At 63.5% G+C, this 57,671-nt stretch carries 44 protein-coding genes (1 of these 44 running past the window's edge); 26 read left to right on the forward strand and 18 right to left on the reverse strand.

Features of this window, described 5'->3' with window-relative positions; all coding sequences use genetic code 11:
- The first annotated feature begins 81 nt into the window (after positions 1-81).
- Positions 82-843 carry a TlyA family RNA methyltransferase gene (locus V3572_RS04860; protein WP_442877354.1) on the forward strand — a complete coding sequence of 254 codons (762 nt, stop codon included), beginning with the start codon at positions 82-84 and terminating at the stop codon, positions 841-843.
- Positions 844-1,045: 202 nt separating this feature from the next.
- Here the strand turns inward: V3572_RS04860 and V3572_RS04865 are convergent, their stop codons facing one another.
- From V3572_RS04865 to V3572_RS04875, 3 genes are all read right to left on the reverse strand, one after another.
- On the reverse strand, positions 1,046-2,371 hold the full coding sequence (locus tag V3572_RS04865) for a CoA activase (protein WP_332109856.1): 1,326 nt from the start codon (positions 2,369-2,371) through the stop codon (positions 1,046-1,048).
- The gene (locus V3572_RS04870) at positions 2,368-5,397 is read right to left on the reverse strand and encodes an acyl-CoA dehydratase activase (RefSeq protein ID WP_332109857.1); all 3,030 of its coding nucleotides are present in this window, start codon (positions 5,395-5,397) and stop codon (positions 2,368-2,370) included. The genes V3572_RS04865 and V3572_RS04870 overlap by 4 nt, the downstream gene beginning before the upstream one ends.
- A 189-nt stretch (positions 5,398-5,586) precedes the next feature.
- A complete protein-coding gene (locus V3572_RS04875) occupies positions 5,587-6,378 on the reverse strand; it encodes an alginate O-acetyltransferase AlgX-related protein (protein WP_332109858.1) in 792 nt (263 codons plus the stop codon).
- Between the two features lie 803 nt (positions 6,379-7,181).
- On the opposite strand from V3572_RS04875, the gene V3572_RS04880 reads away from it, so the two are divergent.
- From V3572_RS04880 to V3572_RS04905, 6 genes are all read left to right on the forward strand, one after another.
- Positions 7,182-8,078 carry a formate dehydrogenase accessory protein FdhE gene (locus tag V3572_RS04880; RefSeq protein WP_332109859.1) on the forward strand — a complete coding sequence of 299 codons (897 nt, stop codon included), beginning with the start codon at positions 7,182-7,184 and terminating at the stop codon, positions 8,076-8,078.
- A gap of 2 nt (positions 8,079-8,080) precedes the next feature.
- Complete coding sequence (locus V3572_RS04885; protein WP_332109860.1) at positions 8,081-8,824, forward strand: formate dehydrogenase accessory sulfurtransferase FdhD; 744 nt, start codon at positions 8,081-8,083, stop codon at positions 8,822-8,824.
- Complete coding sequence (gene mobA, locus V3572_RS04890; protein ID WP_332109861.1) at positions 8,821-9,456, forward strand: molybdenum cofactor guanylyltransferase; 636 nt, start codon at positions 8,821-8,823, stop codon at positions 9,454-9,456. Before V3572_RS04885 ends, mobA begins: the two co-directional genes overlap by 4 nt.
- The gene (moaA, locus tag V3572_RS04895) at positions 9,453-10,463 is read left to right on the forward strand and encodes a GTP 3',8-cyclase MoaA (protein WP_332109862.1); all 1,011 of its coding nucleotides are present in this window, start codon (positions 9,453-9,455) and stop codon (positions 10,461-10,463) included. Before mobA ends, moaA begins: the two co-directional genes overlap by 4 nt.
- A gap of 65 nt (positions 10,464-10,528) precedes the next feature.
- Positions 10,529-10,765 carry a hypothetical protein gene (locus tag V3572_RS04900; RefSeq protein WP_332109863.1) on the forward strand — a complete coding sequence of 79 codons (237 nt, stop codon included), beginning with the start codon at positions 10,529-10,531 and terminating at the stop codon, positions 10,763-10,765.
- Positions 10,762-11,202, forward strand: a complete 441-nt coding sequence (locus V3572_RS04905; RefSeq protein WP_332109864.1) for a hypothetical protein — start codon at positions 10,762-10,764, stop codon at positions 11,200-11,202. Before V3572_RS04900 ends, V3572_RS04905 begins: the two co-directional genes overlap by 4 nt.
- Here the strand turns inward: V3572_RS04905 and V3572_RS04910 are convergent.
- Positions 11,193-15,116 (reverse strand): class I adenylate cyclase, encoded by a 3,924-nt coding sequence (locus V3572_RS04910; RefSeq protein WP_332109865.1) that lies wholly within the window; start codon positions 15,114-15,116, stop codon positions 11,193-11,195. The genes V3572_RS04905 and V3572_RS04910 overlap by 10 nt on opposite strands.
- 45 nt (positions 15,117-15,161) lie before the next feature.
- Positions 15,162-16,451, reverse strand: coding sequence for an HD-GYP domain-containing protein (locus tag V3572_RS04915; RefSeq protein ID WP_332109866.1), 1,290 nt, complete (start codon positions 16,449-16,451; stop codon positions 15,162-15,164).
- Positions 16,452-16,823: 372 nt separating this feature from the next.
- On the opposite strand from V3572_RS04915, the gene V3572_RS04920 reads away from it, so the two are divergent.
- The gene (locus V3572_RS04920) at positions 16,824-17,525 is read left to right on the forward strand and encodes a tetratricopeptide repeat protein (protein ID WP_332109867.1); all 702 of its coding nucleotides are present in this window, start codon (positions 16,824-16,826) and stop codon (positions 17,523-17,525) included.
- A gap of 174 nt (positions 17,526-17,699) precedes the next feature.
- On the opposite strand, the gene V3572_RS04925 is transcribed toward V3572_RS04920, so the two are convergent.
- The 6 genes from V3572_RS04925 to glpA form a co-directional block, all read right to left on the reverse strand.
- Complete coding sequence (locus V3572_RS04925) at positions 17,700-18,980, reverse strand: hypothetical protein (protein WP_332109868.1); 1,281 nt, start codon at positions 18,978-18,980, stop codon at positions 17,700-17,702.
- 198 nt (positions 18,981-19,178) lie between these two features.
- A complete protein-coding gene (gene glpK, locus V3572_RS04930; protein ID WP_332109869.1) occupies positions 19,179-20,690 on the reverse strand; it encodes a glycerol kinase GlpK in 1,512 nt (503 codons plus the stop codon).
- 107 nt (positions 20,691-20,797) lie between these two features.
- Positions 20,798-21,664, reverse strand: a complete 867-nt coding sequence (locus V3572_RS04935) for a CoB--CoM heterodisulfide reductase iron-sulfur subunit B family protein (protein ID WP_332109870.1) — start codon at positions 21,662-21,664, stop codon at positions 20,798-20,800.
- Positions 21,661-23,388, reverse strand: coding sequence for a 4Fe-4S dicluster domain-containing protein (locus tag V3572_RS04940; protein ID WP_332109871.1), 1,728 nt, complete (start codon positions 23,386-23,388; stop codon positions 21,661-21,663). Before V3572_RS04940 ends, V3572_RS04935 begins: the two co-directional genes overlap by 4 nt.
- Before the next feature lie 74 nt (positions 23,389-23,462).
- A complete protein-coding gene (glpB, locus tag V3572_RS04945; RefSeq protein ID WP_332109872.1) occupies positions 23,463-24,743 on the reverse strand; it encodes a glycerol-3-phosphate dehydrogenase subunit GlpB in 1,281 nt (426 codons plus the stop codon).
- Complete coding sequence (glpA, locus tag V3572_RS04950) at positions 24,740-26,317, reverse strand: anaerobic glycerol-3-phosphate dehydrogenase subunit GlpA (RefSeq protein WP_332109873.1); 1,578 nt, start codon at positions 26,315-26,317, stop codon at positions 24,740-24,742. The genes glpB and glpA overlap by 4 nt, the downstream gene beginning before the upstream one ends.
- A 347-nt stretch (positions 26,318-26,664) precedes the next feature.
- Here glpA and V3572_RS04955 point away from each other — a divergent pair, with 347 nt between their 5' ends.
- The 7 genes from V3572_RS04955 (at position 26,665) to V3572_RS04985 (ending at position 34,007) form a co-directional block, all read left to right on the forward strand.
- Complete coding sequence (locus V3572_RS04955) at positions 26,665-27,525, forward strand: DeoR/GlpR family DNA-binding transcription regulator (RefSeq protein WP_332109874.1); 861 nt, start codon at positions 26,665-26,667, stop codon at positions 27,523-27,525.
- A 325-nt stretch (positions 27,526-27,850) separates the two neighbouring features.
- Positions 27,851-28,936, forward strand: a complete 1,086-nt coding sequence (locus V3572_RS04960; RefSeq protein WP_332109875.1) for an ABC transporter ATP-binding protein — start codon at positions 27,851-27,853, stop codon at positions 28,934-28,936.
- Between the two features lie 23 nt (positions 28,937-28,959).
- Positions 28,960-30,054 (forward strand): ABC transporter ATP-binding protein, encoded by a 1,095-nt coding sequence (locus V3572_RS04965; RefSeq protein WP_332109876.1) that lies wholly within the window; start codon positions 28,960-28,962, stop codon positions 30,052-30,054.
- Between the two features lie 57 nt (positions 30,055-30,111).
- Entirely contained in the window at positions 30,112-30,987 is an 876-nt protein-coding gene (locus V3572_RS04970) for a carbohydrate ABC transporter permease (protein WP_332109877.1), read from the forward strand.
- Positions 30,984-31,787, forward strand: coding sequence for a carbohydrate ABC transporter permease (locus tag V3572_RS04975; RefSeq protein WP_332109878.1), 804 nt, complete (start codon positions 30,984-30,986; stop codon positions 31,785-31,787). The genes V3572_RS04970 and V3572_RS04975 overlap by 4 nt, the downstream gene beginning before the upstream one ends.
- A gap of 101 nt (positions 31,788-31,888) precedes the next feature.
- Positions 31,889-32,167, forward strand: a complete 279-nt coding sequence (locus tag V3572_RS04980; RefSeq protein ID WP_332109879.1) for a DUF2160 domain-containing protein — start codon at positions 31,889-31,891, stop codon at positions 32,165-32,167.
- Positions 32,168-32,243: 76 nt separating this feature from the next.
- The gene (locus tag V3572_RS04985; RefSeq protein ID WP_332109880.1) at positions 32,244-34,007 is read left to right on the forward strand and encodes an ABC transporter substrate-binding protein; all 1,764 of its coding nucleotides are present in this window, start codon (positions 32,244-32,246) and stop codon (positions 34,005-34,007) included.
- Between the two features lie 128 nt (positions 34,008-34,135).
- Here the strand turns inward: V3572_RS04985 and V3572_RS04990 are convergent, their stop codons facing one another.
- Together V3572_RS04990 and V3572_RS04995 are read right to left on the reverse strand one after the other, a co-directional pair.
- Entirely contained in the window at positions 34,136-34,954 is an 819-nt protein-coding gene (locus V3572_RS04990) for a DUF169 domain-containing protein (protein WP_332109881.1), read from the reverse strand.
- A gap of 57 nt (positions 34,955-35,011) precedes the next feature.
- Positions 35,012-35,341, reverse strand: coding sequence for a DMT family transporter (locus V3572_RS04995; RefSeq protein ID WP_332109882.1), 330 nt, complete (start codon positions 35,339-35,341; stop codon positions 35,012-35,014).
- Positions 35,342-35,444: 103 nt separating this feature from the next.
- Between V3572_RS04995 and pdxR the strand changes: the two genes are divergently transcribed.
- The 7 genes from pdxR to V3572_RS05030 all read left to right on the forward strand — a co-directional run bounded on the left by pdxR (position 35,445) and on the right by V3572_RS05030 (position 43,510).
- Entirely contained in the window at positions 35,445-36,953 is a 1,509-nt protein-coding gene (pdxR, locus tag V3572_RS05000) for a MocR-like pyridoxine biosynthesis transcription factor PdxR (RefSeq protein ID WP_332109883.1), read from the forward strand.
- Between the two features lie 433 nt (positions 36,954-37,386).
- On the forward strand, positions 37,387-38,715 hold the full coding sequence (locus V3572_RS05005; RefSeq protein WP_332109884.1) for an L-cysteine desulfidase family protein: 1,329 nt from the start codon (positions 37,387-37,389) through the stop codon (positions 38,713-38,715).
- A gap of 85 nt (positions 38,716-38,800) precedes the next feature.
- Positions 38,801-40,030 (forward strand): aromatic amino acid transport family protein, encoded by a 1,230-nt coding sequence (locus V3572_RS05010; protein ID WP_332109885.1) that lies wholly within the window; start codon positions 38,801-38,803, stop codon positions 40,028-40,030.
- 244 nt (positions 40,031-40,274) lie between these two features.
- Positions 40,275-41,315, forward strand: a complete 1,041-nt coding sequence (locus tag V3572_RS05015; protein WP_332109886.1) for an ABC transporter substrate-binding protein — start codon at positions 40,275-40,277, stop codon at positions 41,313-41,315.
- Positions 41,306-42,016 (forward strand): GTP-binding protein, encoded by a 711-nt coding sequence (locus V3572_RS05020; RefSeq protein ID WP_332109887.1) that lies wholly within the window; start codon positions 41,306-41,308, stop codon positions 42,014-42,016. The genes V3572_RS05015 and V3572_RS05020 overlap by 10 nt, the downstream gene beginning before the upstream one ends.
- Positions 41,997-42,794 (forward strand): ATP-binding cassette domain-containing protein, encoded by a 798-nt coding sequence (locus V3572_RS05025; protein WP_332109888.1) that lies wholly within the window; start codon positions 41,997-41,999, stop codon positions 42,792-42,794. The genes V3572_RS05020 and V3572_RS05025 overlap by 20 nt, the downstream gene beginning before the upstream one ends.
- A 53-nt stretch (positions 42,795-42,847) precedes the next feature.
- A complete protein-coding gene (locus V3572_RS05030) occupies positions 42,848-43,510 on the forward strand; it encodes a hypothetical protein (RefSeq protein ID WP_332109889.1) in 663 nt (220 codons plus the stop codon).
- Here the strand turns inward: V3572_RS05030 and V3572_RS05035 are convergent.
- The 5 genes from V3572_RS05035 to V3572_RS05055 form a co-directional block, all read right to left on the reverse strand.
- Entirely contained in the window at positions 43,501-44,982 is a 1,482-nt protein-coding gene (locus V3572_RS05035; protein ID WP_332109890.1) for a hypothetical protein, read from the reverse strand. The genes V3572_RS05030 and V3572_RS05035 overlap by 10 nt on opposite strands.
- Positions 44,983-45,059: 77 nt before the next feature.
- Complete coding sequence (locus V3572_RS05040; protein WP_332109891.1) at positions 45,060-45,803, reverse strand: outer membrane lipoprotein-sorting protein; 744 nt, start codon at positions 45,801-45,803, stop codon at positions 45,060-45,062.
- Between the two features lie 16 nt (positions 45,804-45,819).
- Positions 45,820-47,070, reverse strand: coding sequence for an ABC transporter permease (locus V3572_RS05045; protein ID WP_332109892.1), 1,251 nt, complete (start codon positions 47,068-47,070; stop codon positions 45,820-45,822).
- Entirely contained in the window at positions 47,063-47,773 is a 711-nt protein-coding gene (locus V3572_RS05050) for an ABC transporter ATP-binding protein (RefSeq protein ID WP_332109893.1), read from the reverse strand. The genes V3572_RS05045 and V3572_RS05050 overlap by 8 nt, the downstream gene beginning before the upstream one ends.
- A 356-nt stretch (positions 47,774-48,129) precedes the next feature.
- Complete coding sequence (locus V3572_RS05055) at positions 48,130-49,116, reverse strand: chemotaxis protein (RefSeq protein WP_332109894.1); 987 nt, start codon at positions 49,114-49,116, stop codon at positions 48,130-48,132.
- 468 nt (positions 49,117-49,584) lie between these two features.
- On the opposite strand from V3572_RS05055, the gene V3572_RS05060 reads away from it, so the two are divergent.
- From V3572_RS05060 to V3572_RS05075, 4 genes are all read left to right on the forward strand, one after another.
- Complete coding sequence (locus V3572_RS05060; RefSeq protein WP_332109895.1) at positions 49,585-51,378, forward strand: autotransporter assembly complex protein TamA; 1,794 nt, start codon at positions 49,585-49,587, stop codon at positions 51,376-51,378.
- Positions 51,379-51,459: 81 nt separating this feature from the next.
- The gene (locus V3572_RS05065; RefSeq protein WP_332109896.1) at positions 51,460-56,001 is read left to right on the forward strand and encodes a translocation/assembly module TamB domain-containing protein; all 4,542 of its coding nucleotides are present in this window, start codon (positions 51,460-51,462) and stop codon (positions 55,999-56,001) included.
- Between the two features lie 64 nt (positions 56,002-56,065).
- On the forward strand, positions 56,066-57,205 hold the full coding sequence (locus V3572_RS05070; RefSeq protein ID WP_332109898.1) for a DNA cytosine methyltransferase: 1,140 nt from the start codon (positions 56,066-56,068) through the stop codon (positions 57,203-57,205).
- Positions 57,206-57,435: 230 nt separating this feature from the next.
- On the forward strand, positions 57,436-57,671 hold the 5' portion of the coding sequence (locus tag V3572_RS05075; protein WP_332109899.1) for a very short patch repair endonuclease. 202 nt of this gene lie beyond the right edge of the window; only the first 236 of its 438 coding nucleotides appear in the window; the start codon lies at positions 57,436-57,438; the stop codon falls past the right edge of the window.

The following is a 57,671-nucleotide window of genomic DNA, read 5'->3' on the forward strand; positions in this document are numbered from 1 at the left end:
AGGGAAGTATACAGGAAGTCGGCCGAGGCGTACACGGCCCTGCCGCGCGACGCGGCCTCTCCCCGGCAACAGGGGGCGAGCATGGCCAAGCGGAAAGAACGGGTGGATCAATGGCTGGTGGAGCAGGGGTTGTGCGACTCCCGGGAGCGCGCCAAGCGGCTGGTCATGGCCGGAAAGGTGTGGGTGGCGTCCGGGGAGAAGCGGGAGCGCGTGGACAAGCCGGGCCGCCAGTTCGGGGAGGGGGTTGTTTTTGAGGTCAGCGAGGCGGAGCGGTTCGTCAGCCGGGGCGGGTATAAGCTTTTGACGGCCATAGAGGCGTTTGGGATTGAGGTTGCGGGGAAAGTCGGGATGGATGCCGGGGCCTCGACGGGCGGCTTCACGGATTGCCTGTTGCAGCATGGCGCGGTGCGCGTCTATGCCGCGGATGTCGGCCATTCGCAGTTGCATGAGAAGCTGCGCGGCGATGCCCGGGTGGTAGTGCTGGAAGGGGTGAATCTACGGCATGCCGGGCCGGATCTTGTGCCCGAGGCTGTGGACATTTTGGTCTTGGACGTATCGTTTATCTCGCTGACGTTGGTGCTGCCGCCGTGTCTGGCGTTTGTGCGGCCGGGCGGCGAGGTGGTGGCGCTAATCAAGCCCCAGTTCGAGCTGGGGCCGGAGCGCACGGACAAGGGCGTGGTGCGCCGCGAGGAGGATCAGGCCGAGGCCGTGGCCAAGGTCACGGATTTTGCCCGGCAGGAATGCGGCCTGGAACTGGTGGGCGTGACGCCGTCGAAGATCAAGGGCCCCAAGGGCAACCAGGAATATCTGGCCTATTTCAAGAAGTCTCTCGAAACGGATTGATACGTCTCACGATATGCCACCAGACGCGTTTCAAGAATCATCCAACGCCGCATCCTGAAAGAACATTTCAGACGGCATCACCGCTTACCGCGCGCCGTTGCCCGTCATCCGCCTTGTGCCTCCGCCCCAACCGATTACGTGGGATTCCAAAGGGCGAAGCCCTTTGGCCCCCGGAGGGCTCCCCCCGCCAATCCCCCTGCGCCTACCCCTTACTCCCGCCCATCATCCGCAACTCGGCGCGGCGTCCCACCTGATGCATGAAGGTCCGCATGGTGATGTCGCGGTTGGGTTGGTTGGAGCCGTCGTGGGGCGAATCCAGGTAGGGGACGTTTTGTTTGAGCAGCATGGGCTTGAGGATGGCCGAGCAGATGGTGCTGGGCATGCAGGTGAAGGGGAAGACGTTGACCACGCCGTCGAAGGCGTCATGGGCATAGGCCAGGGCCCCGGCGATGCTGATTCCGGCCTCGGTGCCGATGGCGAAGCTGTAGAGGCGCCCGCTGTCGAGATAGGTTTCCAGGTGGGCCACGTCGTGGTCTGCGGCGATGTCCAGGTGGGGAAGCACCCTGGCATAGACGGCGTGTTGGCGTTTGAGTTGCCACTGCATGGTCAGGCGGGAGACGAGCCGGAATTTTGCGGCGGCGGCGAGCCCGGGGACGTCCAGGTCTTTGAGGCAGGCCTGGAAGGATTGGGCGGCATCGCGGCGATTTAAGTGGGTGACGAAGTTGAACCATTCCGTGAGGGAGGCGTTGACCACCTCCGCGCCCAGGGCCTCCAGGGTCCGGATGAGATCCTGGTTGGAGCCGGGGTGGGAGCGCACATAGATTTCGCCCACGATGCCCACCCGGGGCCGCCGGGGCAGGGAGTGGTCCATGAGCCGGGCGGCTTTTTGGGCCGTTTCGGCGGCCAGGCGGTCCAGGGGGGAGAAGTCCAGGGCCGCGCCCGAGGCCTCGATTTCCCGGCCCATGTCGTCCAGGGCGGCGGCGATGCAGGCGTCCACGGCGCCGGGAACCGTTTCGTAGGGCCGGGTCCGGCAGGCGATACGGTCCAGGACATCGGCCAGGATCATGGCCGTGAACGCCAGCTTGCGGAAGGGACCGGCTGCCTCGCGGGGGAAGATTGCTGATGAGTCGTAGCCGTCGTCGGTGCTGAGCGTGACGATGGACGTGTCGCGAAATTCCGGAAAGCGGTCCAGGACGATGCGATGCAGGGTGTTGTACATGCCGAAGCGGCAGGGGCCTCCGGCCTCGGGCATGAAATAGACGTAGTCTTTGGCCGCAAAGGCCTCTTTGAGCCGTTTTTTTTCCTGGGCAAGATAGTGCAGGACATCGCCCAGGGTCACCTGGCAGGGGAAGCACTCCTTGCCCGAGGTCAGTTCCTTGCCGAGAGAGAGGCCGTTCATGGTGGGCATGACCACGGCATTGACGCCAAAGGCCCGCAAGGCCGCCACCAAAAGCGGCGATCCGGTGGGGGACATGTTCGGCATGAGCAGGGTCTTGCCCGCAAGCGAGGGGGGTGGGAGAGCGGTCATGGGGCGGCCTCCCGGCGGGGCTTATCGGACATGGCGGACAGGCGCATGTTTTCACGCACCACGTTGGCGAAGGCCTCCATGCGGGTGATCATCCCGGCGGCGGCGCTGTGCTCGTCGAGTTCAAGCAAAAGGTAGGGCTTGTCGCCCATGATGTGGCTGTAAAAATGCTCCAGAAAGGAGTCCGGGCCGCAGGAGAAGTTCCCCAGGTGCACGCCGAAGCGGTTGCGGGTCTCGGCGGTGGCGGTGGCGGCGCGCAGGATGCGGCTGCCAAGCCCCCAGTACATGCGCGGAAAACGGTGCAACGGGGTGGCCGAGACGTCCAGGAGGTCGAGGGGGACGGTTTTTATTCCGAGCCGGGCGGCCAACCGGCCAAGGCCCAAGCTCAGGCGTTCGTCGTGCAGGTTGTAGGGACGGCCGCTGACGATCCACAGGGGTTCATCCTCCGGGAGCAGATCCAGGATGCTGCGGCCGACCTGGCGCAGATCGGCCTGGAAGGCGTTTTGGGCGGCGAAGGCGGCCCTCACCGCGCCTTGAATCGCGGCCGCAGCCGGGCGAAGTCCGGCGGGCAGGGCGCTCCCCACGGCATGGGCCAGGGTCTTGGGGCCGTGGGCCAGGAGCAGGGTGGGCCCGATGATGCGCTCTGGCGGGATGTCCAGGGCGGCGGCGACCAGATACCGGGAGCTTTGCAGCATGGGGCAGAAAAGCCCTTTTTCCTCGGCGACAGGTGAGGGGATGTTCACCACCGTGGGCAGAAAGAGGAAATCCACAGCGTCCAGGAGGCCTTTGACGTGGCCGTGGAAGACCTTGACCGGAAAGCAGGTCTCGGCGGTCATGGACTCCACTCCGGCGGTCACGGTGGTGCGGCTGGTCTTGGCGCTTGGCGCGACCCGGAAGCCCAGGCGGGTCAAAAGGGTGGTCCAAAAGACCGCCCATTCCAGGGAATGCAGGGCCATGGGCAGGCCGACGGCGGGCGCCATGGGGCGGCCATGCCCGTTGCCGGCCGCCTGGAGATGCCGCCGGAAGATGTCCTCGCGCAGCGCAAAAAAATCGGTTTCCGCCGGAATGTCGGACACTCGGGCCTCGTAGCGCCCGCAATCGCCGCCCCAGACGCTCTTGCGGCCCCCGAAGCGATAGACCTTGAGCTTGCATTCGTTGCCGCAGGCCGGGTCGGCGCGGCAGATGGTCTCCTTGAAGCTTACCTCCGTGGCGGCCAGTTCGCCGATATCTCGGGGCCGGTTTTTTTTCTCGCCGCGCAGGAAAGCGTCGCGCACCAGAAGCGACACCCCATAGGCCCCCATGACCTCCCGGTTTTTGGGCGCCAGGATGGGCCGGTCCAGGACGTTTTCAAAGGCGGCCACAATGCCCTTGTTGAGCGACGGCCCGCCCAGAAACATGATCCGTTTGCCCACATGGCGGTTTTCCACCACCCGGTGCAGGTAGTTGTGGACGATGGCGTAGCACAGGCCCGCGATGAGATCGTCCCGGGCGGCCCCCTTCTGGGCGTGGGCGGCCAGGTCGGACTCCATGAACACGGTGCAGCGTTCGGCCAGGGCCACGGGATTTTTCGCGCCGAGGGCCACGTCCTGGAACTCGCCCACGATGTTGATGCCCAGCTTGTTGGCCAGCTCGTGCAGGAAACTGCCGGTCCCGGCGGCGCAGATCTTGTTCATGACGAAATCCGTGGGACGGCCGTTTTCGATGGCGATGTATTTGGAGTCCTGCCCGCCGATCTCGAAGATGGTGTCGATGTCGGGATCGATGGCCACCGCGCCCCGGGCGTGGGCCGTGATCTCGTCCACGATCAGGTCGGCGTCGAGGAAATCCCCGGCCACGTTGCGTCCCGACCCCGTGGTGGCCACGCCCGCCAGGGCGAAGCGTCCCGCCAGGGCGGCGGTCAGTCCGGAAAGCAGCTCCCGCACGACCTCAATGGGTTTGCCCCTGGTGGGCACGTAGTTTTTGTGCAGGAGGCGGCCGTCTGCATCCACCAGGGCGTATTTGGTGGAGGTGGAGCCGATGTCCACCCCGAGCCAGGCCGGGATGGGGTCGCCCTGGGTGTCCGGGATTTCGGGAAGCGTATTGTCCGGATCGAAATGGGACCGGGAAAGCGCCAGCCGGGGGGCCCGGGCGAATTCCTCTTCGGGAGCGATCCGGCTGTCCGCCAAAACGGCAGGGTCCAGGGCATTTGCGCGTCCGGCCAGCCGGGTGCAGAGCGCCGCGCCCACGGCCCCCAGGCTGGCGTGGTGGGGCGGGGTCGCAAGACCCGGGAAATAGCGGCGAAACGCCTTGCGCATCAGGCTGTTTCCGGCCGGGCCGCCGATGAAGATGACCGGAGCGTGCAGGGTTCGCCCGGCCAGCATGGTGCTGATGAAATTGGCCGCCGTGCCGTGATGCAGCCCGGCGATGATGTTGGGCAGGGTTTCGCCCTTGTTTTGCAGATGGATCATGTCCGATTTGGTGAACACCGTGCAGCGGCAGGCCACATGGGCCGGATAGGCGCTTTGTTCGCCCAGGGCCACGAAATCGGCCAGAACCTGGTCGAGTTTGTCCTGATCCATGCGAAACGTGCCGCCATACATGGACAGGGCCAGGCGTTCGGCCTGCTGGTCGATGAACGACCCCGTGCCTGAGGCGCAGGGACCGTTCATGGCGAAGGACTCCAGCCGCCAGGATCCCGAGGCGTCGTAATCGATCTGGAACAAGGCGGCATCCTGGCCGCCCATGGCGATGATGGACCGCACCCCGGGGGCCATATGCACGGCGGCCGTGGCCTGGGCGATGGTCTCCACCTCGTGGGGCGCGCCCAGGCGTTTGGCCATGCGCTCCCCACGACTCCCGGTGAAGGAGACGCTGCGGACGTCCCCTTGGTCGAAGAGGGACATGGTCTGGCTGATGACGGATCGCGCCACCCGGGAGGCCTGTCCGAAATGGCGGACATAGGGGGCTTCATGGACCACATGGCCATCGGCATCAAGAACGGCGCAGTTGACGCTCACGGCGCCGACATCCACGCCGATGTCGTAAGGCACAGGCCACCTCCGGTGCTGTTGCGCGCTCACGGCCGGGACGGACGATAGTCGGCGTTTGTAACGGATCGGGACAAGCCGTAAGAGCGAGGGGAAGATGATATATCCGCGCCGGGGAGGTTTGTCCACCGCGCGTATCGCCTGAAAGGGGACGGGCGGGGATACGCCCGACGGCAGGATCAGGTCCGGGGGTTACGGGCGTCCGATCCGTTCGGCCAGGGCCTCGCCGACGATGCGGTTGCCGTCGACGTTCCAGTGGGCGTCCGAAGGATAGTAGGGATTGTTCCCACGGGCCATGGCCTCCCGCAGAAGTGGGGTGAGGTCGAAGACCTCCAGACTGGGGTCCACGGCCTGGATGGTTTCACGAACCATGGTGTTCGGCAGATCCAGGTCATAGTTCGCGGGATCGGCGTTTTGGCGCGCGACAGCCTCGTGAAAAAGTGTGGGATTGATCTGGACCTCCCCCGGTGAAATGGTGATCAGGACGCGCTTCCCCCGGGCTTTGAGGTCCGAAAGGACGCGGGCCAGTTGGGCCACGCGGTCCAAGGCCGGGCCATGGCTATCGCGGGACTCAAGGGCGCAGATGGCAAGGTCGTTGGCGACCACGCGGACAAAGACCTCGGGAGAGACGGGACCGTGGGCCAGGGTGTAGGGCGGAGGGACGGAACGGTGGACGAATGCGCCGTCACGGAAATAAGAATACAGGGTGTGCAGATAATCCAGAACACGCAAGGGGAACATGTGCGGCACATGGTCGAGACGCTTGCGTCCGGTCTGGACGTCCACAAAAAGGTCGCCCAGGATGCGATTCAGATATCCGTCGTCTTGCAGTTCGTCGCGGGACAGTTCTCCGAGATCGTTGACCGCGAAAATATTGATCAGAACCATGTCGTGGTCGATTTGGGGCATCCAGTTGTTCATGGTGGCGAGATATTGGGGAATGGAGGAGATGGGCTCGCCAAGATTGACGACCCTGGCCGCCACGCCCTTCTCTTGAAGCCGAGATTGCAAAATACCGTTGTAGGAGTAGGCTGGAGAGACCGTGGCGTGGCAGAAGGAATCGCCGAAACTGAGGATCCGGAACTCGGCGTCCGGCTTTGTTTTGGATATTTCTGAATCGTTGTAATTGAGGTTTTGTAGATTTATAACATCGCCTGATGGATTGTATTCGGCATAATGTATATATTTTTCATACAAGGAAAGAGCGGATTCCATAATGCAGACACATACAATCGCCGATACAGACAACAGGATAAAATTTTTCATGGTGCTGTTATAGCTCTGGATGAAATAAACTCGTTATGTAAATTTTTTACGAATATTAGAGGTCTATTTTATGGTGAAAAAGCAATCATATGAAAACACGCGCCAGCGCACAACGTTGAGATATTTTGAAATGGTTTGAAATAATTTGATAAGCGTGGGGTGTCTATTTACCAAACCGTTTAACTTGTCAAGTGTAATCTCCTCTTGTTCGAGGCCATGCATATGTGCAACAGCATGCACAGCCATCATTATGCGAATATGCAGCGAGCTTTTTCGCGGACAAATTCTGTTCTTTGAAAACGATTGCATGGAGCATCAACTCGTTGTTATTTTACGAAGCAGTCCCAAAGGCGTTTTCCATGTGCCGGACTGGGGCGTTCGTTTCCAGCCGATGCCGTCCGGATCGGCCGATTGTTCCGCCATGGACATCCCGGCTGGTTCGGAGGGGGAGAAAGGCCATCACTCGAATTGATTTTTTTGGTATTTGACTTATGTTCGACAAAACACACCAAGGAGCCCTCATGAATCCCGATTTGGAAAGGGAAAAAACGCTGATATCCAAAAAATCCGCCGCGCTGGCGAAAAAAACCTACTTTCCCGCGCCGTTGCTGGCCCTGGTGTCCGCTACATTGGAACTGCAGATGGAGACCAAGGGGCGCATCCTGGAGTCCGGCGGCGCACGCGAAGTGGCCGACATGCCCCTGGATGTGGAAAAAGCCCTGCGCGGAGCATGTCTTTTTCCCAGGGAGCGTTTCAATCCCGACCGCACCCTGGCCATGGAGCTTTTTACGTCGCTGGCGGACTGGATCAGGCGCACCGACACCCCGCTTGGCACGGCCATCCTTCGGATTGACGCCGCCCTGGCCGACGGCGGTTTCGATCCCCGGGCGGCCATGAACGCCCACATCGCCGGAGACGAAATATCCTTCCAGGCCCTTGAGATCCTGACCCCCGACGCTCCCCGGCTTCCGGCCTTCCTGGTCCAGGCCGCCCTGGCGCCTGGCCTCGAGGTCATCGGCAGCGCGATATACGGCCGCTTCCCCAAGGACCGGTCCTGGACCCACGGCCACTGTCCCGTATGCGGCAGCCCGCCGCTGCATGGCCGCTTCGTGGGCAAGGAAGGCGTGCGGCATCTGACCTGTTCCTTCTGTCATGTGGAATACCGGGCCAGGCGTCTGGTCTGCCCGTTTTGCGGCGAAGACGACGCCAAAAAGCTCGATTATTTCTCCACCGAGGACGAGCCGGGCTACCGCGTCGAGACCTGCGCCACCTGCAAGCGCTACATCAAGACCACGGATTTCCGGGAATTCGACCGGCCTTCCTATCCTCTGTTGGACGATCTGGAATCCCTGACGTTGGACATGGCCGTGCAAAAGATGGGCTTTACCCGGCCGGTGCTTTCCGCCTGGGGGTTTTGAACATGCCGACTCGCCCCGGGGCGTCCATCGAAAGCGTCGTCGCCAGCCTGCCGTGCCGCCGGTACCGGGACGGGGCGGTCGCGCATATCGACGACGACATCGCCATCGAGGTGGGCATCGAGGTCGGCTGCGGCCCGGGACCGGCCAGGCGTCTTTTCGCCGCGCCCCTTGATCTCGACATCCTGGCCCTGGGGCACGCCTGGCTGGAAATGTGCCCGGCGGGCCATGTTCCGGCGCCCATGGGCAAGGATGTCGCCCCTGATGCGCGGCGTTTCGTCTTCGAGGCCGTGCCTGCGCCGTCCCGGAACATGCCGGAGCCGGATGGCGGCCGCCTGAGCGCCGGGCAGGTGGTGTCGCTTATGCGCCGATTCATCGCCGCCCCTGGATTGTGGGACGGCACGGGGTGCTTTCATCGGGCCGCCGCTTACGACCCGGATACGGGAGAGTTCCCTTTCCAGGCCGAGGACATCGGCCGCCACAACTGCCTGGATCGTCTGTGCGGGCAGGCCCATCTGGCCGACAAGAGCCTGTCCGGGCTGGTGCTTTTTCTGTCCGCCCGGTTCACCGCCAGCATGTGCGACAAGGCCTTGCGGGCCGGGTTTCGCACGGTGGTCAGCCGCTCCGCCGTAACCACCGAGGCCGTGCGTCTGGCCCAGGAAGGGGGCCTGTCCCTGGCCGGGTTCGTCCGGGAGGCGGAGAACCGGTGTACGGTCTTTTGCGATGCGGCAGGGAGGTTCGTCCTATGACCGCCAACCCGTCCCCGGCAGCGCCTCCCACACTCGACACGGTTTTGGGCGTGGTGTTGGCCGGTGGCGGAAGCACCCGCCTTGGCCGGGACAAGGCGGCCGAGGTCATCGGCGGACGTTCGCTCTTGGCCGCCACGGTGGAGCTGCTGGTCCGGGTCGTGGGCGAGGCGGCGGTGTCCGGACGCGACCCCGCTCCTTTCGGCGTGGCCGTCCCCTGGTTGCCCGACGCCGTCACCGGCACGGGTCCGGCCGGGGGCATCCTCACGGCCCTGGAGGCCTATGGCCGCCCCATCCTGGCCGTCTCCTGCGATCTGCCGTTTCTGCGCCAGGACACCCTGACGAACCTTTTGGAGGCCAGGCGCAGACGCCCGGCGACGGCCCTTATGACCACCTACCGCCGCACGGACACGGGCTATGTGGAGTCCCTGGTGGCCGTGTACGAACCGGCTGGCGCGCCAATTTTGCGCCGGGCCGTCGAAAGCGGCCTGTACCGGCTTTCCGCCGTGTTCCCCGAGACGATCCGGCATCATCTGGATTATGATCCGGCCGATCCCCTGGCGGCAAAACCCTTTTTCAACATCAACTACCCCCGCGACCTGGAATTGGCCCGGGAAATGGAGCTGGTTTCGTGAACGCCTCCCCCCCCCTGACCGACGATCTTGGACGCACGGTCAGCTATCTGCGCCTGTCGATCACCGATCATTGCAATCTGCGCTGCCTGTACTGTCGGCCCAAAGAGCAGATGCCCTACATTCCCCACGACGACATCCTGCGCTACGAGGAACTCCTGACCATGGTGGACCTGGCCCGGGATCTCGGGATCAACAAGATCCGCCTCACCGGCGGCGAACCGTTTTTGCGGCGCAATTTTCTTTTTCTGGTCGAATCCATCCTCAAGCGGCATCCGGAGGTCGATCTGCGCCTGACCACCAACGGCACCTTCCTGCCCGGCAAGGCGAAGGAGCTTCGCGACCTGGGCGTCACGGCCATCAACGTCTCCCTGGACAGCCTCGATCCGGCCACCTTCACCCGGATCACCGGTTCGGATTTTTTCGCCGCCGTGCGCCGGGGCATGGACGAGGTCATGGCCGCAGGCATGCTGCTCAAGGTCAACGCCGTGGCCCTGCGCGGCATAAACGACCACGAGCTTTCCGGTTTCCTCGATTTCATCCGGCAAAACCCCGTGGATTTCCGGTTCATCGAGTTCATGCCCATGGGGGATCAAACCCTGTGGAGCCCGGAATACTACTGGTCCGCAAAGGACATTCTGGCCCAGGCCGGGGAACTGGCCGGGCTTGCCCCCGTGGAGCGCAGCCCCGGCGATTCCGGACCGGCCCGCATGTATCACGTGGACGGCAGCCTGGGGCGCTTCGGGGTCATCTCGGCCCTAAGCGACCATTTCTGCCATTCCTGCAACCGCCTGCGCATCACCCCGGACGGGCATCTTCGTACCTGTCTGTTTTCCGACAAGCAGTACCGCCTGCGTCCCATGCTGCGCCACCCCAAGCTCGGCCCCGAGGCCGTGGGCCGGGTCATGCGCCTGGCCCTGCGCAAAAAACCCCTGGGCTACCAGCTCCTTGCCAAGCAAAACGGTTCGGGCCAGACCATCCACGGCATGATGTCGGCCATCGGCGGATAGGCCCGGCCCGCCTGGACGAAGGAAAAGGCGACGGCCCTACGGACGTTCAGATGACGCGTGGAGACATGACCGAAGACGAACGGCAGGTGCTTGCGGCCCTGGCCGCACAGGAAGATCATGCCTTTCCCGACCGGCGCATGCCCGGCGAGGTGGCCGTGTCCCTTGGGCTTCCCCAACGCCGCGCCCTGGCCGTTTTTCGATCGCTGGCGGCGCGGGGCTTCTACGAATACGACATATCGCTCTACAGCGGCCGCCTGACCGCCACAGGCCGGGAGGCGGCCCGGGGCAGGGAAGAGCCATGAAGGCCTCACGACACGTTGCCGCCGCGATTCCCCTGGCGGCTCTTTTGTACGCCGCCGGACGGACGCCGCTCGAGATGGCCGTCGCCGCGTCGGCCAGCGTGCTGATCGATGTGGACCACCTGGCCGATTATGTGCTGTGCCGGGGCGGCTGGTACGGCCTGCGGGATTTCTTCCAAAGCTGCAACGAGGCCCGCTTAAACCGGCTGTACCTTGTGTTGCATGCCTGGGAATGGATCATTCTGGGCGGGATTGCGGCCCTGGCCGCAGGGTCGTCCCTGCTGGGCATGGCCGTATGCGGCATGGCCTGGCATCTGGGCCTCGACGCCATCGGCAACCGGGGCGTTGTGTTGCCGGGCTTCTACTGGTTCTTCAACCGGGCCAGGGCGGGATTCGACGCGGCCAGGCTGTACCGCGATCCCTCCAAAATCTATGCGTAAAACGACAGGTTGAGCCTGGGGCAGGCGGCCTTGGCCGGGACAAAGGTCTCGATGCGGGCCAGGGGGTCCACATCAAGCCCGGTATTGTAGCGCACGAAGTCGTGGGGGGCAGGCTCCAAAAGGCCCAGGGCCTGGGTTCCCTCCACGAAGAAAAGCTCCCCCCAGTTGGTGGAATAGTACAACCCCACCTCCGTGATGTCTTTTTCCTCGCGGGGCCTATGCAGATTGATCACGAGGAGCGCCCTGGTGATGCGTTCCGGGGCCAACCCTTCGGCCAGGGGCGGGGAAAAGGTGTCCTTGACGGGAAAGGCTGCGGCCAGGGCCGCAAAGAGCCCCTGAATGTCGGGTACGGACAAGGGGGCTTTGACGGTGGCGGCCTTGAGGTAGACCCCGGGGGAGTGGATGCCGTTGGCCGCCAGCCATGCCGCCAGCCGCTCCAGGGATCGCTCGGAACGGATGTATTCCGGCGCCTTTCGGCCATCGGGGCTGCGACATTCCCCCCGGGCCGAAAATCCGTGTTCCTGTTCGTCGTAAAGGATTTCCAAGGACTGGAGCAGTCCATTCGGCGGCCGCACGAAGGGGATGCGCCCGATCTTGTTTTTGCGCGCGCCGAAACGGCTGAGAATGCGCCGCCCGAAGACGGCCAGATCGCGCCTGTCCGGTTCTGCGGCGTGGTCGGTCTCGTCAATGGAAAGGCGCTCCCGAATCCGCTCGTAGGTTCCGAAAAGAAAATCCGCGATGTGTTTTCCGGCCGCCGTCAGTTCGGCGATGCCGCCAAATCCCGCTGGTTCGGATGCGGCCGTTTCCGAGGACTGCCGGACGGCCCGGCATTCGTCCAGATCAAAAAAGTATCCGGCCCGAAACAGACCTTCCCCGCCGCTTTGCCCGGGCTGGTCCTGGCGGGTCATGCTTCCCGGATCCTGCGGGTCGATGCCGGTTTTCTGGATGAAGGCCATGCGCAAAAGGGCCAGGGCCTCGCGGTGGTTCCGGGCCTCGTGAAAGGCCCGCACCTCGTCGAGAAGCAGGACGTAGGGGTCCGTGTCGAAAAGGGTGGTCCGCCCGGCAAACAGCCGACGTTTGATCCGTTCGCACAAAAGCGTCCCCTGGGCGTTTCCATCCAGATATTTTTCCAGCAGGGCAAACTTCATGATGGACTTGAAGGGGTTTTCCAGGGATTTGACAATGGTCCACAGGGAGGCCCCGAGGATGGCCTCGTCCTCCACACGCCGCACGTTGCCCGTATCCAGGATGTCCGTGGCGGCCGGAGCGCCATGGCGCGTCAGCCGGTCGAGGGTCCGGGCGTAGACCTCGTCGCCGATCCCGGGGGCGACGAACCACCAGGCCGGCTTGCACCCGGCCAGAAACAGGGCCGTTCGTAAAAACTCCTCCTTGAGCAGCATGGCCCGGGCCTGGCCGCATTGCTCCTCATCCCCAAGCCCCAGGCGATTCTCCCTGATGTCGGCGTCGGTCATGACGAAAAAATGGGCCTCGATGTTGCGCGAGGCGGCCAAGGCCCGGAGTCCGTCCATTTTCTTGCGAAAGCGGTCGATCTGACGCCGGGAGGCGTCCTCGTCGGCCAGGCAGACCCAGATGTCCAGATCCGAGGCCTGCCCCTGAGCCACGGTGCCCAGGCTGCCCATGGCGAAAAGCCCGAGGATGGTCACGGCGTTTTGGACGGGGGAAAACGGCGGGCAGGCCTCGCCCATGATGTGGCGCATGGCCGAAAACGCCGAAAAACTTGGATGGTGCCCTGTGATTCGGCCCGGAACCGCCGCGACCCAGCCCTTGGAGGTCCAGGTGCGGGGCGATTCCACAAGGCTTGGCAGGCAGCGCAGAAAATCCGCATCGGGCTCGCCGAGCTTTTCCAGGGCCCAGTCCAGGCGGCGGCGGTTGTGGGTCAGGACGGCGACCCGGCGATGCACCGTTTCCATGTCGAAGCACCAGGATTCCACCAGCCGGGTGGCCAACGACAGGTCGTCGCCGCCTGGCCGCACCGGCTCCACGGCGGGCTGCGGGGCGACGGCCAGGTTCATCAGGCGATTGCGGACGAACAGGCGGTGGGCCGAAAGCAGGGCGGGTTCGTCGGTGTGCAGGGAAGAAAACGTGCAGTCGGAAAGCGTCGTGCCGCGAACATGGCATCCCGAGGCCGCCAGGCCGTCGAAGACGGTTTTCGCGAAAACGCAGTCCTCCAGGTCCACCCCGAAAAACCTCGCCCGGGAAAACACGGCCTGGGTGAAGTCGCCCATGGCGAACAGGGTGCGCGAGGCCTCGAAGTCCGCCGTGCGCAAGCCGTAGAAGTCCCCTTCATGCACGGCGCAACCCGTCACGCGCAGTTCCCTGATCTCGGCGTCGTCGAGCCATGCCCGATACAGGTCGCTTCCGGAAAAGACGAGCCCCTTGGCGGAAATTCCGGAAAACCGACACAGGTCGAGACGGCAGGCCTCGAAACGCACCCCGGCCATCCGGGCCAGGGTGAAGTCCACCTTTTTCAGGCGGCAGTCGCGAAAGACCACCCGGCTCAGCACGCACCGCGAAAGATCCACACAGTCCAGGTTGGCCTTGGTGAACACCACATCGCGCAGTTCGATCCCCGGCCGGGCCACGCCCGACACAGCCGTGCCCACAAGTTCGCCGCCGTTTTTCAGGGCGTCCAGAACCGATGGTTTCATCTCCCCGCTGGAGGCCGCCTTTTCCAATCCGACAAGGGATTTGAGCTTGCCCAGCAGGCTTTCGGCCTCGGGCTCCGGCAGGGGTTCGACCCGGACGCGCCGGGGCTTTGGAGGCATGGACCGGTCGGCCGCCTCCCCTTCGCGCTCCAGGGCGGTGAAAAGCGGCGGCAGATCGTCGGGGCGCAGGCCATGGCTGCGGCGGGTCTCCTCCAAAAGCGCCTGTAAACGCTCATCCCCGCTTCGGGCCAGAAAAAAGAGGAATTCCCCGAGAAACACGGCCCGAAGCGGTTCCGGCAGGGCGCGGATGAAAACGGGAAACTGGGGGCGCAACAAAAAAACCGGGACCACCAGCAGGCAGCGGCGCAAGGAGGCGCGACCGGCGTAAAGGGCGGCGGCCATTTCGGCCGCCCGGGCCGGGTCCATGCGGCTGACGGCCTCCAGGACGGCCAGGGTGGTCCGGGGGTCGTCGTCGGACAATGCGGGCAGTTCCGCCAGGGTGGCGGCCACCTCGGGAGGCGCGGCGCAGGGCTGATCGGCCAGGGCCCGGCACAGGTTGGCCAAGGTGTCGTCGGGCAGTCCGGCGGCGTTGCGCAACAGGGACTCGGCCAGATCGCCGCTGCGCAGGGCGGCGGCCATGCGGGACAAAAAGGCCACCTGTTCCGGATACAGGTCCATCTTGACCAGCCGTTCCAGCCATTGCCCCAGCCGTCCATGCAGGCATTCGTCGCGCAGGGGCAGGCAGGGCGTCTCGCCGCGCAGATGCAGGGTGTCCAGGAGGACCAGAATGTCGTCGGGACTTTGGTCGATGGCCGCTTCCAGGGCATGTTGGGCGAAGCGTTGCAACTCCGGACGTCCGCTACGGGGAAAACGCAGGATGGCGTTGGCTAAAAGCAGTTTCGCTTCAACTGGCAGAGCGCCTAAAATGGCCCTGAGATGTTCGCCAGAAACAATGTCCTTGCAGGCGAAGGACAGGGCCAGGGACTCCCCGGCATATCCGAGGCGCAAAAGAATTTCCAAACCCGACTTGATAAATCCCGGGGAATGGGAGTCTTCGATCATGGCCGCCGTCAGCGAGGCCACATCCGCCGCGTATCCTTGGGTGGCCGGGACGCCGGGGTCTTCGTGTTCCAGAAAGGCCATGGCCTGGCGGATCAGGGGCGATAAGGCGGTATAGTCCGGCCCGGCCAGGGAAAAAAGCGCCCGGCGCAGGATGCCGGTGAGGATGTCGAGGGGCGGCGTGGGCATGGCCAAAAGCCTGGGGTTTGGGTGAAAACGGCTGGACGCTGCGCCTTAGGCCGGTGGCAGGGTGTCCACGTAGTAGTTGGCCCGCCGCACGGGATTCAAGTAGGCGAAGACCTCTCGGGGCAGGTCTTCGGGGCGCAGGGCCCGGATGATCTTGAGATCCTCCTCAATGGTCAGGTCGATGAGCAGGGCCTCTTTCCGGGGAATGTCCGGATGATGCACCAGGACGCTCGGCCGAAACGAGGCCTTGGGGCTGGAGGACACCACCATGCCGGTCAGGCCGTTGGACAACTCCACGATGCTCCCCGGGGGATAGACCCCGATGTTGCGGATAAACGAGGCCAGAAGCATCTGATCCAGGCTGGTTTTTTTTCCGTACATGGCCCTAAGGGCCTCATGCGGCGTGGCGAAGCCGACCTCGTCCCGGCGGTTGCACAGGGTGTCGTAGGCGTCGGCCACAGCCGCAATGCGGGCCAGAACCGGAATGTTCTCGGCCGTAAGCCCGGAGGGAAACCCCTGGCCGTCAAGGGTCTCGTGATGCTTGAGCACCACATCCAGAGCCGCCGGGGGAAAGTCCGGGAAGGCCGAGACGATCTTGGCCCCAAGCACCGGATGCTCGCGGTAATATTCGCGCACGACCCGGTTTAGGGTGGTCATGTTGCCTTTGGAGAAACGCTGGATGGGCACGCGGCCCTTGCCTACGTCGTGAAAAAGCGCCCCCATGCCCAGGTCGTGCATCTGGGATTTGCCGAGCCCGAGCTCCCGGGCCAGCATCAGGGACAACACGGTGACGTTTAAGGCGTGATAGTTGCGGGTCTCCTCCCGGGGCTTGGTGGTCATGAGGCTGACCACCACGTCGAGATCGGACAAAAAGGTGTTCACCAGGGAGGACACCATACCCCGGGCCGCGTCCAGCACCGCATCCGACGGCTTGGCCGCCTTTTTCAAAACGCCGATGACCTGGGAGACGGCCTCCTCGTACCGCTTTTCGCAGGAGGCGAAGCGGTCGCGGCGTTCTTTGTTGCGGGCGATGGTTTCCCGCTTGAGCCCCAAAAGCTCCAGGGACACCGGGGTCTTGAAGGCCTTGACGGGTCGTCCCGAACGGCCGGGGGAGGCCTGCTTGTCCAGCTCCTCAAGAGAAATGGGCAGCCGGTCGGACTTGTCGGAAATGCAGATGACGTGGCGTATGCCCAGCCGCCGGATCTCCTCGATCTGACTTTCGTTGGTGATCTTGAAGGCCTTTTTGGGGAGGGCGCCGATGTCCGAGGTCGTTTCCAGACGCACGAAGAGCCCCGGGCACAATTGGTCGATCAATATCGGATATTCATTGACATGCATGGGGACAAAGCTCTTGGGGCCTTGCGATTATTGACATTTCAGCCTTTCGGCGTATTTTCATGCGGCTTTCCCTGGTGTTTCCCGCTGTCCCGGACCCTGGGTCCGGCAAGGTTTTCGCGCGGTGCACGCGTTCCCGCCACCATACTATGCCCGCGCCATTTTTCGTGTCAACACAGCCATCCCCGCAGGGCTGTACGGCAATGCGCCGGGCCGTTCGCCGTGAACTTGTAATCGCGAGTCCCACATGCCGACAAGGCCGAAATGACGGACGACATCCCAGCCAAACGCCTGCGGGGCGTTTTTTCCACCGAGTCTTCGCACTATCTTGGCTTTGGCGGTTCCCGTCGGAGGGTGCGTCAACAGATTTTCGTCATGGCCGAGGAGCAGGAGGATGGGGATTTCAGCACCCAGCGCCTCAACCGCAATTTTTTGCCCTCAGGCCCCGTAAAAATCCTCAAACGCGAGGAGTTGCTGCGGCAATACATCCCCGAACCCTCCATTTACATGAACAAGGTCGTGCCCATCATGCGCCGCATGGAAGAGACCGTGGAGCGGGGGGACAGGCACCGGGAGCGCAGCGAACTGTTTTCTGCGGAGTTCGAATATCAGACGGCCCTGGAGCTTGACGAGGAGCATGTCCGGGCCACCTTCGGCCTGGGGCTCACCTATCTGGAACGCCACGAGGTGGAGAACGCCGAACGGGTCTTCCGCAAGCTGGTCCGCCTGGAGGCGGCGTTCCAGACGGAACACAAGCACCTGTTCAACGAGTTCGGCATCCAGATGCGCAAGCGCGGCATGTATTCCCAAGCCATGAAATACTACGCCCGGGCCTATCAGCTCAGCAAGGACGACGAACACCTTATCTACAACATGGCCCGCACGCTTTTTGAGAAGGGAAATCCCAAGGTCTCCAGGCGATTTTTGGAGAAGGCCTTGCGCATGAACCCGGATTTCGAGGAATGCCGCCATTTTTTGGAATACCTCGACATCCTGAAGGAGGGGAAGAACGCCCCGCCTCCGGACCTTGCCCCCGGCGCGGACCCCTCGCCGCCCCCAGCCTCTCCGGACATCTGAAAAACCGCCCGTCGCGAGCCCGTCCCTGCCAGGACATGTCTGGCGCTTCGCCGCCGTCCCCGTTCGCGTTGCGATCCCACCCGAAACAACACCCCGCGACCAGGACGTGTTCCGGTTCGCGGGGCGTCCTGGGCTTTTTTGCGGCTGGGTGCGGGAAACGACCGGCCCCGCGCCTTAGATGAAATGGGCGGTGCAGATCTTCCAACGGCCGTTTTCCTTGGTCAGGGTGTATTCCTCGTTTTGCGGCGTCACTTTCGGCGTCTCTTTGCCGACCGTGACGGACATCTCTCCGCCGACCTTGATCTTGCAGCTTGCATCCTGCTGATCCACGATTTCGTAGCTCACTTTGGAAACGTCCAGAGTCAGATACTTGCGCCATTCAGGGGTTTTGGCGGCCAGCTTGTACAGAGGCTCCATGCCCTTTTCCACCTCCTGGTGCACCGAGGTGCAGGTGCAGACGAGAAGGGCGTTGTGGTCAATCTGGGCAATGGCGTTGAAATACCCCTTGATGGCGACCATGGCCGCATCGGCGTCTTTCTGCTTCTTGTGTTCGGCGGCCTTGGCCTGATATTCTGCGATGATTTTTTTCTCTTTGGCCGCATTGGTCTTGGGTGCGGCGGCCTTGCTTTTCTTTCCCTTGGGCTCGGGCTCCGGTCCGGCGTCCCCTGTCGCATCCGTGGCCTGGGCGGTCTTGTACGAACCGTCGATCTCCTGCACGGCTTTCTGCACCAGTCGCTGCACCAGGGTGTCCAGGGTCGCGGCCGAACTCTGCGCCTGGGTGGCCCCCAGAAAACTCTGCATGGAGGCCTTGATCTCCAGCTTGTCCTCGAAATAGCCCGTGGCCACCTGCATGCCGGTGTTGGCGTCCAGGATCTTGTAGCGCAGGCCCACGTTCCAGATGACCGATCTGTCGTTGCCCTTGATGGAGGCGATGGTGGTTCCGGCGATGCGTCCGGCGTCGGAACTGCCAGCCAGGGTCAATCCCAGGCCCACGAGGGCGCCGAGGGTGCTCCCGTCCACATTCTGCTTCACGTCGGCCACAGGTTCGGCCTTGAGCACGTCGAAGGCCACCAGCCAATTGGTGGCCTTGAACCGGCCCTTCCTGAAGATGGCCAGGGCTTCTGCGTCGCCCAGGTTGGCGGCCAGGGCGAATTCATTGAAGAACTCCTGGGCGTCGGCCCGCTCCAGTATCCGGAAATTTGCCTTGGACAGCTCCAGTTCCGCGAAGTCACGGATATTGTTGTCCGTAATCTTCTGGGCGAACGTGGCGTTGGCGCTTTTCATCTCTCCGGGCAACACCACGATCCCGGGTCCGGGTATGGAGGCGTTTTTGTATTCCACCGGTTTGTAAACGGCTTCTTCGGCCAATTCATGCGCCTTCTGTTTGGAGGATTGGCACGCGACGAGACTTGCGAGCACCACGGCGAGCAGGAGACTACGTAGGATACGTTTCATGGGACTGTCCTTACATGGTGGAGTAACCGTACATGTGACTCCAAAGATACCCCGGCGCGACGATAAATGCAATATTTTTGCATTTATATTTTGCGCCTCGATTTTCAGACCAATACAATCGGCAACGCCTAGAATCGAAAGGGACCGGTCGGCTTCGCGCCGGACCGGTCCCTGCATGTTCTGACGCAAAAAATCGGTCTATTCCACCCAGTCCAACGTGCGCTCCACGGCCTTTTTCCAGCCCCGATAGCCCGCATCCCGGACAGCGGCGGCCATGCGCGGCTCCCATGTCCGGTCCACCGCCCAGTTCCTGCACAATTCCGTGGTGTCGCGCCAGAACCCCACGGCCAGACCGGCGGCATAGGCCGCCCCTAGGCAGGTGGTCTCGGACACCACCGGACGAATCACCGGCACGTCCAGGATGTCGGCCTGGAACTGCATCAAAAGCTCGTTGTGCACCATGCCGCCGTCCACCTTGAGCTTTTTGAGCTCCACGCCCGAATCCTTGTTCATGGCCGTCACGATGTCCTTGGTCTGGTAGGCGCAGGCCTCAAGCACGGCCCGGGCGATGTGGTTTTTGTTGGCGTAGCGCGTCAGCCCCACGATGGCCCCCCGGGCGTCCGAGCGCCAATAGGGCGCGAAAAGCCCGGAAAAGGCGGGCACGATGTACACCCCGCCGTTGTCCTCGGCATGCATGGCCAGCCGCTCGATCTCCGGGGCGGCCTTGATCAGGCCCAGGTTGTCGCGCACCCATTGCACCAAGGCCCCGGCGATGGCCACGGACCCTTCCAGGCAGTAGACCGGATCGTTGTTCCCGAGCTGGTAGGCCAGGGTGGTGATCAGGCCGTGGCGGGAGGGGATGGGCGTCGTGCCGGTATTTAAGAGCAGAAAGCAGCCCGTGCCGTAGGTGTTCTTGGCCTCGCCGGGCTCGAAGCAGGCCTGGCCCACCAGGGCCGCCTGCTGGTCGCCCAGGGCGCCGCACACCGGCACCCTGGCGCCAAGGGGGCCGTCCTCCATGGTCGGCCCCCAGGAGGCCCCGTCGCTGGAGGGCACGATGCGCGGCAGGCCCTGGCGGGGGATGCCCAGCACGTCGAGGATGTCCTGGTCCCAGGCCAGGGTTTTGAGATCCATGAGCATGGTCCGGCTGGCGTTGGTCACGTCGGTGACATGGGCCCCGCCCCGGGGGCCGCCCGTGAGCCGCCAGATGATCCAGGACTCCATGGTCCCGAAAAGCGCCTCCCCGGCCTCGGCGGCGCGTCGGGCATCGGGGACGTTGTCGAGGATCCACTTGATCTTCGGGCCGCTGAAATAGGTGGCCACGGGCAGCCCCGTGGCGGCCCGAAAGCGATCCGGCCCGCCGTCCTTGATCAGCTCCTCGCAGATGTCCCGGGTGCGCGTACATTGCCAGACGATGGCGTTAGAGTAGGGGCGGCCCGTGCGCCGGTCCCAGACCACCACGGTCTCGCGCTGGTTGGTGATGCCCAGGGCCGCCAGGTCTGCGCCGCCAAGCCCGGACTTGCGGAGCGCCCCGGCAATGACCTCCTGGGTGTTTTCCCAGATCTCCATGGGATCGTGCTCCACATAGCCCGGCTGGGGGAATATCTGGCGATGCTCTTTTTGGTCCATGGCCACGATGCGCCCGGCGGCGTCGAAGATGATGAACCGCGACGAGGTGGTTCCCTGGTCCACGGCCCCGATGTATCCACCCATGTTGCGCTCCTTTTTCTCGTGTGTCGCCCCGGAGGGCGGTTGCTTCCTTGTCCCTGATCATCGCCCTGCAGGCAAGCCCTGCGGGGAGGTTTCCCCGTGCCCCCGGATCAGCCTCCGGCCTTTGGCGGCGCGAGGCGGTCCCCAAGGGGCCACAGTCCCATGGCCGCGCCCAAAAGGTCGGACACGGGGGTCACGGGCAGGGGCGATTCCGGCCTCGGCGGCGATGCGCCGATGCCCGGCGTGGCCATCTCGCAGGACAAGGCCTGGGCCCCAAGCTGCATCTGGCAATAGGTGCAGGCCGTGACCAGGACGTCTGCCCCGGCGGCCAGGGCCGAATCGTATTTGCTGCGGGCCAGGGCCATGGCCAGGCGGTCGTTTTTCCCGGCCAACGGCTGCCCGCAGCACTCCAGGCGAAGCGTCCAGGGCACGGGGACACATCCCATGGCCGTGAGCACATCCTCAAAAATCGTGGGGGACAGCGGATCGTCGAAGCGGGTCACCGGGGACGGCCTCAGCGCATGGCAGCCATAGTGGGCCGCCGCGCGAAGGCCAGCCAGGGGGCGGATCACGGCCTTTTTAACGGCCACCAGGCCCACCTCCCGGGCAAGGACCGGCAGCAGATGGGTCACGGTCAGGTCCGGGTCGTCACGCAGGCCCTCGGGGCGCAGGGCGTCCGTGACCGCAGTCCGCAGGTCCGGGCGCTCGGACAAGGCGACCTGGGCAAAGCGCAGATGTCCGAAGCAGCATTTGCACGGGGTCAGGATGTCGTGCCCGGCCCGAGCGGCCACGGCCAGGGCCCGGGCCGCCGAGAGCACCGAGGCGAAAAGGCTCTGGTGGCGCACGGGATAGCCGCAGCAGTTGAATTCCATCTCCACGGGGCGCAGGCCCAGGGCGGCCAGCACCGCCAGGGACTGGCGTCCGTAGCCGGGGAGATGGAACGGGATGCGGCAGCCGGGAAACCAGGCGTAGGTCATGGGGCATCCCCCTTTGCCTGGGGGCGCGCCGCCAAGTCGTCCAAAAGTCCGGCCCGGGCCGCCGCCTCTACCTTGGCATGGGCCAGGTTGCGCAGTTCGTAGAGCACGTCGGCCACCCGGATGCCCTGGGGGCAGTGTTCCTGGCATTTGTAGCAGGTGGTGCAGTTCCACAAGAAATTGGCGGCCAGGGCGTGGTCGGCAAGGCCCATGCGCACCAGATTCATGAGCTGGTGGGGACTGACGTCCACCTCGGCGGCCGGGATGTCCGGCAGGCGAAAAATGGGGCACACCCCGGTACACATCGAGCATTGCACGCAGCAGGCGAAGGTCTCGGGATTGTCCAGAAGCGAGGGAGAGGCGGCCAGGGTTCTGGCCACGGGCCGGGCCCGACGGGCCAGCTTCTCCCAGACCTCGGGACCATAGCTGCGCAGGCGCACGGCCAGTTCCGGATGGCCCAGCCGGGCGGCCTCCCGTTTGGAGACCAGCCACAGATCCTGAAGGTTGATGCGCGAGGGGCAGACCACGGTGCAGCGCATGCACTCGGTGCAGACGAAGCCGCCCTCGGAGAAGGCCGCCAGAGCGGCCGGGGTGAGCTTTCCCGATTTCCCGGCCAGGCGGCGCATGGACAAAAGCTTCTCCGAAGGCAGGATCTCCGGCGTGCCAAGGGCCAGAAAAGACGGCAGCACGCTGCAATGACGGCTGCAGATGCCGCAGTGGGTGCAGGCGTCCAGGCCCACGGCCCGGGCGAGCGGGGCTGCGGCGTTCGGCCGGGCGGCCTCCTCCCCGGGATCGAGGCCGCGCAGCAGGATGCCCACGGGGGTGGACAGGATGTGGAAGAGCTTTCCAAAGGGCAGCCAGGCCAGGGCGAACAGGCAGCCAAGGACATGGACCCACCACAGGGCGTGGGTCAGTCCGGCCCCGGCCGGGGCCAGGAGGCGCGACAGGGGCGCGGACACGAAGGCCGAGGAGGGCGGGGAATGGCACGGGACGCAGGACATTTCGGAAATCTCTCGCCCCTTTTCCAGGTTCTCCGGGGTGACGGCCTCCCGGGGCAGACTATCGACCGGAAAGACCATGCCGCTTTCCGTGGCCCAAAAGGCGCGCAGGGCGGTCAGGTCGGCGGCGTCGGGAGTTGGAGAGTAGTCGGCGGCCATACGGTCGAAGGCGGCCGGGGAGACCATCTTGGCCCCCTCCAGAAAAAATCCCGAGGCGATGATCAGGCCGATCAGCCCCAGGGTGAAAAAGTCCTCGAATCGCGAGGTGCGCCGCATGTCGCGCACAAAGAGGCGGCGGCACAGGGCGATGCCAAGGCCCATGGCGGCCATGGCCCCAAAGAGGTTGCGCAGGAACTGCCAGGGGGCGAGGGTGGGCTCGTAGCCCGGGAAAAAAGGCCGGGAGATGAAATTGTCCAGGGCATGGAAAAAAAGCAGGCCGGAAAATCCGGCGAACAGGGCGAAATGCATGATCCAGCGCCACAGGCTGCCTTTGCGCAGCAGATGGCCCTGGAGCAGAATGTCGACAAGGAAGGTGAGCCCCACCCGGGGGGCGGCGGAAAACGCCTTGGGCCAGGACAGGGAGCGCAAAAGGGAGGCCAGGGCCCGCGACGGCGGCAGGCCGGGAACGGCCAGGGAAGTGTCCGGAGCCAGCCAGCGGGCCATGCGCCAGGCCGCGCCCCCAAGGCACACGGCCAGACAGGCCCACAGGATCATGGCGAAAAGACTCATGGACGCTCCCGGAAAACGGCCCGCGGCAACGGCCACGGATGCCTGGCAGGCCAGACCGCCAAAGTCGCTACGTCTTACCGCCGACCGGCAAAGTCCTCCACGGCGGCATAGGCCGTGGCCAGGGCCAGCCCCGCGCCGCACTTCTGGCGGGTCCAGTCGTGCCCGGCCAGGATGGCGCCCACGGCGTACAGACCGTCGAAGGCAGGCCGTCCATCAGCCCCAAGGGGCCGAAAGCGGCCGTCCGTGGCCAGTCCGGCCCGGTTTATGGCGTGGCCGGCCGGATCGAACATGCGCTCCCCGTGCCACTTCGAGCGTGAGGCGGGCTGCACCACGGGCAGGCCGAACACGGCCTCGATCACGCCCTTGCGATGGGGCACGAGCCCCTTGCCGAAAAAGCGGCCCGTGGCCAAAATCGCGCCCCTGGCCCGGACCTCGGCCTCCGGCGCGCTCCAGCCCACGTCGCAGGCGAAGCCTCCCGACTCGGCGCGCACCCCGAGCACCAGTTTTTGGAAAAACGTCGCCACCCCCATCCGGGCCATAGCCTCCTCAAAGGCGGCCTTCAGGCGGATGCCGGTGACCGCCGGGGGGATGGTGGGAATCTCGAACACCGGCATGCCCAAAAGCTCGGTCAGCGCGGCCAGGGTCTCCCGGGTGCGGTAGATGCCGAGCACGGCGGGAAAGCCGACCATCTCCCTGCCCCGAAGGTGGGGGGAGAGGGCCTTGGCCAGTTCCTCGCGGTATGTTGGGGATTCCAGGGCCAGGGCCATGGGTTCGGGATAGGGGGCCGGGCGGCCGCCGGGGAAGGGCAGGCGCGCATGGGCCAGCCCCGGCCAGAAAATCCCGGCCGTCTGGGCGATCTGGGCGGAACTGAATCCCTTGAATCCCTCGAAATCCACGATAAGGGCCGGTGGCGTGCGCCGGATGCCGTGGTCGGCGGCCCACATCCCGGCCGGAACCCGGTAGGTGTGCTTGATCGTGCCCACGGGGGTCAGGACCATGGCGTTTTTCCCGTCGTGGCCGTGATAGTCCAGGCCGATCTCCCCCAGAAAGGCGGTGAAGGCGGCGAAGGCGGCCTCGATGTCCGGGCGGGACAGCTTGGCGTAGGGGTGGTCCGGCTCGTCGGCGGCCAGGGCGGCCAGGGCCGCGAACGGATCGTCCCAAAGACGGCCGTCCTTGACCGGATGCACGGCCAAAAGATCCAAAAGGCCGCTGGCGAACAGGCTCTCGCCCGGGGCCCCGGCCAGAGCCACGGACAGGCCGCGCCGGAGAGCCATGGCTGCGGCGGCCATGCCGGCCAGTCCCGTGCCGATGACCATGAGGTCCACGTCGTGGCGGGGCGGCGATTGGACGGTCATGGCTTACCCTTCCCGTTTTCGTCCTCGCGGACCAGCTCCAGGCCGAACAGCCCGCAATGCACGGCCTCCTGAAACTCGGCCTGCATGAGCGGAAAATCAAAAAGGATGGGATGCACCCCCCGCCAGCGTTCGTCGAGAAACCGGCGGATCTCGCACAGTCCCTGATCGCCGCGCACCACCTCCGTGTCGTAGAGGTGGCCTGCGACCCGGAGGCTGCAAAAACCGCCCTGACAGGGGCCCTTGCCGATGCGGCTGCGCAGACCGATGGACAGAAGCGTGGTGCCCGGCGAGGCGGCGGGCATGGTGCGCACGATGTCGTCCACCACGCTTTTGGAGACCATTTCGCATTCGCACAGGATGGAGTCCGTGGGGTCCGTGGCCTTGAGCCATTTTTTCGGGGCCAGTCCCGGCTCGGTCCAGCGGCCTCCCGCGTAGGGGGGCATGACGGTTGCGGCCGTGAGACAGGGCGCGTCCACCCCGAGCTTGGCGCATACCAGATTGGCGGCCTTTTCGGCCATGAGCCGGTAGGTGGTGAGCTTGCCGCCGGTGATGGTCACGAAATTCTCCACGCCGTCCCGGGCGTGGTCCAGAAGGGCGAATCCCCGGCTCACGGCCCGGTCGCCGCTTCCGGCGCTGGTCTTGCCGAAAAGCGGCCGCACCCCGGAATAGGCCCGGATATAGCGGGTGGCGTTGAGTTCCGGGACCATGGCTGCGCCCTCGTCGATGATCTGGTCCACCTCGGCGATGGAGGGGCGACAGTCGTCGGGATCGGGGATGCGCACGGAGGTGGTGCCCAGGATGGACACCGTGCCGCCCGGCACCAGGATGTCCGCGTCCGTGGCCGGGCGCAGACGGTTTATGACCCGGTCGGTGATGCGGCTTTGGGTGACCAGAAGGGTTCCTTTGGAAAAAACCAGATCCACATGCGGCCCGGCCAGGGCGGCCACCCGGCCGGCCCAGGCCCCGGCGGCGTTGACCACCAGGGAGACTTCAAGCTCGTATTCCCGGCCGTTCGCCGTGTCGCGCAGGGTCGCCGCCCGGATGCGGCCCGCATCCAGGCGAAAGCCCACCACCTGGGTCCAGGGCAGAAAACGCGCCCCGTGGGTCATGGCCTGGCCGATGTTGTCCAGGGAAAGTTTGAAGGGATCCACCGAGGCGTCGGCCACGGCATAGGCGGCGATGAGCCGATCCGACAGGGCGGGCTCCAAGTCCCGGGCGGTTTTGACGTCCAGGGCGGTGGCCGTGATGCCGCTTTTGGCGCAAAGCCCCGGGAAATCGGCCACATAGGCCTCGTCGTCGCCGGAGACGGCCACAAAAAGGCCGCCCGTGTCCTCGACGCAGTGGGGGGCGATGCGGCGCAGGATCTCGCCTTCTTCGCGACACTCCCGGGCGGCCAGGGGATCCGAGCCCACATAGCGCGCCCCGCTGTGAAGCAACCCGTGGTTGCCGCCCGAGGCCCCGGCGTTGACGTCCTGCTTGTCCACCAGGACGCAGGCCACGCCGCGAAGCGCCAGATCGCGGGCAAGTCCCGCGCCGGTGACGCCGCCTCCGATAATGAGCACGGTGGTCCGCACTCCGGTTCTCCTTGGCAATGATGACGTGTATCGGCGGCCCCCGTCGCGACCGGGACAGGCCTGATCGCGACGGTTTCTTGGGGGGAGGCCGCCGTCCGAAGCGGGGACGGCCGCCGGGGGGTCCGGCATGGGATGGTCCCCGATTTCAGTTTGCCCTTGTGAAAAGAAAAACGCAGTGATACGCACATGATGAAAAGGATGTTGTCATCACGCACATAAACCTGTCACCAAATAGCCGAGAAGCGGGTTTTTGTCACCATTTTTTTCCAATAACAACAAAGTCGAGTAACCTTTTTTCAAAAACGAAAATGGATCGCGGGGTTGCGCCCGATCCGGAGAATCCGAACATGGCACATCGGGAGCGGGAACACGAGGAACAGCATGCGGGGGCGCCGGAGGAGCAGGCAGGGATGACCGTCCCGGACTCCACGGGAAAATCCGCCTCGGTGAAAAAGCGCCAGGAGAAAATCCTGGCCACGGTGCGTGAAAAGGGTTTCGCCACCATAGAGGCCCTGGCCAAGACCTTTCAGGTCACGCCCCAGACCATTCGCCGGGACATTAACATGCTGACCCGGGAAGGTCTGTTGCATCGCTATCATGGCGGCGCGGGGCTGGAATCGAGCACCGAAAACCTGGCCTATTCCGACCGCAAAGTACTGTGTCGCCAGGAAAAATGCCGCATCGCGGCCATGGTCGCCGCCCACATCCCGGACCATGCCTCGCTTTTCATAAACATCGGCACCACCACCGAGGAGGTGGCCCGGGCCCTGCACAGCCACCAACGCCTGCGGGTCATCACCAACAACTTAAACGTGGCCGGAATCCTGGCCGGATACGACAATGTGGAGGCGATCATCGCCGGGGGGCTCATCCGCCACCGCGACTGCGGCATCATCGGCGAGGCCACCATCGACTTCATCCAGCAGTTCAAAGTGGATTACGGCATCATCGGCATCTCCGGCATCGACCTGGACGGAACCCTTCTGGACTTCGACTTCCGTGAGGTGCGCGCCGCCCGGGCCATCATCGACAACTCCCGAAAGACCTTTCTGGTGGCCGACCACACCAAGTTCGGCCGCAACGCCATGGTCCGTCTGGCTGACATCACCGAGATCGACGCCCTTTTCACCGACGCCCAGCCGCCCATGGCCCTGCGCGAAAAGCTTGAGGCCGCCGACGTGAGCTATTACGTGGCCGACCAGGACTGATCCCGGGCGCATCGGCGGGCGGCCTCCCTTCCGGATTGGCCGCCGGTGCGCGTCCGGCCGCATTCCCTTTCGATTCCCAGACGTCTGCCCTTGCCTGCGGGGGCTTTGCGGCCGCCTGCCAGATGCCGCAGCGTGCATAATTCTTTCAATACCTCCAAGGGTATGGCATTTATTTTCGGTTTGTTACAAAAACATTTCTATTTTCGCTTGAGAATAAGCCCTGAAGCTGGTATTCCCTTTTTTCGAAACCGAGTCTTCACTATTTGAAATAATACGCTATTTTAAGATGTTCGCCCCCTCAATAGGCGAAGGCGGGGAGCCGGGGATGAGTTTTTCAATCTCGAAAGTCGACAAGCGTGTCGGACGGGAGACATATCTCTCCGACATCGATCTGCAACTCGAATCCGGGTCGCAAAACGTCATCCTGGGCCGCACCCTGGCTGGGAAGACCACGCTTTTGCGCATCATGGCCGGACTTGACCGCCCCTCGAGCGGCGGCATCGCCGAGAACGGCAAGGACATGACCGGCGTTTCCGTTCGCAAACGCAACGTGGCCATGGTCTACCAACAGTTCGTCAATTATCCATCGCTTTCGGTCTTCCACAACATCGCCTCGCCGCTCAAATTGGCCGGCATGGCCAAGGCCGACATCGTGGCCAGGGTTCGCGCGGTGGCGGCCGTGTTGCACATCGACCATTTTCTGGAGCGCCTGCCCCAGGAACTGTCCGGCGGCCAGCAGCAGCGTACGGCCATCGCCCGGGCTCTGGTCAAGGACGCCTCGCTTTTGCTTTTGGACGAACCCCTGGTCAACCTGGACTACAAGCTGCGCGAAGAACTGCGTACCGAACTACGGGAAATCTTCAGCAAAAGGGACTCCATCGTGGTCTACACCACTACGGAACCCTCCGAGGCGCTCATGCTCGGCGGCAACCTGGTGGTCATGCACGAGGGCCGCGTGCTCCAGACCGGCCGGGCCGATGAGGTCTACCGCTGTCCGGCCTCGGTCAAGGTGGCCGAGATTTTAAGCGATCCGCCCATCAACATCCTGCGCACGCGGGTGGACCAGGCCATGGCCCATCTGGGCGACGGGTTGTCCGTGCCCTTGGACGGACATCTTCTCGGCCTGTCCCCTGGCGACTACTTTTTCGGGGTGCGCTCCCACCATCTGTTTTTACACCGCCAGCATCCCCGGGACATTGAGCTGCACGGCCGGGTGGAGTTAGCCGAGATCAACGGCTCCGAGACCTTCATCCACATGACCTACAACGGCCATCCCCTGGTGGTCCAGGAAGAGGGCGTGCACCAGCGCCGCATCGGCGAGGCCATTCCGTTTTTCGTGCGTCCCCGTAAATTCTATATCTTCGGCCAGGACGGCGCCCTGGTGCGTGCGCCCTTGTTCGAAGACATGTAATTCCGCCAACGAGGTATGTTTTCATGGCCCGCATCGTTCTCGACGACCTGGCTCACAGCTACCGGCCGCATCCCGCAGGCCCGGACGACTACGCCTTAAAGCGCATCGATACCGTCTGGGACGACGGCGGGGCGTATGCCCTGCTTGGCCCCTCGGGCTGCGGCAAGACCACGCTTTTAAACATCATCTCGGGCCTTCTGGTTCCCAGCCAGGGGCGGGTGCTGTACGGCGAGACCGACGTCACCCGGCTGCCGCCGGAAAAGCGCAACATCGCCCAGGTGTTTCAATTTCCGGTGCTCTACGACACCATGACCGTGCGCGAGAACCTGGCCTTCCCCCTGCGCAACCGGGGCGTGTCCCCCTCGGACACGGCCACCCGGGTCATGGAGGTGGCCGAGGCCCTGGACCTCGTGCCGGTGCTGGACCAAACGGCCAGCGGTCTGTCCGCCGACGCCAAACAGAAAATTTCGCTCGGCCGGGGGCTGGTGCGCAGCGACGTGGCGGCCATCCTGTTCGACGAGCCGCTGACGGTCATCGACCCCCACCTCAAGTGGCAGCTTCGCCGCAAGCTCAAGGAAATCCACGACCGCTTCAAACTCACCCTCATCTATGTGACCCACGACCAGGTGGAGGCCATGACCTTCGCCGATCAGGTGGTGGTCATGTACGACGGGGAAATCGTGCAGGTCGGCACGCCCCAGGATCTTTTCGAAAACCCCGAACACACCTTCGTGGGCTATTTCATCGGCAGCCCCGGCATGAACCTGCTGCCCGTGACCGTGGACGGCGAAGCGGCCTTGACCGGCGCCTCCCGCATCCCCCTGACCCCGGTTCTGGCCGAAAAGGCCCGGGCCGCAGCCGCAACCGGGGCGAAGCTGGAACTCGGCATCCGGCCCATGTACCTGGGCCTTTTGGACGCCGGGGTCGATCACGGCGTCGCGGCCAGGATCAATCTGGTGGAAGACCAGGGAGATTGCCGCATCGTCACCGCCGCCATGGGGGACGTGATCGTCAAGGCTCGGGTGCCCGAGGGCCGGGCCATCCCCACCCTGACGGCCAAGGCGGTCTTTCCTCACGAGTGGACCAGGATTTTCGCCGATGGACGGCTTCTGAAATAGACGGCCGCGTGGTCCAGTGCGCGTTTTTGGGATTCACAACTCGAAGAGAGGGACGACGTGGAGAAGTGGGACGACAACAAGGCCTGGTTTCTGGTCTTGCCGGTCTTTCTGGTGGTGGCGTTTAGCGCCATCATACCGCTTATGACCGTGGTCAATTATTCGGTTCAAGACATCATGGCCCCGGGGCAGGGGATTTTCGTCGGCCCCGAATGGTACCGCGAGGTGCTGCACGACCCCCGGCTGCATGAGGCCTTCCTACGCCAGTTGATCTATTCCTTCACCGTGCTGGCCGTCGAGATCCCTCTAGGCATCGCCGTGGCCCTGACCCTGCCTTCCAAGGGCTGGCGCGTCTCGGCCTGCCTGGTCCTTTTGGCCCTGCCGCTTTTGATTCCCTGGAACGTGGTCGGCACCATCTGGGTGGTCTTTTCCCGGCCCGACATCGGCCTGTCCGGGATGACGCTCAACTCGCTCCTGGGCATTCCCTACAACTACACCGCCGATCCCATGGACAGTTGGCTGACGGTGGTCATCATGGACATCTGGCACTGGACGCCGCTGGTGGTTCTTTTGTGCTACGCCGGGCTCCAGGCCATCCCCGAGGCCTATTATCAGGCGGCCAAGATCGACGGCGCCTCGCGCTGGGCCGTGTTCCGGTTCATCCAGTTGCCCAAGATGCGCGGCGTGCTCATGATCGCGGTCCTTCTGCGCTTCATGGACAGCTTCATGATCTACACCGAACCCTTCGTCCTGACCGGCGGCGGCCCGGGCAACTCCACCACGTTTTTAAGCCAGTTCCTCACCAAAATGGCCATCGGCCAGTTCGATCTGGGACCGGCTGCGGCGTTCTCGCTCATCTACTTCCTGGTCATTTTGCTCCTAAGCTACATCTTCTACACCGTCATCACCAACCTCGGAAAAGGAGTGGCGAAATGAAGGTGAACGGCCGTCAGATCGTTTTGCTCCTGTATCTGGGATTTCTCCTTTTGCCCATTTATTGGCTGGTGAACATGTCGTTTAAGACCACAGAGGAGATTCTCGGCGGCTTCAGCATGCTTCCGGACGACTTCACCATGGCCAACTACCGGATGATATTTACCGATAGTTCCTGGTACATGGGCTATATCAATTCCATCAAATACGTGGTCTTAAACACGGTCATCTCCCTGTCTGTGGCCCTGCCCGCAGCCTACGCCTTTTCGCGGTTCCGATTTCTGGGCGACAAGCACATGTTTTTCTGGCTTCTGACCAACCGCATGTCCCCCCCGGCCGTTTTTTTATTGCCCTTTTTCAACTTCTACCAGACCGTGGGGCTTTTCGACACGCACATCGCCGTGGCCCTGGCCCATTGCCTCTTCAACGTGCCCCTGGCGGTCTGGATTTTGGAAGGATTCATGTCCGGCATCCCCCGGGAGATCGACGAGACGGCCTTCATCGACGGCTACAGCTTTCACCGGTTTTTCTTCACCATCTTCATCCCCTTGGTGAAGGCCGGCATCGGCGTCACGGCCTTTTTCTGCTTCATGTTCTCCTGGGTTGAACTTTTATTGGCCCGGACCCTGACCACGGTCAACGCCAAGCCCATCGCCGCCACCATGACCCGGACCATCAGCGCCGCCGGCATGGACTGGGGGGGCCTTGCCGCCGCCGGGGTTTTGACCATGATCCCCGGGGCCATCGTCATCTGGTTCGTGCGCAACTACATGGCCAAGGGCTTCGCCCTGGGCCGGGTCTGATCCGTCGCGTCGGGGAAGGGAAACGGCTTGCGGCCTCCGCAGCCATGGGAACGAGTAGATCAGGCCATCTGTCCTGAGCGCGTAACGAAGGAGTGCGGGGAATGGATCTCACCTGGATGGAATGGACCCCCATCACGGCCTCTTTTTTCATCTTCATCGGCTGCACCCTGGTCGTCATGACCGTGTGGCAGGTGCTCTCTCCCACCATAGAGCGCAAGGGGTTTCTGCCCATGGCCACCACCCGGGGAGACAGGCTTTTCGTCGGGCTTCTCGGCGGATGCTATATTTTACTGGCCTTTATCGGCCTGTCCGAAGTCAGTCTCTGGTATGCCCTGGCCACGGCCCTGGCCTTTCTCGGCGGCGTCCTGCGTTTCGGATGAGCCCCGGTCTCGCTTGGCCTGGACAGACGTTTTGCGATGTGGAGCGGCAGGAAACGTTTAACCGGAGGTACGGCAGATGAGAGGATTACGACGTGGCGAATTGGGGAAGGCCTCGCTGTGCATCGGCTTCCTCGCCGTGATGCTTTTTATGGTCACGGGCCTGGCGGCGGCGGACGACGACGCCAAGTACATGGAGGCGGCCAAAAAATGGGTGGATCAGGAATTCACGCCGTCCACCCTGTCCAAGGAAGAGCAGCTCAAAGAGCTCGAATGGTTCATCAAGGCCTCCAAGCCCTTCCGGGGCATGGAGATCAAGGTTGTCTCGGAAACCATCACCACCCACGAATACGAAGCCAAGACCCTGGCCAAGGCCTTCTACGAGATCACGGGCATCAAGCTCACCCATGACCTCATCCAGGAAGGCGACGTCATCGAGAAGATCCAGACCCAGATGCAGTCCGGCCAGAACATCTACGACGGCTGGATCAACGACTCCGACCTGATCGGCACCCACTTCCGCTACGGCCATGTGGTGTCCCTGACCGATTTCATGAAGGGCGACGGCAAGGACGTGACCCTGCCCACCCTGGACCTGCCGGATTTCATCGGCACGTCCTTCACCACCGGCCCGGACGGCAAACTGTATCAGCTCCCGGACCAGCAGTTCGCCAACCTGTACTGGTTCCGCTACGACTGGTTCCAGCGCCCCGAGCTGAAGGCCAAATTCAAGGAGATCTACGGCTATGAGTTGGGCGTGCCGGTCAACTGGTCCGCCTATGAAGACATCGCCGAGTTCTTCACCGAGAAGGTGAAGGAGCTCGATGGCAAGCGCGTGTACGGCCACATGGACTACGGCAAGAAAAGCCCCGACCTCGGTTGGCGCTTCACCGACGCCTGGCTGTCCATGGCTGGCACCGGCGACAAGGGCCTGCCCAACGGCAAGCCCGTGGACGAGTGGGGCCTCCGCGTGGAAGGCTGCCGTCCCGTGGCCTCCAGCGTGTCCCGCGGCGGCGCCACCAACGCCCCGGCCTCTGTCTACGCCATGGAAAAATACATGGAATGGCTCAAGAAGTACGCTCCGGCCGAAGCCCTGGGCATGACCTTCTACGAGTCCGGCCCGGTTCCCGCCCAGGGGCATATCGCCCAGCAGATCTTCTGGTACACGGCCTTTACCGCCGACATGATCAAGCCCGGGCTTGACGTGGTCAACGCCGACGGCTCGCCCAAGTGGCGCATGGCCCCGTCCCCCCACGGCGCGTACTGGGAAGAAGGCATGAAGCTGGGGTATCAGGATTGCGGTTCCTGGACCTTCCTGAAAAGCACCCCCGTGGACCGCATGAAGGCCGCCTGGCTGTACGCCCAGTTCTGCGTGGCCAAGACCACCTCGCTGAAAAAGACCATCGTGGGGCTTACCCCCATCCGCAACTCCGACGTGACCTCCGAGGCCATGGCCAAGATCGCGCCCAAGCTCGGCGGTCTGGTGGAGTTCTACAAGAGCCCGGCCCGCGTGGCCTGGACCCCCACCGGCACCAACGTGCCGGATTACCCGAAGATGGCCCAGTTGTGGTGGCAGAACATCGGTGAGACCCTCTCCGGAGAGGTCACCCCGCAAAAGGCCATGGACAATCTGGCCGAGGCCCAGGACAAGGTGTTGGCCCGCCTGGAGCGCGCCAATGTCCAGGGCGAATGCGCCCCCAAACTCAACCCCGAAAAGGGCGCGGACTATTGGTTCGCCCAACCCGGCGCCCCCAAGCCCAAGCTGGCCAACGAAAAGCCCAAGGGCGAAACCGTGGACTACGACCAGTTGATCAAGGCCTGGCGTGAAGGCCGCGTGAAGTAAGCACGCCCGCACGACATGACTTGCATGACGGCGCGTCCTTCGGGGCGCGCCGTTTGTTTTGTGAGCGCCCGGCAGGGCGCACACACTTGGCGGTGGAAGTCCTCTTTGGCGACAGTGGAAAAGCCCCTTTACACTCGTCCAACTAACCTTTTCCACGACGGGAGTTGGAAAACACAGTCGTCGGCCTCCTGCTCCATCCGAAAGAAGAGGGGGGCGGGCAGGGTTAGCGTCATGATATCGTCCCGGAAACGTCTGCGCATAACCTCTCGCCCATCGCTCCCCAGCATGCCCAGCACCGCCCTGGGGGCCGCCAATTCCGCCTCGGCATAGGCAAAAGCCGCGATGCTGCAACAATCTGTACCTTGGGGAGCCCGGAGTGGGTCGGCTCCTTGCATAACCGACCCCGCGAGCGTCACAAGACCTGAAAACTCAACCGGATTGACCGGGAAAATGACGGCACGGATATTCTCATCACCAGAAGTGCGACCCAGCGGTTTGAACAGAACGTACTTGTGCTGAATGTCGTATCGCGGAAAATCATGAAGAATCCACTCCCTGGCCAATGCCGCATTACAGTGCCTACGTTCACCATACTCGTACAGAGAACGCCAGTTTTTGGGCGCAGCCTCTATTTCGGCTTGATAAGCCGCCAGGTTGCTTGTGGATTGAAGCCCTTTACTGAACAAGGCGGCATGCAGATCCAACTGCTCGTCCGATATATCGAAATCGGTCCCAAAACCCAAAGCCGCGCGACCACCTGTGCAGAGGATGCTCTCACGGCTACCGCCGGCGATTTTGCCGCGTACGCTTGCCTCTGCGAATAAATAGAGAACACACCCGAATGTACCTTTTTTTAACTGGAATGCATCTTCTGGGATGTCGTCGCTCCAAACAACTGCCACCGGATTGAATTCCGGACGCAAATTTTTAACGATGATGCTTTCCATGATGTACTCCTCATATTTTGCAATGCTGATAACTTCTTATAAATTATATGTTTACGTTCAATGAACAACACTTTTTGAGAATATATTTATGATTGAAACACCGGATATTATCATTGCCATGCCTATTATTGCTGGAGTGTCAGGAATCTGCTTAAATAACATGGAGCCTATTATAGTAACGAGCAAGATTCCTACTCCTGACCATATCGCATATGCAACGCCTACGGGTATCGTTTTCAACACGAGCGATAAAAAATATAGCGATGCACCATAAGCTACAATTGCAATAAGGCCTGGACATAGCTTTGTGAATCCTTGTGACGCATTCAAGGCGCTGGTTCCAACCACTTCTGCAATTATTGCTATGGAAAGATACAGATATCCCATACTTTCTCCTGCTCAACGATTGTGTGCTGAGGATATCGATGATATGGCACAATAAATAGATCCATAAACGAAAATTTCATTGGGCCATTATGAGGCGCAGGGTATGCGACAAGCCGCCGACATCGACATCGCCTTGACGCCAAGGCCGGACGGGGCGACGCTTCAACGGTGGCTGTATGACGAGATCCACGCAGCCATACTCTCGGGCAGGCTTACGCCGGGCTCCCGCCTGCCTGCCACCCGTGACCTGGCGCTACGATTGAAAATATCCCGTGGCACGGTGCTGGCGGTGTATGACCAGTTGGGCGCGGAAGGATATCTCCGGGGCGCAACGGGAAAGGGCAGCTTTGTTGCCCCGGAATTGCCGGACCTGCCTCCCAGACCGCTCGCTCCAGGCGGCAAAGCGGCGGAACCAATGCACAGGAACGCTACCGGCATCACGTACGAGGCGCCTGCCGTGGTCTTGCCTGCCCGGGGCAAGAAGCTCTCCATGACGCCGTTCAGCGTCGCTGGACGCTCTTTTCCGGCAAAAGCATTCCGCACCAACCAACCGGATGTCACAGCATTTCCCCTTGAGCTGTGGACGCGTATTGCCTCAAGCAGATCACGTCGGCTGCGGCCGGAATTCCTTATGGATGGCGACGCTCGCGGTTACAAACCGTTGCGCGAGGCGATCGCTGGTTACCTCCGTTCCAGCCGTGGGATCACCTGCTCCGCCGAGCAGGTGGTGTTGGTGGGCAGCGTCCAGCAGATACTTGATATCAGCGCCCGGCTGTTGCTCGATCCGGGAGACGAAATATGGGTCGAGGATCCCGGATATCCCGGCGCCCACTTGATATTCGCCGCCGCAGGCGCAAGAATCGTGGACATCCCGGTGGATTCAAATGGCATGGATGTGGTTTTCGCCCGCAATCAGGCTCCCAATGCGCGATTGGCATATGTCACGGCCGGAAGGCAGGCGCCCATGGGCTCCGTGCTGGCGCTGGATCGGCGTCTCGCCCTGCTGAGCTGGGCTCATCGGCACGATGCCATTGTGATTGAAGACGACTACGACAGCGAATACCGCTACGGAGGTGCGCCGCTATCCGCCATGAAGAGCCTGGATGAAGCGGGCCGAGTGATCTATTGTGGGACCTTCAGCAAACTGCTCTTCCCCTCTCTCCGTATTTCCTATGCCGTGTTGCCCGACCAATTGATTGCCCCGTTTGCTGCGGCATTGTCCCTGACTTCTCGTCACGTCGCCCTCATGGCCCAGAGCACGTTGCACGAATTCATTGCCGAGGGCCATTTTGGCCGCCACGTGCGGCGCATGCGGCTGCTCTATGCCGAACGCGCCCAGGCCCTGCGGCAAGCTGCCGATGTGTATCTGGCAGGGCTGCTTGAAATTCCCGAAATCACCATGGGGCTGGACACGCCGGCATTTCTTCCTGGCGATAGGGATGACAGGGGTGTTGCCCACTTGGCGGCCCAGGCAGGAGTCGAAAGCCTCCCACTGTCGATGTATGCCAGAACGCGCCCTGTGAAGCCGGGACTGCTGCTCGGATTTGCCGCTGTCGGCCCGGAGGCGATTGCATCCGGCGTGCGTACGCTCGCCCGGGTGTTGGATGCCTGAAAACCCCCCACCGGACGCAGGCTTCTGCTCGACGGACATCCCCCGGACGCGGGCGAGCGTTTCGCCCTGACGGGCAGGCTGGTGGCCCAACTCACCCAGAACATGCATTTCGTCCTGGACATGGGGGCCAGGGACTTCGTGGCCGCTCACGCCGAAAACCGCATGGCCGCCGACCCCTTGCACACCAATGCCTATCGCCGCCAGGGGCAATGCGGCGGCATCCCGGAGAGACTCGAAGACCACTCGCTTACGGCGTGGCGAAACCGCCCGGCGGGTGGCGTTTGCATTGCTCGGGGTGCAAACTTTCAGGATATCTGGTCCGTGGGATATTGTTGCCTCGCGGGGTCTTGGGGTACACATCGGCCCGGGCGGGGCGTCGGAGACGACAGCCTCCCGTTTTGGAGTCCGCCCCAACCACATTCAAGGAGCCATCATGGGTTTCAGCCTCAAAGACATCCTGCACGACAAGGCCTGGCAGCTTCTGCGCCTGGAAACCGATCCCGGCCTGGGTTGCACCGAGCCCGCCGCCATCGGCCTGTGCGCCGCCGTGGCCGCCTCCATCCTGCAATCCCGCGAGCCGGACGCCATTGTCGTTACGACCGATCCCAACATCTACAAAAACGCCATGGGCGTGAGCATCCCCAACGCCAATTCCGAGGCGGGCATTCCCCTGGCCGCCGCCATGGGGGCCGTCGCGGGAAATCCGGCCCAAAAGCTCCAGATTTTTTCCACCGTGACCCCGGACGATCTGGAGAAGGCCCAGGCCCTGGTGCGCCAGGGCAGGGTCACGGCGGGCATCGCCCCGGACACCACGGGCCTTTACGTCAAGGTCGCCATCACCGCCGGGGAGCATACGGCCTGGGCCGTGGTCTCGGGCCGCCACGACCATGTGGCCTCCCGAGGGTTGGACGGCCGGGAAATGGGCTGCGACGAGGATTCCGGACCCTCGTCCTCGGACTCCGGGCTGGTGGCCCTGGAAGAATGGCTGTTGGACATGAGCCTTTTGGATCTGGTCTGCCTGGTGAACGAGATGGACAGCGCGGACCTGGAATACGTGCGCGAAGGCCTGGCCTTAAACGAGGCCCTGGTGGAATACGGTCTGGCCCACGGCCCGGGCATCGCCGTGGGCCGCACCCAGCTTGGGCTCATCCGCCAGGGGCTCCTCAAAAAGGACATGGTGGTCTGGGCCGGGGTGCGCACGGCCTCGGGCATCGATTCCCGCATGGGCGGGGTGTCGCTTCCGGCCATGACCCTGGCCGGATCCGGAAACCAGTGCATCGCGGCGGGCATCCCGGTGGTCACCGTGGCCCAGTACGCCGCCGTGGAGGATCAGAACCTGCCGGTGCGGGCGGTGATGTTAAGCTACCTCATCACCTGTTCCATCAAGGCCGGAGTGGGGCGGTTGTCGGCCCTTTGCGGCAGCGGCATGGCCGGGGGGGCGGGCGTGGCGGCGGCCACGGCCTATCTTTTCGGGGGGACGACGGAGAAAATTGGCGGGGCCGTAAAAAACCACATCGCGGCCTTTTGCCCCGTGGCCTGCGACGGGGCCAAGACCAGTTGCGCCCTCAAGGTCGGGGAGATGGCGGCGGCGGCAGTCAAAAACGGCCTTCTGGCCCTGTCGGGCTGCATCGTGCGGGCCACAGACGGGGTGGTGGACAAATCCCCGGAACAGACCATGCGCAACCTGGGAATCATCGCCAAAAAGGGCCTTTGCGGCCTTGATCCGGTAATCCTGGACATCATGCTGCACAAACAGCCGTAGTCCGCGTCGTCCGTTTTTTCCGGCAATACCGCCTGACGGGAAATGACTGCAGCGCTCCCGAACGGATGCGCGCGAGGTGAGTTGCATGTCCAGTGAATCGCCAAAAACGGGCGCGCCCGTGTTCACCATGTCCCTTATGGTCACCGGCAATCTGCTGGGGGCCGGAATTTTGGCCTTGCCCATCAATTTCGGCCCGGCTGGGCTTTATCCCACGTTGTTCGGGATCGTCCTGGTCTGGGCGCTCATGCTGTATACGGCCTTTGTGCTGGCCGCACAGCCCGATCTGGCCTGCGGCGAGACCGGGGGGCTGCCGAGCTTTTTCGGGGCCAAACTCGGGCAGGGGGCCAAGTGGCTGGCCGTGGCCGCCGATCTGGTGATTTTTTACGGCGTCCTGACCGCCTACCTAACCGGAACCACCACGATTTTGGTCAATCTGTTCCATCTGCCCATCGGGCGCATGGCCGTGACCGTGTGCTATTTCGTCGTGGCCGCCGGGTTGGCCAGTTTCGGAATGGGGCTTCTGCGTCGCTGCAACGCGGCGATTTTGCTAGGCATGACCGTGACGTTTCTGGCGCTGATCGTCATGCTGGCCGGACATATGGATATTGCCCGGGCCGGACACATGCGCTTCGGGTTCATGCCCGCGGCCCTGCCCGTAGCCCTGACGGCCTTTTTGTTCCACAACCTGATCCCCACCCTGTGCCGGGAGATGCGCGGCGACGTGGCGGCCATGCGCCGCTCCATTTTGTACGGCTCCCTGCTCGGGCTGGTCATGAACCTGGTCTGGGTGACGGCGGTCTTTTGCACCCTGCCCATGGAAAGCCCGAAGGCGACTTCCATCCTCGGCGCCTTTGCCCATAATCTCCCGGCCACGGTTCCCTTGAGCATTCTTCTGGGTTCTCAACTCTTTCAGGACGTGGGGCTGGTCTTCGCCATCCTGGCCATGACCGCCGCCTTTCTGGCCAACGGCGTGGCCTTGCAGGGTTTTTTGCTCGATCTGACGGACACCTGCCTCGGGCTGCGCAACACCGTCGTCACTTGGCTTCTGGCCTTCATGCCGCCGCTTGTGGTTTCGATGGTGTACCCGGATATTTTCCTGGTGGTCATGAACCTGGTGGGCGGGGTGGGCATATGTCTTTTATTCGGCATCCTTCCCGCCCTGTTGGCCTACCGCCAGGGGCTTGGTGGCAAGAAAACGCTGGCGGCGGTCGCCATCCTCCTTTTCGGCCTGATCTTGGGCTTTGAGGTGGCTCAGGAATTCGGGCTGACCCACATCCTGCCCGACACCGAATACTGGCATCATTTCCGGGAATGACCGGCCAGACGCCAGCCGGTTCCCATGGCACGGGGGTTGCTTTGAGGCCCCCCGAGAGCCTCAACAGGCCCCCGTGCCACAGGAAGAACTCCCCAAAGTCGGCCTAACGCACTCCCGGAGCTGAGGATTTCCCCCTCCCGGCCAGCCGGGGACGCGGCGGCCAACTTGTCCGCCATCATGCAAAACTGTAGCCTGACCCGACGTTTTTGCATTTCCCCACACCACGGAGGTTGGCCAAAAGACCATGAAAGCCCTTGACGAACTGATGCGCTCCGTACGCGACATGGCCGAGGAAGACGCACCCGGCGTCACGTCAGCGCCTCCGGTCCCCGATCTTTTGCTCTATGCCCCCTGCCCGGTGAAGCTTGTGGTGAAGGACGGCATCGACCGCATTGCCGCCGACCATGCCCGGCGCGGCCGGGAACTCACGGTGCATATCCCCATGGGCTGCACCTCCGTGGACCCCTACGATCCCATCTACCGCGAATCCGACCCGGCCCGGCTGCCCGGAGTCATCGGCTCCATCGGATTCGGGGATTTCTGGCGGCGGGAGTTCGTTTCCCGCCACGTGCGGGCCGGACTTTTCACCGCCGCCCCGGCGGTCCCCCTAAGCCCCCTGCACGAAAAGGCCGGACTCCTCGATCCGCGCAGCCATTACACCCTCTACGGGGTCACCCCCTACCTTTTTCTGGCGGACACCCGCCGTCTGGGCGACCTGCCCGTGCCGCAGACCTGGGAGGACGTCCTGCATCCGCGCTACAAGGGCGAACTCATCATGTGCGGGGACGGCGACGACATGGCCGACGCCGTGATCCTAAACGTCTACAAGGAGTTCGGCATGGACGGCCTGCGCGCCCTGGCGGCAAACTGCAAGGGCTTCATGCATTCCTCGTCCATGGTCAAATCCGCCGGTTCCGGGGACGAGTCGGCCGGGGCGGTCTATATCATTCCGGCCTTTTTCGCCGAGACCGTCACCCGCCCGGCGCATCTGCAGGTGGTCTGGCCTCGCGACGGTGCGGCGTCGAGCCCGCTGTATTTTCTGGCCCAAAAAAGCGAGCGGGAGCGTCTGGCCGACGTCATCGCTTTCTTCTCGGACGGCTTCGCCTCCATCGACAGCGCGGCCTGGTTTGCGCCCATGGCCGCTTCTGCGGCGGCCAAGCTTCCCCCCGAGGCCAGTCTCAAGTGGGTGGGCTGGGACTGGATCGAGGACAACGACGTCACCGAGCGCCGCGACACCTTAAACGCCCTTTTTCGGGACATGGTCCGGAAGGCGACATGCGCCTGATCACCGTGTCCGGGCCGCCCTCCTGCGGCAAGACCGCCGTCTTGTCCAAGGCCTGCCGGGCGCTCATGGACGCGGGCACGGCCTGCGCCGTGGTCAAGTTCGACTGCCTGCAGAGCCGCGACGGGGAGATCTACCGCGAGGCCGGTGTGCCTGTCTCCGTGGTCTTTTCCGGCGGCCTGTGCCCGGACCACTTTTATGCCTCGAACCTGGAAGAGGCCTTCGGGTGGGCCATGGGAACCGGCGCGGGATGCTTCATCATCGAGACCGCCGGGCTGTGCAACCGCTGCTCGCCGCACCTGCGCGGGGCCCTTGGGCTGTGCGTCATCGACAACCTCATGGGCATCGACGCCCCGGCCAAGATCGGCCCCATGCTGCGGCTGGCCGACCTTGTGGTGGTCACCAAGGGCGATCTGGTCTCCCAGGCCGAACGCGAGGTGTACCGGCACCGCATCCGCCAGATGAACAGCCGGGCCGTGATCCGCCATGTCAATGGCTTAACCGGCCAGGGCTGCGCCGAATTGGCCCGGATCATGGAGCAGGCCCCGGATCTTTCCTCGGTCACGGACGTGAAGTTGCGGTTTTCCATGCCCGCCGCCGTCTGCTCCTATTGCCTGAGCGAAACCCGCATCGGCGTGCGCTACCAAAAGGGCAATGTGAAAAAGGCCCGTTTCGGAGGCGGCGATGTCCACGCCGATCATTGAGGGCGTTTTCGTGCCCCGGTCCATGACCCTGACCGCCGGACGCGACAAGTCGGGGCGTCCCGAGGCTTGCGACGTGTCGTTTGCCGCCGGACAGGTCACGGCGCTTCTGGGGCCCACGGGCTCGGGTAAGAGCCGTTTTCTCTCGGACATCGAGTCCATGGCCCAGGGCGACACCCCCACCGGACGCACGCTGCTGCTCGATGGACGTTCCCCGGACGCGGACGAGCGTTTCGCCCTGACGGGCAGGCTGGTGGCCCAGCTCACCCAGAACATGAACTTTGTCCTGGACATGGGGGTGCTGGATTTTCTGACCACGCACGCCGAAAGCCGGGGGGCCGTCGACCCGAAGGGTGTGGCCGACCGGGTCTTCGCCGCAGCCAACGCCCTGGCCGGGGAGCCGTTTTCCCCGGAGTTTCAGCTCACCCAGCTTTCGGGGGGCCAGTCCAGGGCGCTTATGATCGCGGACACGGCGCTTTTAAGCTGGTCGCCGGTGCTGCTCATCGACGAAATCGAAAACGCCGGGGTGGACAAGCAAAAGGCCCTGGAGCTTTTGGTGCAAAGCGACAAGATCATCGTCATGGCCACCCACGATCCGGTCCTGGCCCTGTCGGCGCACCGGCGGCTGGTCTTCGAGCATGGCGCGGTTCGGGCCGTGGTGGAGCGCAGCGGCCGGGAGGAGGGCGTCCTGGCCAGGCTGTCGGCCATGGAGACGGAGATCTCCCGGGTGCGGGAACGCCTGCGCCGCGGTGCGGCCCTGGACGGCTCGGAAGTCGCATGATGCCCGACAACGACGCAAACGCGTTCCGGCAGGGAACCACAAGGAGATCTGCGATGCACCGTCGTATCGTGACCTGTGCGGTCGTGGCCGCTTTGGCGGTTTTTTTCGGAGTCTGGGGCCCGTCCGGGGGCTTGGCCGCCGAAATGACCCAGGACCAGGCCGCAAAGGCCCTGGCGGACTTTTTTGTGGCCAAGCCCTACTATCCGGTTGCTGCGGCCTGTCTGAAGATCACGCCCGGGGAATACAAGAATCGGGGGTTCGCCTTTACGGTGGACGCCACGGACTGCCTGGACGAGGAGGGCGGAAAGCCGGACTCCTGGCGGGTGGACGCCGTGACCGGAGAGGTCTTCGTCCAAAACGCCAAGGGGAAATACCAGGCCCCGGTCGTCGATGCCCGGCTTGTCTCGGCCGATGCGGCCGAGGCCCTGGTTCTGGCCCTGCCCGAGGTGCAAAAGGAGATGAAGGCCCACAAAAACGCCTTTCTCATGTTGGAAGGGCATCCCGACCGGGAGACCCTGGCCGCAAACCCGGCCGAGGCCTTTTACGACTTCTATTTCGGCCACGACATGGGCGACCACACCACCCGGCTGTGGACCTTCCGGGTCAACGCCCTGAACCGGGAGATGCTGGTCACCGACCCGGTGGAGGGCACGGATGTGTCCCTGGAGGCGTGGCGCAAGACTCTTGAAGAGGATGGCGCGCCGGGTCAGAAATAGTAGGTGATCCGGAACTCTCCCCGAAAGGCGTTCATCTTTTCACCAAATTCGCTGAGCCGTCCGCCCAGGGGAATGACCAGACGCGGTTTGAGCTCCAGGTTGGGGATGATCATGTAGGAGATTTCCGGGTTGAGCGAGCAGCTCAAATCCCCGAGATTCGTGATCAACGTCAGCGTGGGCGTCAAAAAGAGGATATCGAACGGTTCTTTCTGGGAGATCCGCAGGTACAGGTAGTCCTGTCCTGCGGTGCTTTTGTTGTAGGTGCTTGCCACCTGGGAACTGTCTTTCAAGAGGCTCGTACTATTTGCATTGCTGCCGGATGTTCCCTGAAAATTGCCCTTGAGCATTTTCAGATTTTTCTGGATGGCGCTATCCGTTTTATTGTCGACATATTCATTGTATCCGTTGTTGATCAAGCCATAGTAATCTTTCAACTCGTCAGGGCTATAGCCCTGGCCGTTGTGATAATATTCCGCAATTATCGTCGTGTCGAAAGAGGTGAGATATCGCAGACCGACCAGGTAGTTCAGTGCATCGAACGTTTTGCTTCGTATCTCGCCGTTGGTGTTGATGATGTTTTTGTTGTATCCGAACTGGATTGCCGATTCACCGTGGATTTCGAGGTTGCTCGTCAGGTTCGTGGAAAAATCAAATCCGACCCGGGTGTTGTAGTTGTTTCCGGTCATGAACATGAGGTCGAGATCGATGTCGTAGAGAAGGGCATAGACCTTGCCGCCAAACAGCAGGGAGTCCCCGTTGGCGAGCTCGGCGTTGAGCCGGTCGGCCACCGGGAGGATCAGCGGTGTGACGGCAAGGGTCTTCAGGGGGCCGTCGAAGCTTCGGATGTAATCCAGATAGGACATGACATAGCCCTCGCGGGCGTGATCCGGGTCGTCCACGTCCTTGGGGCGGCTGGCGAAGGCCACCGGGTTCCAGGCATAGCCCTTGCCCCAGTTGAGCACCTTTTTCCCGGCCTCGGCCGTGAGCGTGGGCGACGGACGCCAGGTCACGAAGGCCTCTTCCAGCATCATCGACGCCCCCCAGTGCGTGTCCTTCTCCCAGAACTCCTCAGACGGTTCATCCAAAACGAGGCTGCCGCTTTTCACCTCGCTCCAGTCCACCTCCAGGCGAGGCCGGGCGTAGGCGCCAAACTGGCCGTAGTCGATGGATATTTCCGGACGCAGGTTCAGCAGGTAATTCGTTTGGACATCGCTTTGCGGGTCTTTGGCGTACTTCTGCTTGTAGAGCGCGGAGTTTTTGTCCAGGACACGGAGAAAGGGGCGAAATTCCGAATAGCCCCAAATCTTGAACACCTCTTTTGATTCCGCTTCGGGTATCTCGAAATTCAGATCATAGGCGGTATCTTCCGCCGCGTCAGCCGGGAAAGCGGCGATCAGTACAATCCCGAGGAGAAGCAATCCCCAAATGCATCCGTTGGCGCACAGGGAGCGGCTCCGGTCGATCAAACACATGTAAGGCTCCGTTTTCATCGCGGCAGACATGCAATGCCTCCGCACGGCAGATGACGACGCACACTTGCCCATGCTGCTTACTGGCGCAGGGACTCGGCCCGGGGAAGATAATTTAAGGTGAAGATCTCGTCCGGGAATTCACGCGTTTTGACCTTCGCAAAAACCATGAGCGATTTGTAGCCTTTGTGCAAAGGACTGTCTGTCTCAATGACCGCCGGTCGGACCAGTCCCTCCCCGAAGTCGGTGATTTCCTTGAAATAGAGGGTCTTGATGAGCATTCCCGAGGCCGCCAGACACTTGATCTCCACGGGAACCAGACCCTTTTTGTCCACGCGCATCTCCAGACGGTCATAGGCCACCACATCCGATTTGGCCTTGAGAAAAAGCATGTACGCCTCGCCAGCGTCCTCCATCCGTTCCACGTTGTATTCCACGCTGAAGTCGAGCCCCATGATGTCGGAGTTGTTGAATATGCCGCCGATGACGGATTGCAGGCTGGTGATGCGCACGGGCTTGCCGACGTTGGGGATGTGCAGCCACATGTTCTCGGCCAGACGCAGCGTGGAGCGTCCTTTTTCGCTGGCCGGGGCAAGGAATATGGAGATGATCTTGTCCTGATCCTTTTTGACCGTGTACAGGGTATATTCGCGCTTCGACCCGTCCGGCTCGATATTGATCAACTTGCGGAACATCTCGTAGCTGACAGGCGCGAGATTCCGGTCCACCTGTTCCAGAAGCTGATTTCCGTCCAGGGCGAGAGCGGGGTGGGCGGAAAGCGCTGCGAGACACAGCCCCAAGGCCAGTATTTTGATGGTACGCATGATTCGTTTCCTTTGTTTACACGTGTCCCAGAGCATCCACCGGCTCCATGCGGCTGGCCTTCCAGGCGGGCTGCAGGGCGGCCAGGGCTGAAGCGGCCAAGACCATGGCGGCGATGATCGCCAGTTCCGTCAGATTGATGTCCGGGCGCAGGAGCAGATTGTCCATGCGGCCAAAAGAGAAGGTGACGTGTGACGCCTTGATGCCGAGCAGTCCGGCAACGCCGAGCAAGATGCCGGTCGCCGTCCCCAGAAGGCCAAGGCAGAAGCCCTCGGCCACGAACAAGGCCAGGATTTTTACGGGCGGGGTTCCCATGGCCGCAATCGTGCCGATCTCCCGGATGCGTTCGAAGACCGACATGAGCATGACGTTGAGCACGCTGATGAGCACAATGGCGATCATGACGATCTTAACGGTGATGATCAGCAGATCGATCATGTTGGCGATGTTGGCGAAGGGAGACAGATCCGCCCAGGAGTGGACCTCGAAGGCGGGTTTGTCCTGCTTGTTTTTGAACTCCCCGAGCGCGTTTTCAATCTGCTTCGCAACATGCTTCAAATCGGCATCCGGGGTAAGCCTGAGGACGATCTCCGAGACCTCCCCCTTTTCCGTGCGCAGCAGGGACCGGGCATCGTCGATGTGCATGTAGGCGTCCTTGCCGGACGGCCCCATGATGTCCTCGATGAGCCGCGACACGGTGAACTGCATCCCGTTCACCGAACCGTCCCGGTTGGTGGCCACCAGGACCACGGTGTCGCCCGGCTTGATGCCAATGCCGTTGGCCACCTTCTGGGGGATGATGATCTGTCCCGGCTCAAGCAATGGTCCGGTTGCGCCCGGGGCGTCCACCAGCCGTGAGGCGAGTCCCGGGCAGACGAGAGGCTCCTTGGCCGGATCGACGGCGGTCAGCCGGACGTTGGTGGACTCCACGAAATTGCTGAGCACCGCCCCGAGTTTGAGGCGCGGGGCAAAGGATTCGACCCCTGCCGTGCGTTCCAGGGCAGCCGCAGCGTTGTCGTACCCCTTGGCGTTCATGTTCAGATTGAGCGGCAGGGTGTCGATGGAGGAAACATAGCCGCGTTTGTGGATTTGCAGATGACCGAGGTTGGAATCGGTGATGAGGCCGATCATCATGGATTTGACCGACCCGGCCAGCCCGGAAAACAGCACCACCATGGTCACGCCGAGAATGATGAGCAGGGAGGTCAGGATGGTCCGGCGTTTGTACCGGGTCATGTTCCGGAAGGCGATTTTGAAGATGCTACGCATGGGGCGCGCCTCCCGTAACGTCTTGGTTTTCCTTCACGAGACGACCGTCTTCCAGGGTATGGATCTCGTCGGCGTGCTCGACGATTCGAGGGTCGTGGGTGGAGAAGATAAAGGTCGTCCCGAAGGCGTCCCGCATCTGACGCATGAGGGCAATGATCCGCTGTGCGGTTTTCTGGTCGAGGTTTGCGGTGGGTTCGTCGGCCAGGACGACCTGGGGGTTGGTCACCAGGGCCCGGGCCACGGCGACGCGTTGTTTCTGGCCCCCGGAAACCTGATCGGGGCGTTTCTCCTTATGGTCGGTCATGCCGACGGCCTCAAGAACCCGCAGGACGCGTTCCCGTCGTTCAGGAGCCGGGGCGGGATTGATCATGATCAACGGATATTCCACATTCTCATACACGGAAAGCACCGGGATGAGGTTGAAGGACTGAAAAATAAATCCCAGATGCCCGCCCCGAAAGGCGGCGGCCTGACGGCGGTTCAGGGTGTCCGTTCGCATTCCTGCCACCCGGACTTCCCCGGCGGTGGGCTTGTCCATACAGCCGATGATGTTGAGCAGGGTCGTTTTTCCGCTGCCCGAAGGACCGATGAAGGTGACCAGCCGTGCCGGTTCGATGGCGATGGTTATGCCATCAAGGGCAGGATGATCCATCTGGCCCGTATGATACGTTTTGGAAATACCTGTGAGTTCTATGAGGGCCATATGAAATTCCATCTCCTCTTTGGGCAATGAAACATCTTGCGATTCCTGGAGAAATGATGAACGCCGCCACGAAACCATGCGAAACATGGACGAACTAGCAAAGAACATTCCATACGGAACTTGCTGAAATGATTGAATCCATTTTTTTATGGATCACCAGTTAGGATATTATTCATACAGAGAAATATACATGCTGTAAATAAAAAATACTATAGCAACCTGGTGTAAATTTCGGCACAATGCTTGAAAAATGCTGGTGTTGCATATTGAATGAGTATGAAAAAAGGGACACACAAAAAACAGCCGCCCGGGATGTCGCGGGGCGGCTGTTTTTCTTGTTGGAGAAAGGGGACCGGCTATTCGGTCAGTATCCGTTTCGGGATGCCATCCAGGTCGCCCTCGATAAGCTTTTTGGCCCGGTCGGCCAGGGTGGCGATCTCGGGCTTGGTCACCTGGTCGTCGGCCCCCACGGAAATGCCCTTGTGGTAAAGCTGGTGGTTGATCAGCGAGGAGAAAAGGATCACCGGCAGGGACTTGAGCACCGGGTCGTCCTTGATCTTTTTGCACAGGGAATGGCCGTCCATGGAGGGCATCTCCAGGTCCGTGACCACCAGGTCCACATATTCGGACAGGGGGGTTCCCTTTTCCGCCGCCAGACGCTTCCATTCCGTGAGCCTGTTCCAGGCGTTTTGGCCGTTGATGTCCTGCTCCACGGAAAAGCCGTCCTTCTCCAGGTAGGAAACGATCAATCGACGAATGGAATTGGAGTCGTCCACCACCAGGGTCTTGTAGTGGGTGCGATCCACCATGCCGTCCTGGCGGCCGGTGCGGTCCATGCGGATGGCCAGGGCGGGGTTCAAATCCCAGATGATCTGCTCCATGTCCAGCAAAAGCAAGATGCGATCCTCGAACTTGACCACACCCGTGAAGTTGCGGGCCGCGAATTGCGCGGTGTAGCCGCTTGGCGGCTCCACATCGTTCCAACTCTTGCGGTGAATGCGGGTGACGCCCGAAACCATGAAGGCGTTGACCACCTTGTTGAACTCGGCCACGATGACCTTGGTGGACTCCGTGCGGGCCATGGGTTTGCCCAGCCACAGGCTCAGGTCGATGAGCGGAATGACCCTGGAGCGCAGGTTGAACGTGCCGATGACGCTGGGGTGCGGCATGTGCGGCATCTCCGTGACCGTGGGCAGGCGGATGATCTCCAGCACCTTGGCCACGTTGACGCCGAAATAGGCCCGGTAGGGCTTTTCATCGCCCTGGGCCTGCTCATCTATGTAAAACTCAATGATTTCAAATTCGTTGGTTCCGGCTTCAAGCAAAATATTGGTTTGCGACATGGTTGTTTGGCTCCGCTCCCATGTGTTTGCCCCCGGGGGGGCGCGTGCGGCGCTGTCCCGGCCTGCGCCATAAAAAGCGGGTCGGCCAGGGACAGGCATCGGGCTTTATCCCGGACGAATTCTGTCTCCAAACACCCATACGCCGGGCGGGAGAGAAAATCTAGCCATCCCATGCCTCGGTTTCGTGACAGCCACGCTATCGTATCCGTTCTTCTTGAAAAAGACTTATTTTCTCCAATCGGCATATGGCGGCGCCCAGACCGGCAGTGATGAAAAAAGAACTTTGCCCCAGGCCATGGGGAATGGTACCAGAAAGACGGGGAGGGGGAGTTTCAACACGCAATGCCCGGCGATGAGCCGTGCCATCACATGGGGGAGAGCTTTTCAGTGCCGAGGACAACCACAGGGAGGACGTCCGTCGGGCACGGGCTGTATTATTTATGTCCGTTTCCCAACGTAGCCATCATCTTGGGGCTGGCGTGCGCCTTTTTTTTCCTGTCGCCCCGGCTATCGTCCTTTGCGGAGGACGAGACGCCGACGCCCGATGGCCTGGCCTATGTCGTGGAGATCCAGGGCGTGGCCGATCCGGAGCTTACGTCCCTGCTTGGTGAGGTCTCAAGCGTCAGGCAGGCCCAGGACACGCCTTCGCCTTCGATCTTTCTGCTCAAGGGGCGGGCCGAATCCGACCTGGCCGCCTTCAAGGACGTCTTCAATTCCCGGGGATTTTTTGCGGCCGAAACCCGTGTGGCCATCGACCAGCAGACCGCGCCGGTCAAGGTGATCTTCCAGGTCACGCTGGGGGATGTCTTCGTTTTGCGTGAGGTCCGGTTCACGCTTCCCGAGGGCGAGGAAAACCGCAAGGTGGATTTCCCGACACCCAAAGACCTCGGGCTGGGCATAAACGCCCCCTTTTCGGCCAAGGCCGTGCTGGCCGCCCAGGAAACGCTGCTGCGCCGCTTTCAGGAACAGGGCCGGCCTTTTCCGGATGTCGCCGATCGCAGGATCACGGCGGATTTCGCAGCCCATGCGGTCACGGTGTTGTGGCGGGTGGACCCGGGACCGGACGCCACCTTCGGGGAAACCGACATTGAGGGCCTGACCGAGGTGAACCCGGCGGTGGTGCGCCGGGAGATTCCCTGGAGCGTCGGACAGCCCTACGACATTCGTCTGGTGGAGCAGTTGCGCACCCGCCTGATGGCCCTGGGGCTTTTTTCCAGCATCGAGGCTCAGCCGAACCGGGAGCTCGACGCCAAGGACCGGGCCACCGTGGTTCTGCGGCTTTTGGAGCGCAAGCACCGGACCTTCAAGGGCGGGGTGGACTATAAAAGCGACGAGGGCCCGGGATTCACCCTGGGCTGGGAACACCGCAACCTCTTCGGCCAGGGCGAAAAGCTCTCCCTGTCCACCGGGGCCTCGCCCATCCGCCAATACGGCGAGGCCGTGTTCGAGCTTCCGGCCCTGTGGCATCCCCGGCAAAAGCTGACCACCAAGGCCCGCTACGCCAACGAGGAGCTGGAGGCGTACGTCGGCGAGAACTTCACGGCCACGACCCTTTTGCGCCGCGAGATGGGGGACCATCTCTCGGCCGCCGCCGGGCTGGGATACCGGCTGTCCATCATCTCCGAGGACAAAAGCCGTCCCTGGGAGTCCGGCAAGGACTATCATTTCGTCTTCGTTCCCATGGAGATGGCCTACGATTCCCGCGACGACCCCCTGGATCCCCAAAAGGGCTTCCTGACCAGCCTGTCCCTGGCCCCCTATGCCGGAGCGGACGGCCAGTCGGCCTTTGTGCGGCCCGAGCTCAACGCGGCGTTCTACTGGCGGCTTTTCGACTCCCCGGACGTCATCTTCGCCAACCGGGGCTACCTGGGCGCGGACATCGGGGCATCCATGGACGAACTGCCCTCGGATCTGCGCTTTTATGCCGGGGGCGGCGGCTCCATCCGGGGCTATCCCTACCAGACCGTGGGACCGCTTCGCAGCAAGACCCCCACCGGCGGCCGATCCGTGTTCACCTTTTCCTCGGAACTGCGGGTCCGGCTCTCCGAATATGTGGGGGTCGTGCCCTTTCTGGACGGCGGCACGGCCTTCGCCGACGCGCTGCCGCCCTACCAGGAGTCCCTGCGTTTCGGCGCTGGCCTTGGGCTGCGGGTCTACACCCCCATTGGCCCCATCCGGGTGGACGTGGCCACGCCGCTCAACCGCCGCGAGAACATCGACGACGTGGGGCAGTTTTACATCAGCATCGGGCAGGCCTTCTGATCGCCCGGGCGTTGGCGCCTGGCCCAGTCCCATGACCGCTCAGCAAGGCCTCTGCCGCCCCCCAGGACAAGGAATCCCCTCGTGACCCAGCCCACCCGCACGGACCAGACCCCTGCCCCCCCTCCCCATCTGGCGCGCCGCGCCATGCGGTGGGCGCTTTTCGCCGTTGCGGGCCTCCTGCTTGTCGTCGTGCTTCTGTTTGCGGGCATCCAGACCGGGCCCGGGCGGGCCGGGGTGTGCCGCCTTTTGGAACGGGCCGTGGCCGCCACCCCCGGGCTGACGGCCAGAATCGACGGCCTGGAGGGGTTTTTGCCCTTTTCCATCCGGGTGGGAACCATAGCCCTGATGGATCATGCCGGGCCATGGCTTGTGGTTGCCGATGCCCGCCTGGACTGGTCGCTGTGGGCGCTTTTTACGGGCCGGGTGGTGATCGACGAAATTTCGGCCGATATCGTGCGGGTGTTGCGGACGCCCGATCTGCCGCCGGACGAAGAACCCGTGGCCATGGTCTGGCCGCCGACCCTTCCCGGCCTGCCGCCGATTCTGGTGGAGAGATTGGCCGTGAACCGGCTGATTCTCGACGCGCCCATATCAGGCGAACGCACCGAAACCGCCATCGCCGGGCGGATGTCGGAGCGGGGTGGGCTGGTGGAGGCCCTTTTGCGCGCCGACCGCCGGGACGGCCCCAAGGCCTTTGCCCGGCTCACCTGCCGGGCGGACCTGGCCGCCTGGTCCCTGGCCGTGGACCTTTCCGCCGAAGAGGCCCCGGGCGGCCCTCTGGGGCTGGCCCTCGATCCGTCCGGGGCCGACTGCCGCCGGGGCCCCCTGGTCGTGGCCCTGGCCGGGGAGGGACCATTGGCCGACTGGACGGGCAGGCTGACCGCCCGTCTGGCCGACCGGCCTCTGGTGGAGTCGGACGTATCCCTTCGCGTCCCCCTGGCGGCCAAGGCCAGGGCCAGGCTGGCGCTGACCGGCTTTGCCGCGCCGCTGCCGGGGATGCTTCCCCCCAATGCCGCAGCCGTGGCCGAACGGATCGATTTTTCCCTGGCCGGGGGCACGGTTCTCGGAACGGACGCGGTCTTTGTGGAGCCCTCGTGGGTCACTGTCGGCCCGGCCCGCCTGGAACTCTCGGGACAGACCGACCCGGACGCCGGGAGCATGGGCCTGGACGCTTCCCTGGACATCCCCAGCCTCGCAGCGCTCATCCCCCTGGCCGGGGAAATCGGCGGAACCTTTTCGGCCCGCCTGACGGCCTCTGGCGACCTGGACCGGCCCACGGCGCGCCTGACCCTGGCCGCCAAGGACCTGCAGACCCCCCAGGCGGGAATGTCGTCCGCCGCCTTGTCCTTCGATTTTACCCCTGTCGCGGATCTTGGGCCGGTCTTTCCGGGACTCGGCGTCACGGGCGGCGGCGAGATCACCGGCCTGCGCGGCCCAGGTGGCGCGCTTTTTAAGGGCCATGCCCTGGTGCTGGCCCTGGACGCCGGACTGTCCCCGAACATGGACGCGGCCGTGCGCTCCCTGTCCGTCACGGCCGGAGGCCTTGCCGTCGCCGCCCAGGGCGATCTGTCCCGGACCCGGCCCATGCAGGCCGCCTGCCGGATCACCCTGGCCGACCTGGGGGAGCTGGCCACAGGCCTGGGGCTGCCCCTGTCCGGGGCCCTTCGGGCCGATGCGACGGTTGCCGGGCAGCCGGACGGCCAGGGGTTCGGCGTGAAGCTGTCCGGCGGCCTGGCCGGGCTTTCCGCCGCTTCCGGCGAACCCGCCGCAGCCCGGATCGCGCATCTTTTGGGGCAAGCCCCCACCTTTTCGGCCAAGGCCCGGATCGACGGCGAAAGCATCACCGTGCCGGAGCTTGCCTTAAGCGGCAAAAATCTGCGTCTGGCCTCCGAGGCCCGGATAGATCTGGCCGGACGGACCATCGCCTCCACAACCACGGTGAACATCCCGGATCTGGAGGCCCTTTCTCCGGCGGCGGGACGCCCCCTGCGGGGCGAGCTGGGCCTTGAGGCCACCCTCTCCGGACGCCTGGATTCCCCGGACGCCACGGCCGACATCCGCCTTTCCGGCCTGCGGATCGGGGATATGCCCGCGGCCTCGGGCGACATCCGCGTTTCGGCCTCGGATCTGGCCGGGCAGTTCCGGGGGCGGATTGCGGCCACGGCTACGGTCGGCGGGGAACGGCTGGGACTTGAGGCCGAAATCGGCATGCCGCCGGGGCGGGTGGAGGTGAGCGGCCTGACCCTGTCCGGTCCCGGGGTGAAGCTGACCGGGCAGGCCCGTCTGGCCCTGGACAGCGGCCTTTTGTCCGGCAACCTGTCGGGATCGTCCGCCGATCTGGGCCGCCTGGGGGCCATGCTCGGTTCGCCCCTGTCCGGGAGCTTCGCCCTGGACGCCCGGTTCGCGGAGCAAGGCGGCGGGCAGGGCGTCACGGCCACCCTGACGGGCAATGGCCTGGGGCTGCCCGGGGCCACCGTCTCCAAAGTGTCGTTGTCCGCCGAGCTTTCGGATGTCCTGCGTTCCCCCCGGGGAAAGCTCATCCTGGCCGCAAGCGGGGTCACGGCCCCGGGAGCGGCGGTGTCCTCCCTGGATGTCACAGCCTTTGGCCGCGACGGCAAGGGCTTGGATTTTTCCATAAAAAGCAAGGCCTCCCTGGACGCCGTGGGGCCTGTGCGGTTCGACATGACCGGACGGGCCGCGCCCGGTCCTTTGGGCCTGAACCTGGAGCTGGCCACGCTTGCCGCCAAGGTGGCCGACATGCCCGTGACGCTTGCCCAAAAGGCCGCCCTGGTCCTGGCCGGGGACCGGCTGTCCGTCACCGGCCTGCGCCTGGGCCTGGGCAAGGCCCTGCTTGCGGCGGACGGCGGCTACGACGCCAATAACGCCGACCTGAAGGTGACGGTGCGGGACGTGTCCCTGCCCGAGCTGGCCGCTTTCGGCGCGCCGGGGATGACGGGAACGGCCCGGGCCGAGGCCAGGGTGTCCGGTTCCGGCCAACGTCCCGAGGTGTCCCTGCACCTGACGGCCCAGGGGATCGGAATGCCGGGCGGGGCGGCCAGAGCAGGCAGACTGGGCGGCCAGGGTGGTCAAAGTGGCCAAGGTGGTCAAAGTGGCCAAGGTGGTCAAAGTGGCCAAGGTGGCCAAGGTGGAATGTCGCCCGCCCTGGCCGTGGACGTGACCGCAACTGTGGAGCAGGGGGGGATTCAGGCCTCCCTGGCGGTCTCGGGCATGGGCAAGACCCCATTGGCGGCCCGGGTGGCGCTTCCGGCCCGCTTCAGCCTGACGCCTTTCGCCTTCGAGACGCCCCCGGATGGCGCCCTGTCGGGAAGCCTGACGGCGGATGTGGAGCTTGCGGATTTCGCGGCGCTTCTGGCCCAGGCCAACACCATGGCCACGGGGCGGCTCACGGCCGACATGTCGGCCGCAGGCTCTCTGGCGGCGCCGGTATTGAGCGGCAAGGCCGGGCTTTCCGGGGGGACCGTCGAAAACGCCGACACGGGCATGCGCCTCAAAGACCTGCATCTGGCCGTTGAGGCCGCAGGCAGGCAGATCCGCCTGGTGGAGCTCTCCGCCAGGGACTACGGTAAGGGGACCATGCGCGTGTCCGGCCAGGCCGACCTCTCGCCGGGGGCGGGGTTTTCCCTGGACATCGCGGCCGTGCTGAGCGCCCTGACCGTGGCGGACATGGACCTGGCCAAGGCGACCCTGTCCGGCGAGGTTGCGGCCTCGGGCAAGGGAAGCGCCCTGGCGGTGACGGGCAAGCTTTTTGTCGGCCCGGCCCAGGTGAACATCCCCTCCCGGCTGCCGCCCGACGTCACCCAGGTGGCGGTGGTCGAGATCAACAATCCCGCCGCGCCGCCCCCGTCGGACAAGCGGAAAACCGCCGCACCGGCCGTGGCCTCGGACATGTCCCTGGATGTGACCGTGGGCGTGGGAAACGGGGTCTATGTCCGGGGCATGGGCCTGGAATCGGAGTGGCAGGGGGACGTGGCCGTGCGCGGCACGGCGGCTGCGCCGCACGTCACCGGCGGGGTGCATACCCTCCAGGGGGGCGGCGTGGAATTTTTCGGGCGACGCCTGGAACTGGTCAAGGGGCGGGTGTCGTTTAGCGGCGGCACGCCCCCCGATCCCGAGTTGGACGTGGAGGCCAGCATCGCCGCCAGCGACGCCACCTGCGGCGTTCTGGTCACGGGTTCGGCCTCGGCCCCCAAGATCACCCTGACTTCGAACCCGCCCCTGCCCCGGGACGAGATTTTGGCCCGCATCCTGTTCGGACAAAGCGCCGGGACCATCACCGCCTTCCAGGGTCTGCAGATGGCCCAGGCCGGGGCGGCGCTCATGTCCGGGGGCGGCACCTCGCTCGATCTGTTGTCGCGGACCCGGCGGCTGGCCGGGCTTGACGAACTGGACTTCGTTCCCGGCCAGGGCGGCCTGGAATCCACCCGCCTGCGGGCCGCCAAGTATCTGGCCAAGGGGGTGAAGGTCACGGTGGACCAGGGCGCGGCCGCCGACAGCGGCTCGGTGGCCGTGGAGGTGGACATCACGCCCAACATCAGCCTGGAAAGCAAGGTGGGCGCGGATTCCAACCAGGGTGTGGGCGTCAACTGGAAGTGGGACTACTGATGCGGCCGTTTTTTTCAGGCCTGCGGCGGCCCGGCGACGGCATCAGTCCATGAGGGTGGGGGCCATGGGTTTCTATGAATTCTTCGCCGGGGCCGGAATGGCCCGAATCGGGCTTGGCCCGGACTGGCCCTGCCTGTTCGCCAATGACTTCGATCCGGGCAAAGCGGCGTCCTACAGGGCCTATTTCCCATCCTCCCACGAACTGCGCCTGGGCGATGCGGCAAACCTGAAGACCTCGGACCTTCCCGGACACGCCGATCTGGCCTGGGCCTCCTTTCCCTGCCAAGACCTCTCTTTGGCCGGCCATTACGCGGGACTCGGGGGTGAGCGCTCCGGCGCCTTCTGGGCCTTCTGGCGGCTCATGCGGGGCTTGCGGGCAGAAGGCCGCGCCCCCCGTATCATTGTCCTTGAGAACGTCCGTGGGACCATCACTTCCCATCAAGGCCGCGACCTTGCCGCCATCTGCGAGTCTTTGGCCCGGGAAGACTACCGATACGCTCCATTGGTGGTGGACGCCCAACTTTTTTTACCCCAAAGCCGCCCCCGGCTTTTCATCGTGGCCTTCGGCCCGGAGACGACGCCCGCGCCAGGGTTGGCGGGCGATGGTCCTTTGCCCCCCTGGCATCCCAACGCATTCGCCGCCGCCTATGACCGCTTGTCCCCGCAGGCCAGGGCCGCCTGGTTGTGGCTAACTCCGCCCAGGCCGCAGGCAACACCCGGAAAGCTCTCGGACCTGATGGAGGATGAGCCGCATGGCGTGAAGTGGCACACAGCCTTTGAGACAAAACGCATCCTGGAGCTCATGTCGCCGCTGCACCTGGAGAAGGTGAAAAAGGCCCAGAAAGAGGGCGGCAAACGTGTGGGCGCCGTCTACAAGCGGACCCGCCCGCAGGGCGATGGAACAAAGGCCCAGAGGGCGGAGGTTCGCTTTGACGAGGTGGCCGGATGCCTTCGTACCCCGGCGGGAGGGTCAAGCCGTCAGATCATCATGGTGATTGAGGGCAAAAAGGTCCGCACCCGGCTCCTATCCCCCCGCGAGGCCGCACGGCTCATGGGCCTGCCCGAAGATTACCCCCTGCCCGAGCGGTACAACGACGCCTACCGCCTCATCGGAGACGGAGTGGCCGTGCCGGTGGTTTCCTGGCTGTCCCGCACGATACTTGAACCGTCTCTGCACGTTTCAAGGAGCGCGATGGCGGTCTGACGCCGCCAGGGAAGTCCGGCATGCAGGCGGGCGCCGTCCCCGGCACGCTGCCTGACGAAAGGGCGGTCGTGGTGGAGAAAAACGGGGTTGTCCGCCACGGCATCGACTCGACCCCGCATGGCGACGGCCAGGACGACAGGAGCCGGTCTTGAACGAAGCACAACCGTTATCAGGTCAGGTCGGATGGTACGACAATCCGGCTGGATCATGCTCAAGAGGGCGGCCCGGTGATGGCTGACGTCTTTGACGCGCAGACCCGAAGCCGGGTCATGCGGGCCGTCAAAGGCGAAAATACCCGACCGGAACAGGCCGTCCGCTCCCTCCTGCATGCTTTGGGCTATCGATTCCGCCTGCATCGGCGCGACCTGCCCGGTTCCCCGGACATCGTTTTCCCCGGCCGCAAGGCGGTGATTTTCGTGCATGGATGTTTCTGGCACGGCCACGGATGCACCCGAGGCAGCCGGAT

The organism is Desulfolutivibrio sp. (genome assembly GCF_036584575.1).
Taxonomy (GTDB): domain Bacteria; phylum Desulfobacterota; class Desulfovibrionia; order Desulfovibrionales; family Desulfovibrionaceae; genus Desulfolutivibrio.

What these genes read in the sequence shown, in the direction of transcription:
- V3572_RS04860 (WP_442877354.1), top strand. Translation starts at nt 82, where the DNA reads ATGGCCAAGCGGAAAGAACGGGTGGATCAATGGCTGGTGGAGCAGGGG.
- V3572_RS04865 (WP_332109856.1), bottom strand. Translation starts at nt 2,371, where the DNA reads ATGACCGCTCTCCCACCCCCCTCGCTTGCGGGCAAGACCCTGCTCATG.
- V3572_RS04880 (WP_332109859.1), top strand. Translation starts at nt 7,182, where the DNA reads ATGAATCCCGATTTGGAAAGGGAAAAAACGCTGATATCCAAAAAATCC.
- V3572_RS04885 (WP_332109860.1), top strand. Translation starts at nt 8,081, where the DNA reads ATGCCGACTCGCCCCGGGGCGTCCATCGAAAGCGTCGTCGCCAGCCTG.
- mobA (WP_332109861.1), top strand. Translation starts at nt 8,821, where the DNA reads ATGACCGCCAACCCGTCCCCGGCAGCGCCTCCCACACTCGACACGGTT.
- V3572_RS04900 (WP_332109863.1), top strand. Translation starts at nt 10,529, where the DNA reads ATGACCGAAGACGAACGGCAGGTGCTTGCGGCCCTGGCCGCACAGGAA.
- V3572_RS04905 (WP_332109864.1), top strand. Translation starts at nt 10,762, where the DNA reads ATGAAGGCCTCACGACACGTTGCCGCCGCGATTCCCCTGGCGGCTCTT.
- V3572_RS04910 (WP_332109865.1), bottom strand. Translation starts at nt 15,116, where the DNA reads ATGCCCACGCCGCCCCTCGACATCCTCACCGGCATCCTGCGCCGGGCG.
- V3572_RS04915 (WP_332109866.1), bottom strand. Translation starts at nt 16,451, where the DNA reads ATGCATGTCAATGAATATCCGATATTGATCGACCAATTGTGCCCGGGG.
- V3572_RS04920 (WP_332109867.1), top strand. Translation starts at nt 16,824, where the DNA reads ATGGCCGAGGAGCAGGAGGATGGGGATTTCAGCACCCAGCGCCTCAAC.
- V3572_RS04925 (WP_332109868.1), bottom strand. Translation starts at nt 18,980, where the DNA reads ATGAAACGTATCCTACGTAGTCTCCTGCTCGCCGTGGTGCTCGCAAGT.
- glpK (WP_332109869.1), bottom strand. Translation starts at nt 20,690, where the DNA reads ATGGGTGGATACATCGGGGCCGTGGACCAGGGAACCACCTCGTCGCGG.
- V3572_RS04935 (WP_332109870.1), bottom strand. Translation starts at nt 21,664, where the DNA reads ATGACCTACGCCTGGTTTCCCGGCTGCCGCATCCCGTTCCATCTCCCC.
- V3572_RS04940 (WP_332109871.1), bottom strand. Translation starts at nt 23,388, where the DNA reads ATGAGTCTTTTCGCCATGATCCTGTGGGCCTGTCTGGCCGTGTGCCTT.
- glpB (WP_332109872.1), bottom strand. Translation starts at nt 24,743, where the DNA reads ATGACCGTCCAATCGCCGCCCCGCCACGACGTGGACCTCATGGTCATC.
- V3572_RS04955 (WP_332109874.1), top strand. Translation starts at nt 26,665, where the DNA reads ATGGCACATCGGGAGCGGGAACACGAGGAACAGCATGCGGGGGCGCCG.
- V3572_RS04960 (WP_332109875.1), top strand. Translation starts at nt 27,851, where the DNA reads ATGAGTTTTTCAATCTCGAAAGTCGACAAGCGTGTCGGACGGGAGACA.
- V3572_RS04965 (WP_332109876.1), top strand. Translation starts at nt 28,960, where the DNA reads ATGGCCCGCATCGTTCTCGACGACCTGGCTCACAGCTACCGGCCGCAT.
- V3572_RS04975 (WP_332109878.1), top strand. Translation starts at nt 30,984, where the DNA reads ATGAAGGTGAACGGCCGTCAGATCGTTTTGCTCCTGTATCTGGGATTT.
- V3572_RS04980 (WP_332109879.1), top strand. Translation starts at nt 31,889, where the DNA reads ATGGATCTCACCTGGATGGAATGGACCCCCATCACGGCCTCTTTTTTC.
- V3572_RS04985 (WP_332109880.1), top strand. Translation starts at nt 32,244, where the DNA reads ATGAGAGGATTACGACGTGGCGAATTGGGGAAGGCCTCGCTGTGCATC.
- V3572_RS04990 (WP_332109881.1), bottom strand. Translation starts at nt 34,954, where the DNA reads ATGGAAAGCATCATCGTTAAAAATTTGCGTCCGGAATTCAATCCGGTG.
- V3572_RS04995 (WP_332109882.1), bottom strand. Translation starts at nt 35,341, where the DNA reads ATGGGATATCTGTATCTTTCCATAGCAATAATTGCAGAAGTGGTTGGA.
- pdxR (WP_332109883.1), top strand. Translation starts at nt 35,445, where the DNA reads ATGCGACAAGCCGCCGACATCGACATCGCCTTGACGCCAAGGCCGGAC.
- V3572_RS05005 (WP_332109884.1), top strand. Translation starts at nt 37,387, where the DNA reads ATGGGTTTCAGCCTCAAAGACATCCTGCACGACAAGGCCTGGCAGCTT.
- V3572_RS05010 (WP_332109885.1), top strand. Translation starts at nt 38,801, where the DNA reads ATGTCCAGTGAATCGCCAAAAACGGGCGCGCCCGTGTTCACCATGTCC.
- V3572_RS05015 (WP_332109886.1), top strand. Translation starts at nt 40,275, where the DNA reads ATGAAAGCCCTTGACGAACTGATGCGCTCCGTACGCGACATGGCCGAG.
- V3572_RS05020 (WP_332109887.1), top strand. Translation starts at nt 41,306, where the DNA reads ATGCGCCTGATCACCGTGTCCGGGCCGCCCTCCTGCGGCAAGACCGCC.
- V3572_RS05025 (WP_332109888.1), top strand. Translation starts at nt 41,997, where the DNA reads ATGTCCACGCCGATCATTGAGGGCGTTTTCGTGCCCCGGTCCATGACC.
- V3572_RS05030 (WP_332109889.1), top strand. Translation starts at nt 42,848, where the DNA reads ATGCACCGTCGTATCGTGACCTGTGCGGTCGTGGCCGCTTTGGCGGTT.
- V3572_RS05035 (WP_332109890.1), bottom strand. Translation starts at nt 44,982, where the DNA reads ATGTGTTTGATCGACCGGAGCCGCTCCCTGTGCGCCAACGGATGCATT.
- V3572_RS05040 (WP_332109891.1), bottom strand. Translation starts at nt 45,803, where the DNA reads ATGCGTACCATCAAAATACTGGCCTTGGGGCTGTGTCTCGCAGCGCTT.
- V3572_RS05045 (WP_332109892.1), bottom strand. Translation starts at nt 47,070, where the DNA reads ATGCGTAGCATCTTCAAAATCGCCTTCCGGAACATGACCCGGTACAAA.
- V3572_RS05050 (WP_332109893.1), bottom strand. Translation starts at nt 47,773, where the DNA reads ATGGCCCTCATAGAACTCACAGGTATTTCCAAAACGTATCATACGGGC.
- V3572_RS05055 (WP_332109894.1), bottom strand. Translation starts at nt 49,116, where the DNA reads ATGTCGCAAACCAATATTTTGCTTGAAGCCGGAACCAACGAATTTGAA.
- V3572_RS05070 (WP_332109898.1), top strand. Translation starts at nt 56,066, where the DNA reads ATGGGTTTCTATGAATTCTTCGCCGGGGCCGGAATGGCCCGAATCGGG.